The sequence below is a fragment of the Streptomyces sp. NPDC001204 genome (assembly GCF_053598035.1).
This window is the reverse complement of record NZ_JBSFJL010000049.1, coordinates 1-52,601: the sequence shown is the minus strand read 5'-3', so window position 1 is coordinate 52,601 and position 52,601 is coordinate 1. Positions and strand designations below refer to the sequence as shown.

General features: G+C 67.9%; 50 protein-coding genes and 7 pseudogenes. 31 read left to right on the top strand and 26 right to left on the bottom strand.

Annotated features, from left to right (window positions below):
* The 3 genes from ACWC91_RS39065 to ACWC91_RS39055 form a co-directional block, all read right to left on the bottom strand.
* On the bottom strand, window positions 1–550 hold a 550-nt coding region (locus ACWC91_RS39065), incomplete at its 3' end, for a hypothetical protein (RefSeq protein WP_450642885.1).
* A gap of 510 nt (window positions 551–1,060) precedes the next feature.
* Entirely contained in the window at window positions 1,061–1,837 is a 777-nt protein-coding gene (locus ACWC91_RS39060; RefSeq protein ID WP_225080778.1) for a polysaccharide deacetylase family protein, read from the bottom strand.
* A 315-nt stretch (window positions 1,838–2,152) separates the two neighbouring features.
* Entirely contained in the window at window positions 2,153–2,749 is a 597-nt protein-coding gene (locus ACWC91_RS39055; RefSeq protein ID WP_225080777.1) for a GNAT family N-acetyltransferase, read from the bottom strand.
* A 245-nt stretch (window positions 2,750–2,994) separates the two neighbouring features.
* On the opposite strand from ACWC91_RS39055, the gene ACWC91_RS39050 reads away from it, so the two are divergent.
* The 8 genes from ACWC91_RS39050 to ACWC91_RS39015 all read left to right on the top strand — a co-directional run bounded on the left by ACWC91_RS39050 (window position 2,995) and on the right by ACWC91_RS39015 (window position 8,672).
* Window positions 2,995–3,717, top strand: coding sequence for a transposase family protein (locus ACWC91_RS39050; RefSeq protein ID WP_450642883.1), 723 nt, complete (start codon window positions 2,995–2,997; stop codon window positions 3,715–3,717).
* A gap of 223 nt (window positions 3,718–3,940) precedes the next feature.
* Window positions 3,941–4,099, top strand: a complete 159-nt coding sequence (locus tag ACWC91_RS39045) for a hypothetical protein (RefSeq protein WP_281157338.1) — start codon at window positions 3,941–3,943, stop codon at window positions 4,097–4,099.
* A gap of 271 nt (window positions 4,100–4,370) precedes the next feature.
* Entirely contained in the window at window positions 4,371–5,084 is a 714-nt protein-coding gene (locus ACWC91_RS39040) for an IS6 family transposase (protein WP_281157337.1), read from the top strand.
* Between the two features lie 270 nt (window positions 5,085–5,354).
* Window positions 5,355–5,585 (top strand): hypothetical protein, encoded by a 231-nt coding sequence (locus ACWC91_RS39035; RefSeq protein WP_281157336.1) that lies wholly within the window; start codon window positions 5,355–5,357, stop codon window positions 5,583–5,585.
* 47 nt (window positions 5,586–5,632) lie between these two features.
* Entirely contained in the window at window positions 5,633–6,379 is a 747-nt protein-coding gene (locus ACWC91_RS39030) for an ATP-binding cassette domain-containing protein (RefSeq protein WP_281157335.1), read from the top strand.
* On the top strand, window positions 6,379–7,692 hold the full coding sequence (locus ACWC91_RS39025; RefSeq protein ID WP_281157334.1) for a DUF7224 domain-containing protein: 1,314 nt from the start codon (window positions 6,379–6,381) through the stop codon (window positions 7,690–7,692). Before ACWC91_RS39030 ends, ACWC91_RS39025 begins: the two co-directional genes overlap by 1 nt.
* A complete protein-coding gene (locus ACWC91_RS39020; RefSeq protein ID WP_281157333.1) occupies window positions 7,689–8,288 on the top strand; it encodes a hypothetical protein in 600 nt (199 codons plus the stop codon). The genes ACWC91_RS39025 and ACWC91_RS39020 overlap by 4 nt, the downstream gene beginning before the upstream one ends.
* A 57-nt stretch (window positions 8,289–8,345) precedes the next feature.
* Window positions 8,346–8,672, top strand: a complete 327-nt coding sequence (locus ACWC91_RS39015) for a transposase (RefSeq protein WP_348638533.1) — start codon at window positions 8,346–8,348, stop codon at window positions 8,670–8,672.
* A 295-nt stretch (window positions 8,673–8,967) separates the two neighbouring features.
* On the opposite strand, the pseudogene ACWC91_RS39010 reads toward ACWC91_RS39015, so the two are convergent.
* From ACWC91_RS39010 to ACWC91_RS38970, 9 genes and pseudogenes are all read right to left on the bottom strand, one after another.
* Window positions 8,968–9,436, bottom strand: a pseudogene (locus ACWC91_RS39010) (Tn3 family transposase); the annotation flags it as partial.
* Window positions 9,415–10,596: a hypothetical protein gene (locus ACWC91_RS39005; RefSeq protein ID WP_450642881.1), complete on the bottom strand. Its 1,182-nt coding sequence runs from the start codon at window positions 10,594–10,596 to the stop codon at window positions 9,415–9,417. The pseudogene ACWC91_RS39010 and the gene ACWC91_RS39005, both read right to left, overlap by 22 nt.
* Before the next feature lie 342 nt (window positions 10,597–10,938).
* Entirely contained in the window at window positions 10,939–11,283 is a 345-nt protein-coding gene (locus ACWC91_RS39000; protein WP_281157283.1) for a hypothetical protein, read from the bottom strand.
* A 375-nt stretch (window positions 11,284–11,658) separates the two neighbouring features.
* A pseudogene (locus tag ACWC91_RS38995) lies at window positions 11,659–12,726 on the bottom strand (IS110 family transposase); the annotation flags it as partial.
* A gap of 100 nt (window positions 12,727–12,826) precedes the next feature.
* Window positions 12,827–13,114 (bottom strand): hypothetical protein, encoded by a 288-nt coding sequence (locus tag ACWC91_RS38990; protein WP_281157282.1) that lies wholly within the window; start codon window positions 13,112–13,114, stop codon window positions 12,827–12,829.
* A 252-nt stretch (window positions 13,115–13,366) separates the two neighbouring features.
* Window positions 13,367–14,518 carry a transposase gene (locus ACWC91_RS38985; RefSeq protein WP_450642879.1) on the bottom strand — a complete coding sequence of 384 codons (1,152 nt, stop codon included), beginning with the start codon at window positions 14,516–14,518 and terminating at the stop codon, window positions 13,367–13,369.
* 17 nt (window positions 14,519–14,535) lie between these two features.
* Entirely contained in the window at window positions 14,536–14,979 is a 444-nt protein-coding gene (locus tag ACWC91_RS38980; RefSeq protein ID WP_281157280.1) for a transposase family protein, read from the bottom strand.
* 400 nt (window positions 14,980–15,379) lie between these two features.
* Window positions 15,380–15,826: a hypothetical protein gene (locus tag ACWC91_RS38975; protein ID WP_281157279.1), complete on the bottom strand. Its 447-nt coding sequence runs from the start codon at window positions 15,824–15,826 to the stop codon at window positions 15,380–15,382.
* A gap of 216 nt (window positions 15,827–16,042) precedes the next feature.
* Window positions 16,043–16,171 (bottom strand): hypothetical protein, encoded by a 129-nt coding sequence (locus ACWC91_RS38970; RefSeq protein ID WP_281157278.1) that lies wholly within the window; start codon window positions 16,169–16,171, stop codon window positions 16,043–16,045.
* Between the two features lie 321 nt (window positions 16,172–16,492).
* On the opposite strand from ACWC91_RS38970, the gene ACWC91_RS38965 reads away from it, so the two are divergent.
* The 4 genes from ACWC91_RS38965 to ACWC91_RS38950 all read left to right on the top strand — a co-directional run bounded on the left by ACWC91_RS38965 (window position 16,493) and on the right by ACWC91_RS38950 (window position 20,872).
* Entirely contained in the window at window positions 16,493–16,777 is a 285-nt protein-coding gene (locus ACWC91_RS38965) for a helicase associated domain-containing protein (RefSeq protein ID WP_348638532.1), read from the top strand.
* 578 nt (window positions 16,778–17,355) lie between these two features.
* A protein-coding gene (locus tag ACWC91_RS38960) for an IS630 family transposase (RefSeq protein WP_450642876.1) occupies window positions 17,356–18,428 on the top strand; the annotation gives its coding sequence in 2 pieces (ribosomal slippage) (window positions 17,356–17,803 and window positions 17,803–18,428; 1,074 coding nt in all).
* 258 nt (window positions 18,429–18,686) lie between these two features.
* Window positions 18,687–19,781, top strand: a complete 1,095-nt coding sequence (locus ACWC91_RS38955; RefSeq protein WP_281157277.1) for a ferredoxin reductase — start codon at window positions 18,687–18,689, stop codon at window positions 19,779–19,781.
* 38 nt (window positions 19,782–19,819) lie between these two features.
* Window positions 19,820–20,872, top strand: coding sequence for a fatty acid desaturase family protein (locus tag ACWC91_RS38950; RefSeq protein WP_281157276.1), 1,053 nt, complete (start codon window positions 19,820–19,822; stop codon window positions 20,870–20,872).
* Between the two features lie 126 nt (window positions 20,873–20,998).
* Here ACWC91_RS38950 and ACWC91_RS38945 read toward each other — a convergent pair whose 3' ends face one another.
* Window positions 20,999–21,313, bottom strand: coding sequence for a group II intron maturase-specific domain-containing protein (locus tag ACWC91_RS38945; protein ID WP_390727045.1), 315 nt, complete (start codon window positions 21,311–21,313; stop codon window positions 20,999–21,001).
* A gap of 242 nt (window positions 21,314–21,555) precedes the next feature.
* On the opposite strand from ACWC91_RS38945, the gene ACWC91_RS38940 reads away from it, so the two are divergent.
* From ACWC91_RS38940 to ACWC91_RS38930, 3 genes and pseudogenes are all read left to right on the top strand, one after another.
* Entirely contained in the window at window positions 21,556–22,257 is a 702-nt protein-coding gene (locus ACWC91_RS38940; protein ID WP_450642874.1) for a DUF6233 domain-containing protein, read from the top strand.
* 327 nt (window positions 22,258–22,584) lie between these two features.
* Window positions 22,585–22,932, top strand: a complete 348-nt coding sequence (locus ACWC91_RS38935) for a hypothetical protein (protein WP_281157275.1) — start codon at window positions 22,585–22,587, stop codon at window positions 22,930–22,932.
* A 45-nt stretch (window positions 22,933–22,977) separates the two neighbouring features.
* Window positions 22,978–23,211: pseudogene (locus ACWC91_RS38930) on the top strand (DUF6207 family protein); the annotation flags it as partial.
* A 50-nt stretch (window positions 23,212–23,261) separates the two neighbouring features.
* On the opposite strand, the gene ACWC91_RS38925 reads toward ACWC91_RS38930, so the two are convergent.
* From ACWC91_RS38925 to ACWC91_RS38915, 3 genes are all read right to left on the bottom strand, one after another.
* Window positions 23,262–23,765, bottom strand: coding sequence for a site-specific integrase (locus ACWC91_RS38925; RefSeq protein WP_281157284.1), 504 nt, complete (start codon window positions 23,763–23,765; stop codon window positions 23,262–23,264).
* A 371-nt stretch (window positions 23,766–24,136) separates the two neighbouring features.
* Complete coding sequence (locus tag ACWC91_RS38920) at window positions 24,137–24,340, bottom strand: cold-shock protein (RefSeq protein ID WP_123545149.1); 204 nt, start codon at window positions 24,338–24,340, stop codon at window positions 24,137–24,139.
* 244 nt (window positions 24,341–24,584) lie between these two features.
* Entirely contained in the window at window positions 24,585–24,923 is a 339-nt protein-coding gene (locus ACWC91_RS38915; RefSeq protein ID WP_365777093.1) for a helix-turn-helix domain-containing protein, read from the bottom strand.
* A gap of 1,014 nt (window positions 24,924–25,937) precedes the next feature.
* Between ACWC91_RS38915 and ACWC91_RS38910 the strand changes: the two are divergent.
* A pseudogene (locus tag ACWC91_RS38910) lies at window positions 25,938–26,257 on the top strand (hypothetical protein); the annotation flags it as partial.
* A gap of 112 nt (window positions 26,258–26,369) precedes the next feature.
* Here ACWC91_RS38910 and ACWC91_RS38905 read toward each other — a convergent pair.
* From ACWC91_RS38905 to ACWC91_RS38890, 4 genes and pseudogenes are all read right to left on the bottom strand, one after another.
* Window positions 26,370–26,669 (bottom strand): SCO5918 family protein, encoded by a 300-nt coding sequence (locus ACWC91_RS38905; RefSeq protein WP_281157070.1) that lies wholly within the window; start codon window positions 26,667–26,669, stop codon window positions 26,370–26,372.
* 50 nt (window positions 26,670–26,719) lie between these two features.
* Window positions 26,720–27,120: pseudogene (locus ACWC91_RS38900) on the bottom strand (CBS domain-containing protein).
* Window positions 27,121–27,166: 46 nt separating this feature from the next.
* Complete coding sequence (locus ACWC91_RS38895) at window positions 27,167–28,660, bottom strand: DEAD/DEAH box helicase (protein WP_450642872.1); 1,494 nt, start codon at window positions 28,658–28,660, stop codon at window positions 27,167–27,169.
* 346 nt (window positions 28,661–29,006) lie between these two features.
* Window positions 29,007–29,210, bottom strand: a complete 204-nt coding sequence (locus ACWC91_RS38890) for a cold-shock protein (RefSeq protein ID WP_023586116.1) — start codon at window positions 29,208–29,210, stop codon at window positions 29,007–29,009.
* Between the two features lie 818 nt (window positions 29,211–30,028).
* Here ACWC91_RS38890 and ACWC91_RS38885 point away from each other — a divergent pair.
* From ACWC91_RS38885 to ACWC91_RS38875, 3 genes and pseudogenes are all read left to right on the top strand, one after another.
* Window positions 30,029–30,382 (top strand): hypothetical protein, encoded by a 354-nt coding sequence (locus ACWC91_RS38885; protein ID WP_450642870.1) that lies wholly within the window; start codon window positions 30,029–30,031, stop codon window positions 30,380–30,382.
* Between the two features lie 974 nt (window positions 30,383–31,356).
* A pseudogene (locus tag ACWC91_RS38880) lies at window positions 31,357–31,962 on the top strand (transposase); the annotation flags it as partial.
* Window positions 31,963–33,293: 1,331 nt separating this feature from the next.
* Window positions 33,294–33,416 (top strand): annotated as a pseudogene (locus tag ACWC91_RS38875) (IS21-like element helper ATPase IstB); the annotation flags it as partial.
* A gap of 24 nt (window positions 33,417–33,440) precedes the next feature.
* Here the strand turns inward: ACWC91_RS38875 and ACWC91_RS38870 are convergent.
* Window positions 33,441–33,812 carry a hypothetical protein gene (locus ACWC91_RS38870; RefSeq protein ID WP_450641151.1) on the bottom strand — a complete coding sequence of 124 codons (372 nt, stop codon included), beginning with the start codon at window positions 33,810–33,812 and terminating at the stop codon, window positions 33,441–33,443.
* A gap of 107 nt (window positions 33,813–33,919) precedes the next feature.
* Between ACWC91_RS38870 and ACWC91_RS38865 the strand changes: the two genes are divergently transcribed.
* A complete protein-coding gene (locus tag ACWC91_RS38865; RefSeq protein ID WP_281157075.1) occupies window positions 33,920–34,513 on the top strand; it encodes a hypothetical protein in 594 nt (197 codons plus the stop codon).
* A 301-nt stretch (window positions 34,514–34,814) separates the two neighbouring features.
* Here ACWC91_RS38865 and ACWC91_RS38860 read toward each other — a convergent pair whose 3' ends face one another.
* The 3 genes from ACWC91_RS38860 to ACWC91_RS38850 are packed head-to-tail and all read right to left on the bottom strand — an operon-like array spanning window position 34,815 to window position 36,510.
* Window positions 34,815–35,558, bottom strand: coding sequence for a GntR family transcriptional regulator (locus tag ACWC91_RS38860; protein WP_281157076.1), 744 nt, complete (start codon window positions 35,556–35,558; stop codon window positions 34,815–34,817).
* Entirely contained in the window at window positions 35,555–36,058 is a 504-nt protein-coding gene (locus ACWC91_RS38855) for a flavin reductase family protein (protein WP_281157078.1), read from the bottom strand. The genes ACWC91_RS38860 and ACWC91_RS38855 overlap by 4 nt, the downstream gene beginning before the upstream one ends.
* A 26-nt stretch (window positions 36,059–36,084) precedes the next feature.
* A complete protein-coding gene (locus ACWC91_RS38850) occupies window positions 36,085–36,510 on the bottom strand; it encodes an ester cyclase (RefSeq protein ID WP_281157079.1) in 426 nt (141 codons plus the stop codon).
* A 467-nt stretch (window positions 36,511–36,977) separates the two neighbouring features.
* Between ACWC91_RS38850 and ACWC91_RS38845 the strand changes: the two genes are divergently transcribed.
* From ACWC91_RS38845 to ACWC91_RS38810, 8 genes are all read left to right on the top strand, one after another.
* Window positions 36,978–37,604: an amino acid synthesis family protein gene (locus tag ACWC91_RS38845; RefSeq protein WP_281157080.1), complete on the top strand. Its 627-nt coding sequence runs from the start codon at window positions 36,978–36,980 to the stop codon at window positions 37,602–37,604.
* On the top strand, window positions 37,601–38,152 hold the full coding sequence (locus tag ACWC91_RS38840) for an amino acid synthesis family protein (RefSeq protein ID WP_450641153.1): 552 nt from the start codon (window positions 37,601–37,603) through the stop codon (window positions 38,150–38,152). Before ACWC91_RS38845 ends, ACWC91_RS38840 begins: the two co-directional genes overlap by 4 nt.
* Before the next feature lie 6 nt (window positions 38,153–38,158).
* A complete protein-coding gene (locus ACWC91_RS38835; protein ID WP_281157082.1) occupies window positions 38,159–38,890 on the top strand; it encodes an alpha/beta fold hydrolase in 732 nt (243 codons plus the stop codon).
* Window positions 38,883–40,370 carry an aldehyde dehydrogenase gene (locus ACWC91_RS38830; protein WP_450641154.1) on the top strand — a complete coding sequence of 496 codons (1,488 nt, stop codon included), beginning with the start codon at window positions 38,883–38,885 and terminating at the stop codon, window positions 40,368–40,370. The genes ACWC91_RS38835 and ACWC91_RS38830 overlap by 8 nt, the downstream gene beginning before the upstream one ends.
* 1 nt (window position 40,371) lies before the next feature.
* Window positions 40,372–40,656 carry a tautomerase family protein gene (locus tag ACWC91_RS38825; RefSeq protein ID WP_450641156.1) on the top strand — a complete coding sequence of 95 codons (285 nt, stop codon included), beginning with the start codon at window positions 40,372–40,374 and terminating at the stop codon, window positions 40,654–40,656.
* The gene (locus tag ACWC91_RS38820; protein WP_450641157.1) at window positions 40,653–41,696 is read left to right on the top strand and encodes an LLM class flavin-dependent oxidoreductase; all 1,044 of its coding nucleotides are present in this window, start codon (window positions 40,653–40,655) and stop codon (window positions 41,694–41,696) included. Before ACWC91_RS38825 ends, ACWC91_RS38820 begins: the two co-directional genes overlap by 4 nt.
* A 438-nt stretch (window positions 41,697–42,134) precedes the next feature.
* Window positions 42,135–43,574, top strand: coding sequence for a purine-cytosine permease family protein (locus ACWC91_RS38815; RefSeq protein WP_450641159.1), 1,440 nt, complete (start codon window positions 42,135–42,137; stop codon window positions 43,572–43,574).
* 914 nt (window positions 43,575–44,488) lie between these two features.
* Window positions 44,489–45,091 carry a cysteine hydrolase family protein gene (locus tag ACWC91_RS38810; RefSeq protein ID WP_450726257.1) on the top strand — a complete coding sequence of 201 codons (603 nt, stop codon included), beginning with the start codon at window positions 44,489–44,491 and terminating at the stop codon, window positions 45,089–45,091.
* Between the two features lie 751 nt (window positions 45,092–45,842).
* Here the strand turns inward: ACWC91_RS38810 and ACWC91_RS38805 are convergent.
* Window positions 45,843–46,190, bottom strand: coding sequence for a VOC family protein (locus ACWC91_RS38805; RefSeq protein WP_225080885.1), 348 nt, complete (start codon window positions 46,188–46,190; stop codon window positions 45,843–45,845).
* Window positions 46,191–46,475: 285 nt separating this feature from the next.
* On the bottom strand, window positions 46,476–47,618 hold the full coding sequence (locus ACWC91_RS38800) for a Fic family protein (protein ID WP_450644713.1): 1,143 nt from the start codon (window positions 47,616–47,618) through the stop codon (window positions 46,476–46,478).
* Between the two features lie 682 nt (window positions 47,619–48,300).
* On the opposite strand from ACWC91_RS38800, the gene ACWC91_RS38795 reads away from it, so the two are divergent.
* The 3 genes from ACWC91_RS38795 to ACWC91_RS38785 all read left to right on the top strand — a co-directional run.
* On the top strand, window positions 48,301–48,750 hold the full coding sequence (locus tag ACWC91_RS38795) for a hypothetical protein (protein WP_450644711.1): 450 nt from the start codon (window positions 48,301–48,303) through the stop codon (window positions 48,748–48,750).
* A gap of 211 nt (window positions 48,751–48,961) precedes the next feature.
* On the top strand, window positions 48,962–51,451 hold the full coding sequence (locus ACWC91_RS38790; RefSeq protein WP_450644709.1) for a TOTE conflict system archaeo-eukaryotic primase domain-containing protein: 2,490 nt from the start codon (window positions 48,962–48,964) through the stop codon (window positions 51,449–51,451).
* 578 nt (window positions 51,452–52,029) lie between these two features.
* On the top strand, window positions 52,030–52,601 hold a 572-nt coding region (locus ACWC91_RS38785; protein ID WP_450726255.1), incomplete at its 3' end, for an NAD-binding protein.

Sequence of the window (52,601 nt, the reverse complement as noted above, 5' to 3'; positions counted from 1 at the left end):
CACTGCGTTCGCCCCCTGCCCGAACCGGGACGTCCGCTCCAACGCCGGGCCAGCCCGGCAATCCGGACGGATCGCGATCATGCAACGGCCCCTGGCACGTGGGGGACGGCGCCGGCGAGCGTTCGGCGAGGACGACCAGTGCATGGCGCACTTCCCTGCTCAGCCGGATGAGCTGGAGACTGTACTGATCACCCTCGTAGGCGTACAGGCGGAAGACCTTGACAGCGTGTTCGTCGCGGTCGTCAACAAAGGTGCCCGGGAGGCCGGCGAGCAGTTCGTAATCCTGCTTGCCGATCGCGGCTTCGGCCACGGTACTGACGGCCAGGGCGTCGAATTCCGCCGCGGGCACGGAAGCGTCCACCGCGACAGCATGGGCTGCCAAGGCCGCGAAGATCTCGATCAGCCGCTCCCCTACTCCCGTGTCGATGCCCCAGGCCCGCAGGTTTTCGCGGCGGCGATCCTGACGCCACGGCTCCTGGTCCACCAGCGGCAGCAGGACACGGCCCAGGTGAACGCACCGACGCCACACCATGTGGTGGTCCGAGGTCATGATCAGTCCTCTCTCCAGCGAGTGGCGGGCCCGCGGAGAGCCGCAGGCCCGCCAACCTCCCCTTACACGCAGGACACGTACAGAACGGGGCTGTTCGCCATACCCGAGCCATGGGAGCCGCCCTTGCTCACCATGGTCCCGTACGTCGTGATACGGCAGGCAGCCGTCGGGTCACCGGGGTGGTGTACGCAGTCCTGCGCCGCGGTCGACGACCGCAGCGGCGGCGCGCACTGGGGCTGGCGCGCGGTCCCTATCGTCATCCACCTGTTCGAGAACTCGTTGTATAGCTCGAGGTCCACCTCACTCGTACAGGCCACGGGCCCGCCCGAGCACGTCTTGATGCCTCCGGTACCCGCCATCCGGGAACCGCTGTGGATGGGCTTGGAGGCGTAGAAGGTGCAGTCCGTTATTACGGCAGGACTCGAGTCCTGCGTGGTCACCGTGACCTCAGGCGGGGCCGGGTTCGGCGGCGGCGCCGCCAGAGCCGGAGGCGGACGCTTCGCGCGTCAGTCACTTGTAGATCTTGCCGGGCTCGGCCTTGGCCGGAGCGAGCAGCTGGGAGACGGTCACGAAGGTGTAGCCCTGCTTGCTGAGCGCCTTCAGGATGGAAGGCATGGCAGGCACGGTGCCTTTGTGTAGCGGGTGGAGCAGGATGATCCCGTCGCGGCCGGCGCCAGCGAGCACGCGCTTGGTGATCAGTGCGCTGTCGTCCGTCTCGTAGTCCTTCGCGGTCACCGTCCACAGCACCTGCGCCATGCCCAGTTCTTTCGAGACCTTGGAGACGCGGTCGTCGGTGCGGCCCTGGGGCGGGCGCATCAGCGTCGGCTCACTGCCGGTGATGCTGGAGATGGCTCGTGCCGTGCGGCGCAGCTCGTCGCGGATCTGCGCATCAGAGACATCGGTCAGCACCGCGTGCGTCCAGGTGTGGTCCCCGATCTCGTGGCCGTCCTTGGCGATCCGCCGCACCACGTCCGGGAACTTGTGGATGCGCCGGCCCTCAAGGAAGAACGTCGACGGCGCCTTGTACTCCTTCAGGAGGTCCATCAGTCGGTCGTTGGGTTTGCCCGGGTTACCGTCGAAGGTGAGCGCGATGCACTTGACCTTCCGGCAGTCCACCTGCCCCGACGGTACGCCTGCTCCAGACACGGCCCGGTCACGTTCCTCGCGCGGGGAGAGCGTCTCCATCTTGTTCGCCTGGATGACCATGACGACGGTCACCGTCACGGCCGCCACCACGGCCAGGGTCAGGAGTATGAGTAGGCGAGGCCGCCTCTTAAGGATCTTCATGCCAAGGAGAAGATTTCAGCGCCGGAAGGGTTGCCCAGCGGCCTCGATAGTGAGGTAGGACACGTGTGTGCAGCGCGTTTCAAGTGAGCTGCGGCGCCACCTCGGGTGCGATCCGCTCCAGCGCCTCTCCAACGTGCTCGGTCGCCGACGGTGGCGCTGGTGTGCCTTGTGCCGGGCAAGGGCCCGCTGCTGCGGCCTCCGCCAGGCGGGTCAGGTCTGCTGGCGGCCATCTGCCGTCGAGGATGTGCCTCCCGCGGCCGAGGGCGCGGAAGTCGTACGCTGCCCCTAAAAGTGAACGAAGCCACTGAGGTTTTCTCAGTGAAGATCTCCGCGGGCTCGCGGACTCCTGGCGGCATCCCGCCCGGTGGTCGGGGCCGTGAACATCCCTGCCGGGATCCGATACAGCACACACTGGCGAAGCGGCCCCTCCGGCACGCTCGGATCCTCGAAGTCGTCGGCCGGGTCTCGGGTCATGCCTATCCGGCGCATCACTGCCTGGGAGCGAAGGTTGCGTACGGTCGTCGACGCTACGACCTCCGGCAGTCCAATAACCTCGAAGCCGAAGGACAGGCAGGCCAGGGCGGCCTCACTGGCGTAACCGTGACCCCACGCCGAACGCATCAACCGCCACCCGATGTCCACCCCCGCGAACGGCATGTCCTCGCCCACCTCGTCCAAGCCGACGCGGCCGATGAACTCACCGGTCTCCCGCACTTCGAGCGCCCACCACCCAAAACCTCGCTCGTCGAACACGGCCTGCATGGATGCCACCGCGGCATCGCTTTGCTCCCGCGTCAACAGGTCCCCCAGGTGTTCTCGGACTTCGGGATCGGCGTTCATCGCCGCCCATGGTTCGAGGTCGGACTCCCGCCACCGGCGCAGCAGAAGACGATCGGTACACATCTCGGACATGCCGTCCAGCTAACGCGATCGCGACCAGGGTGTCGATCGGATATATCGAGCCCTACGATGCTCGCCGAAGCCAGACCCATGCGTAGATTTCCACGGCCGACACTGCCTGGCGGGGTCACGACCGGCGCCCAAGTCCACCGAATCGGTGTGAAGTTGCGGGCGCCCCCGGTCACATACAGCCGTGAGGCCCCTGGTAGGACAGGTCCGCCAAGATCATGTCCGCTGTACCCAGAGGTTTCACGTTGGTGACCTATGCTGCCACGCTCGACATCCCTCGCCACATCGTCGAGTCCCTCGCCCGCCTGCTCGCCGCCCACAGGCGCCGACTGCGAACCCCGCGCGGCTCACGGGCGCTGGGCCCCTTCCGCCAGGCCGTCCTGGTGCTGCGCTGGTTCCGTGAGCGCGGCTGCGTGCACTGCCTGGCCCGCGACGCCGGCGTCTCCCAGGCCACCGGCTACCGCTACCTGCACGAGGGCATCGACGTCCTCGCCGAGCAGGCGCCCGACCTGCACGAAGTTCTGAGGAGATGCCAGGAGGTGGGCATGACGCACCTGGTGCTGGACGGCACGCTGATCGAGAGCGACCGCGTCGCCGGGGTCCGCGAGAACGGCAACGACCTGTGGTTCAGCCAGAAGCACAAGCAGTTCGGCGGCAACGTCCAGTTCCTAGCGGCCCCGGACGGCACCCCGCTATGGGTCTCCGAGGTCGAACCTGGCTCCACCCCGGACATCACCGCCGCCCGGCTCCACGTCCTGCCCGCGCTCTACAAGGCCGCCGCTGAGGGGCTGCCGACCCTCGCGGACAAGGGCTACATCGGCGCGGGCATCGGCATCCGCGTCCCGGTCCGCCGCCCGAAAGGCCAGTCCGAGCAGGCCCTCCACGAGGACACTCGCACCATGAATACCCTGATCAGAGGCCTGCGTGCCCTCGGCGAACGCGCCGCGGCCGAGCTGAATCTCCGAAGGTGACCTCGCGGTACTCCGCGTCGCACCAGTCGTCGACCCGCTGCGCATCGGCCCCGTAGGACGTGGCTATGAGCTGCCGGACGGCCGGGTCATCCCAGTCACGGACGCAGAGCTGCGGGCCCTGCCGCTGCCCACGGCGCGCGCCATCGAGCTGATCGCGTCTATCCCGGCCTCCGAAACGTCACTGGCCTCGTGGACAGATAGAGTCTCCGGGACTCTCACGGCAATGACAGGCGAGTTCGAGCGGCGGCACGGCTTTCCCTCTGGCACCAACGGCCAGTACCTGCACTACGAGCCGGAGGAAGCTCTCGCGCTCGTCATGCGCGCCAAGGGCGCCCGGGTTCAGGAGATCGCCGCGCAGCTGCGTGCCTGGTCCACCAGCTGACGACCGGTCTGCGAAGCTTGGCCCTATCTATACGGCAGCAGCGGTCATAGGACGGTGCCGTGCAGGGCCCGGCGGTCGCCGGACATCGCGTAGCGGCGGGGAGCGAGGCCGTTCTCGAGGAGCTCGCCGATCTCCTCGCACAGCAGCGCCAGGACGTCGGCCGCGTCGGTGTCGGAGAGGTAGGCCGGCGCGACTTCGAGCGTCGGCTCTGTCAGGTTGCCGAAGGGGCGTGGGATGCTCTTGGTGGTGATCGTTGCGGGAGGGGCCGGTCGTGGAGTCCGAGGTGTCGCCGTCGTACAAGGGGTATCGGTTCCCGGCCGAGGTGATCGGTCACGCGGTGTGGCTGTATCACCGTTTCCCACTCTCGTATCGGGAGGTCGAGGAGCTCCTGTTCGAGCGGGGCATCACGGTCTCGTACGAGACGGTCCGTGCCTGGTGCGCGACGTTCGGCCCCGCCTACGCCCGGAACCTGCGTCGCCGCCGGCCCCGCCCGGGCGACAAGTGGCACATGGACGAGGTGTTCATCAAAGTCAACGGGAAGAGGCGGTATCTCTGGCGGGCCGTCGACCAGGACGGCAACGTCCTGGACATTCTGGTGCAGAGCAAGCGTGATGGCCGGGCTGCGAAACGCTTCTTCCGCAAGCTGCTGAAGGATCTTGAGTACGTACCCCGTGTACTCGTCACGGACAAGCTCCGCAGCTACGGCGTCGCCCACCGCGAGGCCATGCCCTCGGTGGAGCACCGCAGCTCGAAGTACTTGAACAACCGTGCAGAGAACAGCCATCAGCCCACGAGGCAGCGCGAGAGGGCTATGAAGAACTTCCGCTCAACGGGTGCGGCGCAGAGATTCCTCGCCGCGTTCTCAAGGATCTCGACACTCTTCCGGCCCCGCCGGCATCTGATCACAACGAGTGGCTACCGTGCCGAGATGACCGAACGATTCCGCCTCTGGAAGACCGTCACCGGCGCGGCCGCGCACGCCTGAGCACCGTGCCCGGCACGGCACCCGAGCGCCATCAAAACGCCACAACTCACCTTCCACATAACGCAACTTGACAACGCCGTAGACAGAGAGTGATCGCAGCTGTCACGGGATGTGCTGCGGCTGTCGTCCTCGCCGGCGCGATACCGGCCCACGCTGAAGGCAGCTGGAGCTCCAGCATGAACGGGGTCCGCACCGGGTTCGACTCCCGGACGTGGACCGACAACAACAACGACAGCGTGAGCACCTCCATATCCCTCAGCGGCTGCAGCAATGGGGGGGCTGGGCGCCCCGGTCGACAACACGCAGTTGCAGCTGACCCGCGAGACTTCGATTGTTGAGCCCAACGAGGACCGAGGCCGCTACACCTTCCACTGCAGCAGTTCCGACTCGCACGCTTTCGGCGTCCAGCCAAAGGGCAATTACCACTTCACGGTGACGAAGATCCAGGACAGCCCGTCGGGCTACTACCTGAAGGTGAACTCGGTCTCCGTCCGATACTGAGCAGCGCACTGAAGCAACGACAATCTCCGTAAGAAGGCTGTGAGGCTGTGTCTGTCGAGTTCGACTCCTGCACCTATCAGTACCGGCGGGGCCCGGTCGTCCTTGACAGACTCAGTTTCGCCTTCCCCTCGGGCCGTACTGTGCTGCTCGGGCCCAACGGCGCGGGCAAGACCACGCTTCTGGCTCTTGCCGCCTCCGCCCTCAAGCCCCGCTCCGGCACCGTCTCCTTCGCGGGACTCGACCCCGCCCTGCGTTCCCAGCTACGCACGTATCGGCGTCAAGTGGGCTGGATGCCCCAGCACATCACACCCGTTCCAGGTATGACCTGCCAGGAACAGGTTGCCTACGCAGGCTGGCTCAAGGGCATGTCACGGCGAGAAGCGTGGGACGGAGCGCTGGAGGCACTCGGTCGCGTCGGACTCGCCAAGAAAGCGGGCCAGCAGGCATCGTCGCTGTCCGGTGGACAGCTTCGCCGGGTCGGCGTGGCCCAGACACTGGTGCACTCTTCCCAACTCGTTCTGATGGACGAGCCGACAGCGGGTCTCGACCCCGCACAGCGGGGCACGTTCCGGAAAGTCGTCGAGCAGCTCTCCGAAAATGCCGACATCATCGCCTCCACACACCAGACCGAGGACCTGTCCGAGGTGTACGACCATGTGGTGGTCCTGTCGGAGGGGGCGGTCCGGTTCAGCGGTACGGTCAAGGAATTCCACGCCCAGGCCCCGCATGACACCGCGCCAGGTCGGCTCGCAGACGGCGCCTACGCCGCAGTTCTCGGTGGAGGCGAAGCATAGTGCTCTTCCGTTTCCACCCGCGTTCCAACGCCGCCGTTCTCGCCGCTCCCCTGCTTCTCTTCATCGTGGTCCTCTATGTCTCCTCGGACTACGTCTCCGGTGATCTGGACGGCTACTGGACCGCCGCCACTGCCAAGGCGGCCTCCGCTCTGATCTTCATCGCGCCGGTGACCGCGGCGTGTGCGGCGTGGGAAGCCAGTAGGCTCCGCCGCGCCAAAATCGGGGACGGGACCCCGACCCGCAACGGGTGGGAGATCGCCGGGGCTTCCCTCGCGCCGGTCGGGCTGCTGGGTCTTCTCGCCCTCGCGGCAGCGCTCGCCGTGACTCGCCTACAGATGGAGTCGGCTCCGGGGTGGCCGGATGTCAGGATCATGGCATCGGCGGGCGCCATCTTGTGCGCCCATGTCCTCGCCGGCTACGCGATCGGAATATGGCTGCCCGCCGTAGCCGCCGTCCCGGTGACTCTGGTCGGCGACTACCTGTGGAACGTGTATCCGCCTGCACTCGAGCCTCTGTGGCTGCGTCATCTCACTCGGCCGGCCCATGGCTGCTGCATGAACACCTTCGCGGTCGACCCCGCGGGCATCCTGGCACCGGTGCTTGTGGCTGTCGGCCTGGCCGGCCTGGCAGTTGCCGCAGTGGCTGCGTCGCGGCGCGCCCCCCGTCTGGGGAGCCTGCCCGACTCCGTGCCGTACGCGGGCGTCGCGCTGTCGGTAGTAGCCGCCATGGCCACCACCGTCAGCGGCGTCAGCCTTGTGAACCATCTCGGCCCCGACGCGGTCCAGACGCGTCCTGAGTCCGAACTGGTCTGCACCGACTCCCGGGGCACCCGAGTGTGTGTCTGGCCCGAGCACACGCCCCGCCTCAGCGAGACGTCCCGTACGGTGAGCACAGCGGTCACACGCCTGCGTCTTGTCGGAGTGACCTCGCCGAAAGTGGTCACCGAAGACAACCAGCACCCGAGCCGGAATCAGTGGACGGTCACGGTCAGGCAGGATGCCGGCTACACCAGCGAGGACATCGTGGCCGGTCTTGTCGCCGATCTCACCACGGTCCTGGTCAACGACTCAGACGACGAGAGCCAGACCAACTGCCCGGCAGACCCGGCCAGGGCCGCACAACAGGCTTTCGAATCCGAAGACGAGCTGCGTACCTGGCTCTCTGTACGGGCGGGCATGAGTCCGCAGGAAGCCCAGCACCGAACCGACCCACGGACATGGGAACCCGTCGAACATGTTCTCGACGACAGCCTGGGCAACCAGAAAGCCTGGTACCGCTCCACCATCGCCCAGGTCCGGTGCATGCCACGATGACATGGTGGCTTCACACACGGCGCACGCTCCTCCTCGCGATCGTCACCACCGGGTTCTGGGTTGTGACCCTTGCCCTCGGAGACACCAGCCTGCCGCTGCCCCAGTTGGGCGGAGCGACGTCAGCTAACGTCCCGTTCGCTCTCTTCGCCCCACTGGCGCCGGCCATCGCCCTCAACGCCTGCTACGGAACGCCCACCCCGATCGAGACCACAGCGGTACGACGCATCGCCGCTCTCGATTCCCTCCTCGCCATCACGGTGGTGGCAGCAACGGCCGCTGTGGCAGTCCCGGTTGCAGCAGGATGGATCAGCAGCGCCAATGGCTCCATCACTGAATCCGCTGTACGCAACCTGGCCTGTTACACCGGACTCGCCCTCATCGGCAGAACGATTCTCGGAAATCACGCTTCGACAGTGATCCCAACGCTGCTCGCCCTGACGGTCTCAGTCTTCGGCTACGGACCGGAACAGACAGCCCACTGGTGGGCCTGGCCCGCGGCACACCCTTCCGACATGCTCCCTTGGGCAGGCTCCGCGGCGCTTCTCATCATCGGCCTGTACCGCACGGCCCAAGCGGACTTCCCTCACCGCTCCTGAACAGCTGAGGTTCCCCCGAGATGCGGGTAGGTCTGACAGCGGGTCATATGGGGGCTCATGAGAGGAATCCAGACGATGCCTGCCCCGAGGAAGTACCCGCTGGAGTTGCGTGAGCGTGCGGTCCGGATGTATCGGACTGCCGAGCCGAAAACCGTAATCCGCCGCATGGCTGAGGAACTCGGTGTGCATCACGAAGCCCTGCGCAACTGGATCCGCCAGGCCGAGGCCGACTCCGGCGAGCGGAATGACCTGCTGACCAGCGAGGAGAAGGAAGAGCTAGCCCAGCTGCGGCGCGAGGTGCGGGAACTGCGCCGGGCGAACGAGGTCCTGCGGACGGCATCGGCTTTTTTCGCGGCTCAGCTCGACCCGACCCGGCCCAGGTGACCACGCTCGTCGACGAGCATCCGCACCTGGGAGTCGAGCCCATACTGCGGGAACTGCACATCCCTTCCTCCACCTACTACCGCTGGCGCCGTGCCGAGACCGATCCGTGCGAACGACGCCGCCAGGACGCCGCACTGACGGAGAAGATCCGACAGAGCCACGAGGACTCCGGCGGGATCTACGGTTCTCGGAACATCCACACCAGACCATTGTCCGACAGATCACGCGCCTGCTACGCCATCCTTACTCCAGCGACGACCGCCAGTCCACCTTCCACGGCATGACCGGACACAGCCTCGATCTCCCGTGGCAGCAGCGGCTTCTCCGTCACCCGGCGCCGGGCCAGGGCCGGCAGCCGCTTCACCCCCGCCAGCACCCGCTTGCCGCCGGTCGCCGCCGGTCGCCGCCCCGAGCATGGAGGTCTCGCCCAGCAGCGACAGGAACGGCTTGACGGTGTTGTAGCGCAGGGCCAGCGCGCCTCGCATGGCGATCTCCGCCGACTCGTCGTCCTCCGGCACCAGACTCACCACCGCCGCGGCGGCACTCGACAGTGCGGCCCTGGGCGCAACCTCCTCCAAGGCCCGCCACAACGCGGCCACGTCCACATCGCAGCCGGCCTCCTCGACCAACTCCAGTTCCTCGATGAACACCTTCGAGGCCCTGGCCACGAGCCTCGACGCCTTCTCCAGCTGCGGCAGGGTGGACAGCCGTTCCTTGTCCGTGGTCCGCTTTGTGGTGCTGATCAGCCTCGTGGCCATAAGGATCCCAGGCGTCGCTGGACGTCTTCTCGGGCGCCGCTCTTTCCGGGGACCTGCGTACGCAGAGCTGACAGCTCGGTGCCCAACTCGCGTGCTTTAACAGGGTCGGTGACGTGATGCCAGGCGTAGTGGGCGCGGTCGACGGCGGCGACGACGTCGGGGTGGGCCTCGGGTTGGTCGGCGGTCAGCCGCGCCACGGCGCCTCGCAACCACAGCTCACACGCCCGGTCGGGGGCGCCTTCTTCCAGGGCGATAACGGCGCGTACCTCGATCCAGTGGGCCACCTCGGGGGAGGTGGGGCCGTGCTGGCGGAGGGCTGCCTGCTCCCACGCGGCCGCGATGGCGGCGGCCTCGGCGTGGCGCCCGGCCTGGCTCGCCTGGCTGATGGCGCGGTGTGGGTCGTCCTCAGCGGGTGCCGGGGAGGGCATGGCCGGCTGTATGGGCTCCGGCCTCGGCGCGGGGACGTCGACCGCGAGCGGCTCGGCGGCGGGCGACGGCGGCGTCGGGTTCGCCGGGGCGGGGCCCAACCACAGGGTGGCGGCGGGCTCGACCTGGGCGGCGCGGGCGGCCTGGCGGTGAAGGTCGTCGGCGGTCGGCCTCGCCGGCGCGGTTCGCAGGATGTGGGCAAGCCCGTGCGTGTACGAGGGGCTGGGGCGGTGGCGGCGATCCTGCAGCTGCACGACGCCGTACAGGGCGTATGGACCGTCCAGGGTCTGCTCCCGCTGGATGAGGGCCTGCCAGACGTCGGTGTCGGCGGCCAGGTCGACAACCACCGTGGTGGTGCCCGGGGCGCGGTGCTGCAGCTCGGTGGCCAGCCAGTGCCACGGAAGTGCGGTGTACCGGACAGTGCGGGATGTGGTGCGAGCCAGGGCCAGGTGGAGAAGGTGCTGACGGGAGTCGATGGCCAGGTGCCCGGCGACGTAGACGAGTAGCGGGCCCTCGACGGCAGCCGCCGTGCGGACGGCGGTCAGCACGGTGTGCGGGTCGTCGGGGTTGGCCAACTGCACGGCGCTGGCGTACGAGGCACCCACGAGTCGCGCCGGCGGGACGGCGGCGAGCCGGGGCAGCGTCGCGGCGACGGCGAGCGGGTGACGTACCGGCGGCTCGGCGGCTATCAGCAGTGCGTATCCCGGGTGTTCGGTCGGTGCTGCCGTGCTGGTCGCCATGGTCAGCACCGTAACGGGCTGTGCCGGATGTCGGGCGAGCCTTTCGCCGTACGTCGACCTGTCGGGGGGTGCTCCCTCCTCGGTCGGGCAGGCTCTGCCCAGCGCGCCGCTCGTCGGCTGTCCAGGATCGGGCTCTGCCCGACCGCTTGCGGCGCCGTAGGCGTCCTGGACGGCCGGCGGGCGGTGTGCTGCCCTCCGGGGGCCGTCCGAGGGGGGAGTGCCCCCCCGACCCACCTACCAGTCCCCTACCCACCGCAAGATCACGCGCTTCCCCAGCCCCCTCCGAGACATCTCAGGAGGCTACGAAGTCAAGCTGGTGGTGTTGTGCCCGCGTTATCGGGGTCAGCCTGCGGCGTCATGATGGCGTCCGCTGGCGCGGTCGACCAGGGCGAAGACGGTCAGGGCGACCGTCGAGGCGGTCCCCACGGCCAGGGCATCCGCCACGTACCGGCCCAGGCCCGGCCGCAGGATGTCCACGAGCCCGAACAACACGACAAACGCCGTGAGGCACGCCGCGACAGCCGCCCGCCAGCAGCGGTGATACGCAAAGAACCACTGGGCCAGGCCCATGCCGATCAGGGGCGCGGGGGACAGCTGCGGCTCATCGAGGGCGGCGAGCACCCCGTATCCCAGTCCGCTGACTGTCCAGCAGGCGGCGCTCACGAGTGCCGCCTCGCTCCAGGACACGGGCCGCTTCACTTGTGCCGTCCGGCGACAACACCACCGGCCCGACGGGGCGCCCGCCGCTGGGACACACCTGCCGCGGTCACCGATCCGATCGGCTGCGGCGGCCGGCCCGGCCGGAGCACAGCCAGCCCGCCCCACCACGCACAGCCCAGTCCCACGACCGTCATGAGCACTCCCCCGGCCGTGTCCCACGCATCGGTCTGGATTCCGAGCATCCGCGCCACACTCTTCTCACGTCACGCGGCCCCCAACGCCAAGGTCCGCCCCCGGGCAGCATGATGGCAGTCCGGGCGCGACGCCTCATCTTCAGGGCGCGGCAGATGGCGGGAGCGGCTGCCTTCCGGCATCCGGCAATGTGTGCGGCCCGGACTACGGTCACGCAGGCGCATGGCGGAGCGGTGCGAAAGCGCGTTGTTCGTCGAATGGCTGCCGTGTCTGGAGGCAGTGATGGAGCTGGCCGAGGAAGCGGTTGAGCAGGTGGCGCTGGGCGGCGTTGTGCCAGTCGCCGTGCTCGCGTCGGCGCCGGTAGTGGGCGTTCGCTCCGGGTGAGGCCTGGAGGGCTGAGAAGGCCCAGAGGAAGCCCGCGTGCATGAGCCGGTTGTTCTTGACGAAGCGGCGGCCGACGAAGCGTTTCTTGCCAGAGGCGCGGGTGATCGGGGCGGAGCCGGCGTAGGACTTGAGCGCTCTCGCATCGGCGAAGCGGCTGCGGTCGTCGCCGATCTCGGCAAGGACGCGGGCCGCGAGCAGGGGGCCGAGGCCGGGAAAGCTGAGCAGGATCTCGCTGTCGGCGTGCTGGCTGAAGGCGGCTTCGGTGGCCGCGGCAAGGTCGTCCGCGGCCTGGCAGGTGGCGTCCAGTTGCTTGAGCAGGGCCAGGAGCTGGTGGCCGAAGGCGTCCTCGACGGCCGGAAGCTGGCGGGCGTACTCGGAGCGAAAGATGTCCCGCAGGCGCGCGGTCTCGGTGTCGAAGGCGCGGGTGCGGCCGCTGCGCTTGAGGGCGGCGCGCAGCTGGGCGAGGGTGAGTTTCGCGGCCTTCGCCGGGGTCGGGGCGAGGGTGAGGATCATGCGGGCGTCTGCCCTGGTCAGGCCACCGTCCTTGCCTTGGAAGGCGTGCAGGGCGGCGGGGTAGTACTCGCGCAGCAGCGAGCGGACCTGGTTGGCGACCTGCTGGCGGCTCCAGACGGCGTCCTGCTGGGCGCGGGCCAGCACGGTGATGGCCTGCACAAGTTCGCTGTCGGCAGGCAGCGGTCGGTGGGCGTGCATGTCGGTGCGCAGGATGTTCGCCAGGACCAGGGCGTCGCCGGGGTCGGACTTCTTGCGGCTGACACCGTGCCGGTCGCGGTAGCGGGAGGCGGCGAGCGGGTTGATCGCGAAGACCTTGCGGCTGCCGGTGCGCAGGGCGGCCACGAGCAGGCCTCTGCTGGTTTCGATGGCCACCGGTATGGGTGGCTTTGTTCATGAGTTGCGGGTTCTGGCACAGATCTTGGGGAGCGGTCGCGGAGGGTGACGGTGTCGTTCGATTGCAGGGGGCGCGAGCCGGGGCTCGTCAGCGTTCCCGCATTCTGGTCCACCACCAGCCGAACATCGCCAACTCGATGTTGTTGGGTTCCGGCAAGGTACGGCGCTCGAATTCCTCATCGATGCGCGTGATCAGTCGGCCCAAGTCCCGTTTGGCTCCGGGAGGAAGGTGCAGCATCGCCCGCTCCAGGTCATCGCGGGCATCTTCCACCTCTATGCCAGGCGAACAGGCCTGGGAGGCGTTCAGATATCGTCCAGGCTGCTTGAAAGCCCACTCGAAGCGAGAGAGCGCATGCGCGACCGCGTTAGGCCACATCTCCTGGTCTTCGACCCGGCGGATCGCTGCACGAGTTCGCGCGGAGACACCACGGACCCTCAGGACCGGATACTGCCATCGTGGCCGCCACCGCTCTGCGCGGACAGCCTTGGGACGCCTACGCGGCATCGCCCTTTCGGATCAACATGAGGCCATCCTGCCACGGCCGGCTGGGCGACCCGCCACACGCTTGCCGCGGCAAATGTTCCCACTTCTCGGTTCTGTGCAGATCTCGGGGGACGTCTCGGAGTGTCACTGGAGCAGGATCATCTTTCGGAGTAGTAGGAATCCGGCTCGGCCGTAGAGCTGCCGCTTGATCTTCTTGATGCGGTTGACGGCGCCCTCGATACTGCCGGAGCTCCAGTCGAGAGTGAGCCCGGCGGTCACGGCGTCGAGGTCTCGGAGTAGGTGGAGTGCGAAGCCTGTGAGGCCGGGTAGCTGGCTGGCGTCGACTGCGTCGATCCAGATCGGGAGTTTGGTGCCAAGGCGGTCGGTGAGCATCTCGCCGAAGTCGCGGACATGTTCGGCGGCCTTGTCCAGTTCGGGGCAGCGGGCCAGGACCTCCTTCAGGCGGGCCCGGTCTTCCTCGGTCAGGGTCGTGGGGTGACGGGTGATCCAGCCGGTCACCTGCCGCACCGTCGGCGGCCGTGATGGTGCGGTGGACGGAGCCCCGCCCAAAGTGGCGATGTGCGCGCGGACCATGCCGTAGGTGACAGGAGCCTGCTCGGCTACCAGTTCGCCGTGCAGTTGGGTGACGCTGGTGCATCCCTCGGCGAATCGCCGCTCCAAGTAGGGCTTGTAGGGGTCCAGTCTGCTGGGCCGGGGCCGGTTCTCGCGGAAGGTGTCCTGCCAGCGTGCGGCGTTCGCATACCGGAGCACGGTGTTGAGACCCCAGCCCAGGTGCCGGGCAATCGCCCGGCGTGAGTGACCCTGGGCAAGCAGCTCGTGCACCAGGGCATGTGAGGCCTTCTTCCGCTCGGCCCGCCGGCCGACCGGCACCGAATCGTCCTGCGACCGACCGGAATCCCCTCCGGTGGCCTCCGGCAACATGCCGCTGGGCGAAGGATTGCGCAGGCAGTAGCGGTGGGCGGCAACGCAGGTCTCCACGGCCCGGCCGAGGCCCTGCCACAGATGGAACCGGTCGGCGATCTGCACAGCGTCGGGGGCACCGCGCCGGGCACCCTCGGCGTAGGCGCCCGCCCGGTCCCGGCAGATGATCTCCACGCCGGGGTGGCGGATCAGCCAGGCGGCCAGCGGCCCGGCTGCACGGGTCGGGAGCACATCGACCACGCGATGGTCTTCGACGCTGGTCAAAACGGTGGAGTAGATCTGACCGCGACGGATCGCGAAGTCGTCGACACCCAGCACACGCGGCGTGCTGAACCGTGGATCCGGCAATGCCATGACCCTGCGTAACAAGGTCATTCTTCCCGCGCCGAAGCCCAGCTGGGCAGCCAGCCCCGGGCGCCGGCCCGCCCGGCCAGCGCGAGCCCCACTCGCTCCAGGGCGTGGTTGAGCCGCGTGGTGAACCGTGCGTACGGAGCGGCCAGCCGGGAGAACGGCTCGGCGAACGTCCGGCGCAGGCAGTCCGCCGACCCACAGAGGAAACGTCGAACCGTCAGCCGGATCACAAAGCCCTGCTCAGCGAGCGGAAGATCCTTCAGTCTGCGCTGGTAACGGTCGTGCACTCGGTCCGAAAAGCAGCCGCAGTCAGGGCATACAGCCCCGGCAGCGCAGCCCCTCGCCACCACCTCGACCGTGCCGAACGCGGACGTGACCGCCTCGACATCCACATCGCCGATCCCCTCGAACACCAGCGAGTCCCAGAACGGTGCATCGGTCTGCATGACCAGCACCATCACCATCCACAACCGACCGCAGCAGCGGCTGCCAGATACCTGATGGAGCGTCAACTAAAACCGAGACGCCAAGGCGTACGCGGTCTCACGCGAACCCGTGTCCTCACAATCGAACATCGGAGTAACGCTCTGCGACCACTCCCCAAGATCTGTGCCAGAACCCGTTTCGTGAACATGGAACACGGGACAGTCCGCACCGGTCTCCACATCAGCCCACATAGCCGGGAGCACCTGGACGCCGTGGCTGCCGAGCTGAACAGCCGCCCACGAAAAACGCTCGGCTGGGAAACCCCAGCCGAGCGTCTCGCTAAGCTCCCGGCTACAGCCAGTTGATCACACTGTTGCAACGACCCCTGGAATCCACCGTGCAGCCGGGGGCACAGCAGCTGATGCCAGCTCTAGGAGGTCAGCACGGCCGGATGTGATACACGGGAGTCCACGACGCGGTGCCGGTGGCCTTGGCCGTATTCGTCCAGCGGAGACTTCCATTCTGGTTGTAGAACCTGGCGACGGTGCCCGAGGTCTGGTTGTTGTTGAACACGCCGTCGCCGATGCCCCAGAAATCGTAGTAGCCGCAGTAGTAGTAGTCGTAGCGGTCACCGTAGCCGTCCTGGATGCACAGCCATCCGCTGCTGCAGCTGATCGCCGCAGCGCTGAAGGTGGTTCCGGGGTCAGCGACAGTCAGAGTGCCGCCCGGAATCTGCACCTTGTTGACGCCAACCTGACGAGCTTCGGAGTGCTTTTCCAGATACCTGTCGATCTTCTGCTGAAGCCGGGACGTCTCGGCCGGCGCGGCCGACGCACTACTGACTGCGACTTGCCCCATGACCAGTGTCGCAGCCGCGACGACCATCGCCAGGGCTCTACGCGGTGACACGTTCACGTTCCCCCTTTTCCGGTTGACAGGCAGCCGCTTTTAAACAGACGGCAGCCGCAAAACGCCACCTATAGTGCTGGAGTCTGATGCAGAGGAAAAGAGCGAAATCTTGCCAGCCGCGGTGGATTCGTCGAAGCGGTCTGAAAACGTGCTCTGACCTGGCAGCTGTAGTTCTTGATCACGGCTTCTCCGTCATGGCGTCGCGGCGGCGGTGATGTTGTTCCAGCGGCGGTGGGCTTGGGCGGCCTGGTGCTGGTGGTGGCGGCGCCAGGCGGACCAGTGCAGGAGGTGGTCGAGGTCGCGGCGGGAGTGCGGCAGCACGGTGGCCCGCAGCAGCCGGAGGAGTTCTCGGGCGCTGGCAGGGGCGAGGCGGGCGCCGGGGGCAGGAGCGCTGGTGCGGGCCCGAGTGACGGCGAGGAGGCAGTGGCCCCAGGTGCTGTTCTCGCGCGCCAGAGGCAGGATGAGCTGCTTGACGGTGGGCGCAGTCGGGGGCCGTCCCGGGTGACGGCACTCGGTGAATGTCCACTTCCGGGAGACCAGAGGCCCGTCGATGCCAGGCCAGCAGCGTGGTCGGCGTGACCGCGAAGACCTGACACCAGCACTCCCGCGGGACCACCGGCCCTGCAATGCCCGCCATGGGCTGTGCACTGGAACCCGGCGTGGCCGGCCGACTGGCAACGGCACTACGCCGCGCTGCGCGAGCTGGTACGCGACGAAGAAGGCCAGGCCGACATCGTTCTGCCCGGCGTCACCATCCACGGCATGGACATCGGCAAGTGGCTGGCCAAGCAGCGCAACCCCGAAGTCTGGACGGCCCTGACCGACGGGCAGCGCGAACGCCTGGAAGCCGTCGGCGTCACGCCGCTGCCATCAGAGCAGGAAACGCCCGCCAAGCCGTCCAAGACGGCCTCGGGGGCCTTCAAGTGAGGCGTGGCAGCCCTGGCACAGTACAAAACCCGCACCGGCTCCCTGACCGTCCCACGGGGCACGTAGAAACCGTCGTAGTCGACGGCCAGGAACACCCTGTGAAGCTCGGAGTGTGGCTCTCCAACACCAAGACCAGACGCGCGAAGCTCTCCGCCGACAAGCTCGCCGCACTCGCCGCGCTCGGACTGGAGTGGGCAGCGGCGTAGGGGCCCCCACAGGTCCGCTAGATCGTACGTGAAGTAGCGACTTGTGTTGTGGTGAAACCCCACCCCAATGCAACACGTGGTGCGCTAGGGTGGGGCCACCGACTTAAATGACAACTAAGTCGCAAACTAAATGGCGCCGACCGCCCAGGCTTCCCACGGCGGAGAGCGGCCGACGCCACGCTCGGTCAGATGAGGTGGTCCCAGACCATCCTCACTAGTTGGAGCAGGAGGACCCCGATCCTGAACGGGTCGGGGCTCCCACCTTGCCGAGCCTTCTTGTGCCGAGCCATCCAACCTCCCGGTACCCCTACTGAGGTTTTCGGGTTGTCGTCGGGTGGTGACGGTTCATGATCCCTGCGGTATGCCGGTGGTGTGCGTTATCCGGAGGGTGGGGGCCTGACCGCCGAGCGTCGGGCATTTCGGGAGAAGATCCGGTTCCGGGCCGGTGAGAGGTTCGCGGCGGGCGAGAAGACCGCGGTGATCGCGAAGGACCTGCGGGTGAGTGTCCGGTCGGTGGAACGCTGGCGCCGTGCCTGGCGCGAGGGCGGCATGGAGGCCTTGCGTTCTGCGGGCCCAGCCAATTCTCCGACCGTCACCGATGCCCAGTTCGCCGTGCTCGAGGAGGAACTCGGCAAGGGCCCGTCAGGGCACGGCTTCGACGACGAGCGTTGGACTTTGGCCCGGGTCCAGACGGTGATCCGCCGGCATCTGAGGCTGAGCCTGTCGGTGGCGACGGTGTGGCGGCTGCTGAAACGGCACGGCTGGTCATGGCAGGCGCCTGCCCGCAGAGCACTGGAGCGCGACGAGCACGCCGTCGAACTGTGGAAGAAGGAGGTGTGGCCGAGGGTAAAAGCCTCGCGGCGGCCCACGGGGCCTGGATCGTCTTCGAGGACGAGTCCGGATTCTCCATGACGCCGCCTCGCGCCCGCACCTGGGGCCGGCGCGGATACACCCCCGTCATCCGAGTGAGAGGCCGCTCCCGCCGCAGGACCTCGGTCGCCGCCCTGTGCTGCTACAAACCGGGCGTGGAAAGCCGTCTCATCCACCGACCCCGCAACCACCTCCTCCTCAAAGGCGCCCGCAAGAGCTTCTCCTGGCAGGACTACCGCGACCTGCTCGTCCGCGCACACATCCAGCTCGGCGGCCCGATCGTGGTGGTCTGGGACAATCTCAACACTCACCTGGCGGTCGGGCTGAAACGCTACGAGGCCGAGCACGACTGGCTCACCACCGTCTGCCTCCCGCCGTATGCACCCGACCTGAACCCCGTCGAGGCCGTCTGGTCACTGGTACGCCGGACCATGGCCAACACCGCCTTCGACACACCCGACGACCTCGACCGTGTCCTCCGCCGGGAGTTACGCAGGATCCAGCTCCGGCCACACCTAATCGACGGCTGCCTCACCGCCACCGGACTGACCCTCGCACCACCGACCCCACCGTGAAAATCTCAGTAGGCGTCTGACCCGAGTACGGCCCCACGTCACCGTCACCGCGGAGACCGAGTCCCCTGCCGGACGCGTCATCCGACGGCGACGTGGCCCGTCACGCGGGTGCACAGTGCCCGTCTGCGGCGTTGAGACCGGGGACGGTGTGGGCGCCCGGGAACCGGAGCGAGTACGTGAGGAGTAACCCGCCTTGCCGGTTCTGCCCATTCACGTAAGCGTGGGTGACCGGAGAGGGACGCGGATGGGAGAGGCGGAATGGTCGGCGTGTTCCGGCGTCTGGCGCGGCCCATGTGGCGGGGTGCCAGCAGGCTCACCACACCGCTGCTGCCGGACGACTTTCTGGCGGTCGTCGATCCGCTGTGGTCGTCCCGGTGGCCCATGGGCCGGGTGGAGGCGGTCCAGCCGGAGACGGCGAACGCGACGACGCTCGTGGTGGGCGCGGGGCGCGGCTGGGCGGCGCATCGTGCCGCCGGTCAGTACGTGCCGGTGGGAGTGGGCATCGATGGCGTGCTGCACTGGCGGACGTACTCGATCACGACCCCGCCGGACGGCACCGGCCGTTTCTCGATCACCGTACGGGCGGTCCCAGGCGGGCGGGTGTCGTCGTACCTGGCCCACCGGGCCCGACCGGGGGAGACTCTGCGCCTCGGACCTGCCCAGGGGGCGTTCGTGCTGCCCGACCCGATACCCGCGCGCCTGCTGTTCCTGACCGGTGGTATCGGCATCACCCCTGCCATGTCGATGCTGCGCGCGCTCGCCGGCCGCGCGGGCCGCCGCCCTGACACCGTGCTGGTGCACTGCGCACCCGACGCCGACCAGGTGGTCTTCGGCAGGGAGTTGCAGGACATGGCCGCCCACGAAAGCTGGTTCACGCTGCATGAACACCACACCCGCACGGAGGAACGGCTGCATCCGGCCCGCCTGGACCGCTTGTGCCCCGACTGGCCCGAGCGAGATACATGGGCGTGCGGGCCGGAGAGTCTGCTGGCCTTCGCCGAACGGGTCTGGCGCGATGCGGATGCCCGGCATCGGCTACGTCTGGAGCGGTTCCGGCCGACGTCACCTGCCGTCCCAAGCGACGGACCCGGCATCACAGGGGGCCGGGTGCGCTTCACCCGGAGCGGTGTCGAGGCGGACGCCGACCCCACCACACCTCTGCTGGACATCGGCGAGGCGGCGGGTGTGGCCATGCCGAGCGGCTGTCGCGTGGGCATCTGCCACAGCTGCGTCAGTCCGCTGTCCGCCGGCCGGGTCCGCGATCTGCGAACCGGCGACGTCCATGGTGAGCCCGGCGACCTGATCCAGACCTGTGTGTCGGCCGCCTGCGGACCTGTGCACATCAACCTCTAGATGAAGACCTGCCGAACCTGCCGGAGAGGAAAAGACCAGTGGCCGCGCTTGCCTTCGCGCCGTCCGACGCCGACGCCTTCGCGCTGGAACTGGACCGTATCCGCGCCGACGTTCTCGCGGAACGCGGCGCCGAAGACGCCCGGTACATCCGCAGCCTTGTCGCCGTGCACCGCATCCTGGAGGCCGGCGGCCGGGTGGCCCTGGCGGTGTCCCTCCTGCCACCTGCCTGGCTGACCGGAACGGCGATGCTGACCACCGCCAAGATCCTGGAGAACATGGAGCTGGGGCACAACATCCTGCACGGACAGTGGGACTGGATGCGCGACCCGGCCATCCATTCCACCACCTGGGAGTGGGACTTCCCCACCCCAGCCGCCGCCTGGAAGCACACCCACAACGACCTGCACCACACCTGGACCAACGTAGTGGGCCGCGACCGCGACCTCGGCTACGTGATCATGCGGATGAGCAAGGACCAGCCCTGGCACCCCGCCCATCTCCTGCAGCCCCTGTACGGCGGGCCGCTGCTGGCACCGGTCTTCGAGTGGGCCATCGCCCTGTACGACCTGGAGCACGAGGCGGTCCTTCAGGGCCGCAAGTCCGTGCGTGCGTTCCTGGGCGACGTCGCAGGTGTGGCCCGGAAGGCGGCACGGCAGTTCACCAAGGACTACGCCCTCTTCCCCCTGCTGGCCGGCCCGTCCGCCCTTCCCTGCCTGCTCGGCAACCTCACCGCCAATGTGACCCGCAACATCTGGGCGCACACCGTCATCTTCTGCGGCCACTTCCCCGCCGGCACGGAGTCCTTCACCGAGGACGAGATCGAGGACGAGTCACGCGGCGAATGGTACGTACGGCAGGCACTCGGCTCCGCGAACATCGACGGCGGCCCCCTCCTGCACCTCCTCACCGGCAACCTCAGCCACCAGATCGAGCACCACCTCTTTCCCGACCTGCCCAGCAACCGCTACGCCCAGATCGCCCCCCGGGTGCGCGAGCTGTTCGAGAAGTACGGCATCCCGTACACCACCGGTCCGCTGCTGCGGCAGTACGCGTCCACCTGGGCCCGCATCTGGCGCATGGCGCTCCCGTGACGCCCCGGGCACCAGCCGGCCGCTACTGCGAACCTCGTTCCATACAGAGCGCCTTGGTTGACCTTCGCTCCTTCAGCAGCCTGACCTGTGCGTGCGGTTCTCCCGCACACGGCTTTCCGACATCGTTCACCGACTGGCATGCGCCGTCGCCCTGTGCACGTTTCCGGTAAGGCGGAAGACCCCGAGTCGGGTGATCCACCCGTAAGTGAAACGGGTGGTCCAGTTCCGGCCTCGCAGTCTGTGTTTCCGGCTGGCGAAGATGGCCAGCCGCTCGTGGACGTAGCCGTCGGCCGCGTTGAACTTCCGCCCGGAGTTCCCGTTGCGGAAGTACGCTGCCCAGCCCCGCAGCACGGGGTGGAGGTCAGCGACCACAGCGGACACCGGCCGCTCCGTCTTCGAGCAAGAGGTAGCCGCGCGGACCTTGTCCCGCAGTACGCTCATCGCTCTGGCCGACGGCCAGCGTTGCAGGTAGAACCTGCCTCGCTATTTCCACGATTCGACTTTCCGGTGGTGGAAGCCGAGGAAGTCGAAGCCCTGCCCGCCTCGGGTGTGACAGGTGATGCCGGACTTGCTGGGCGGCCGGGCTCACCTTCGAGCGGAAAGCAAACAGGGGACCGGGCTCTCGCATACCCGATGGGATACCGAACCGAACCGGACGGTAGAAGCAATGAGTTGATCGGCCGATGAGTCGGCCCTCGTCGCGACACCCCTCGCTCGTGCCGACCCGGCCCCGATGGCCTCATCCAATGGATGAGCTGAAAGCAAGAAGGCCCTGTCCGCCTCGAGGTTGGCGGACGGGGCCCATGGGCAGCGATCTGACAGTTGCCCCGGTGGTTCACGGCGCATGGGCCAGGAACGGCCGCGCGACCTGGTCGTACGGCAAGGACCGGAAACAAGGTGCCCAGCCCGCCGCACCCAACCCTCCGCCCAGCAAGACCACCCGGACCGCGTCTGGTTCCACCGGTACCGCTGCGACGGCTGCGAGGCCGCCCGGCCCCAGCAGTTCGCGGACGTATGCGCGCCCTCTACGAGACCTGACCGAGCCGTGCGAATGCTGCGTTACGACCGGTCGACGGCGTCGACTACGACCAGGTCGCCACCGAGAAGCTGGGCTGTCGCCGCAGTGCGTGGTCCGGAAGGTCCTCAGGGAGCGCCAGCCTTCGGGGTGGGGGCTGCAGAAGCTGCGCGGCGGCCGCGGCCCGGCTGGAGGTGTCTTGCACGCGCTGGACTGCGAGGAAGCCCCGCAGGGTGCACCGCTGCTCGATGTGGAGCACGCCCTGTCGCGGAGAACCCGGGGACGCGGTTGTGCAATCTGTGCGGCTGCGCGGCGGAGCTCGCGCCCCCTGCTGCGAGGCTTCGACCACATCGGCGACGGCGACTCCTGATCGCCGGGGCCCCCGGCGCGGCGGCGGAGCCGACGCGCAACCTGGCGAGCGCGGCCCTGATCCCCGGCTGCGTCCGCGCCGACCATCCTGCCCATCCCTTCTCCTTCAACTTCAGCAGGGACATGGGCGAAAGCGGCCGCAACGGGGATGTCAGGGGTCCGACCACGCCCGTACGGTGGGGGTGACCTGCACGGATGCAGCGGCGTCGGCGAGGCTCGCGCAAGAGAAGTCGCAAGAGATGCCGCAAGAGTAGACGCAAGGGTTGGCGCAGGAGATGTTGCCGCGAGGCGGTCCGGAGCCCGGTTCGAACAGCAGTACCTTTAGATCGTGGCAGCCTCGTACAACTTCCCCCAGGACCTGATCGACACTCAGGACGAACTCCGTCAGGTCCGCACTGAACTGCAGACGGTCTACCAGCGGGTGCCGTGGTCGGTCGAACCGCTGGACGCGTGGGAGACGAACGAGAGCGCCTGGCGGAAGTCGTCCCGCCCCGCCTCCCCCGGCTGGGACCCCCAGGACGCAATGGAGATCGCCCGACTGCGGGCGCGGGAAGTCCAACTCGCCGGGACGATCCTCACGCACGCGTACTGGAGCAGCCTCGCCCCAGCCGATGTCCTCACGGCCCGTGACGCGCTCAAGCACCACCACGAGCACATGGCCGACGCCTCCAGCTAGCCGCCGACCGCTTCCTCGTGCCGGTCCGCCGTTGCGCGCACGACCATGTCCAGGACATCGTCCCGAGGCCTCTCCTACTCGGGTCGGGTGACGCCGGCGGCATCGGAGAACCTCTGCGGATGCCCGCGCGTAGTGCCCGGCATGAGGCAGATCAATGATGCGCATGTGGTTGTGCCGGGCCTGGCCGTGGTGGAGGTCGCGGCCGCGGATGACGAGACCGCGTTCGTGGTCCAGGAGCTGCTCGCCGCGCGGTGCGCCGTCGCGCCGGCGGAGCGTACGACCCGGGAGCCTGACGAGCCCGGCGTGCGGCTGCGGTTCTTCCTGGACCTTCAGAGGTCGGCGCCGGCCTGTTTGGCGGCGGTGGCGAAGCCGCGGCGCAGGCTGCGTCCGCTCTGTTCGTGCGCATCGACCGGCACGGCCGCATCGCCCACCCGATGCACCGGCGCGGCCAACAGATCGGAGACCCTCCGCCGGATCACCGGCGAAGGCATCGGAGACTCGGTGACCCGGGCCGCAGCCCGCGCCGGCCTGACCGCCCTCACCGAACTGCTGCACTGGGGGCCGACCGGCTGGCGGCCGTGCTCGATCAGGCACTGTCTCCAGGCGCGGACCGCGCGGACGGGGCAGGTGGCCGGGTTGGAGCCGTAGGGCACGCCGAGCGGGCCCTCATGGTTGACCTTCGGCCGCCAGACCTCGACGGCCAGGCCCTCCTCGACCTCCTCGAGGTCGGTCCAGTCCAGCAGCCGCAGTTCGGAACGGCGGGCGGCGAGGGCGAAGCCCAGCAGCAGGACGGCGAGGTCCGAGCGACCGTGCCGCGTTCGTCGGACAGCCACCGTTCACGTGGCCTCCTTGGAACCTGCGGCAGACCATATGTCAAGCAGCGACTCGCCGACACTTCCCGGCGACCCACCACCACAGCGGGTGAGCAGACGTCAGAAGATCACCCGCAAGGGCTAATTATCATTCAGTCTCCGAAACTTGGGCATTTTTGACGGTCGCCTCAACTCTCCTTCGGAGTGGCGTAAAGGACCTTTACATACCCGATCAGCCCCACAAAGCCGGAGATCCAATCGGCCGGATAGCGAGTCACGCTTGTGCCGGTCCGGCACGAGATCAGGCGCCTTCGTCCAGGTGGGCGGCAGGGCCCGCACGGGCGGCGACCCCCGGACGCGGCGTGCGCGATCCCTCGGGCAGGGCTGCGAGGTCAGGCCGGGTTGATGTTCTCGGCCTGCGGACCCTTCTGGCCCTGGGTGACGTCGAACGTCACGGCCTGGCCCTCCTGGAGCTCACGAAAGCCTGTGGAGTTGATCGCGGAGTAGTGCGCGAAGACATCCGGACCGCCGCCGTCCTGGGCGATGAAGCCGAAGCCCTTCTCCGCGTTGAACCACTTCACAGTTCCCGTTGCCATGTCTTATGCCTTCCAGTCGATGAACGCCTCCCACTCCATGTGGCAGACGGAGGTGATCGCCCTGGTCCCTGCGGCACAGCACAGCAAAACGCCCACACCAGAGGCGTGGGCAAGAGGGAATTCCGAACCACGACAGCTGACACAGACGTTACACGCCCACACATCGCGTCACCATAGGAAAGGATCACGCCGCACACCGAGACCGTGCGTGCGATGCCCGCCGGCGCTGACGGGCACGCTCATCTCATTCTGCTGCCGTCGGGTTCACTGATTCGGCGGCGCGGCGATATTCGGCGTTGATGCGCTGGGCTTCCTCGAGCTGGTCTTCGAGGATGACGATCCGGCAGGCAGCCTCGATGGGGGTGCCCCGATCGACGAGTTCCCGGGCACGGGCGGCGATACGCAGTTGGTAGCGGGAGTAGCGGCGGTGGCCGCCTTCGGAGCGCAGGGGGGTGATCAGGCGGGCTTCGCCGAGGGCGCGGAGGAAGGCAGGGGTGGTGCCGAGCATCTCGGCGGCCCGGCCCATGGTGTAGGCGGGGTAATCGTCGTCGTCGAGACGGCCGAACGTGTCGTCTGCTGTCATTGCACCTCTCTGCGGAACGCGTTGAGGGGCCCTGGCGCCGTACTGGCACCAGGGCCCCGAAGGAACTACTACACCATCTGCCGGCCCTGATACTGCACCGGCCCTCTGTTTCCGCAGACCCGACCGAGACGCTGTCGGGGGCGCGGGGATCGCGGTTGCTTGACCGGAGACCACCTCACTATCGATGTCCTGCGGTACCCGGGTCCAAGACTTCCGCCCGGGCGATCCTGATGGCGCTCGGCTCCTCCGTTCTTCCCTCTTGATCAACTACTCACTGACGGAACCTGCGAACTGCTGATACCGCGAACTGCTGGTGGCCTCGAACAGCGCCACTCTTCGGCAGCCGGCCCCGTCGCCCGTCCTGCGTCTGCTCCGGCTTGGAAGCCCACTGCCGAACCTCCCGGTGCGCGCGCCCGCAGCCGACGCCTTCACCGAGGTCCTGCTCACTGACTTCGCTGCTGGGTACTGCGATCCTTCATTTGCGGGTACTGCCACTGCGGTACTGCTCATGGTGGCCCCTGATCACTGTGGGCCACCCGGTCCGGCCGTCAGTCCCGTCACCGTCCTGCAACCGCTCTGGCTTCGGGACTCCACCACCGCACCGTTCTGCGAACTGCAACTGCGGTATTGCTGCCCTGCAGTTCATCTCTGCCGGGCCTCGCTTGATCTCGGCTACGAGAGAAACCATAACCACACCGCCACCCAATGTCTACTCTGGCTGGCATAGATTTTCGCGCGCTCGAAGATGAGGTAATCCGCCTCGACCGGTCCATGGATGGTTCAAGCAGCTCCGAGCCTCAATCCGGCGCTCACAGCCACCCACCGCCGCGCAGCACGTCGGGCTGAGCGTGACGTCGCCGACTGCGCCGCGGCTACCGTCGGCGGGCGCCGGCCAACACTGCGTCTCGCGAAGAACACCACCGCCCGGGACGGACGCTTCCAGCCGCGACGCCTCGCAGGTCGGCTGTTGACGGGCGCGGCACGAGGGGCTGCGCCGCCCTCGACGATCCCGGGATGATCGAGCAGTCCGACCAGAGCAATCAGAGTCGCTGACCGTGGTCACCGGTGGCGCTGTCATCACCGGTCGACTGGCTCTCGCAGCCACGCGGAGGCAGAGGGTGTCGGATGTGCTGACGGATTCCGCCCGCTTGGGCGAGTTCGCCGCCGTCTTCGACTCCCCCGCGAAGAAGGACGGGCCGCCCACGCGTCTGCACTTCCATGTCGGGCGGATCCTGCAGGGCACGCTGGGGAGCCCGGAGACGGGTGGGATGTACCGGGTTGCGATCGAGGACGTCAGCGCCTGGACCGGAGGCGACTTCAGCTGTTCCGACCACGGAGCGACGGCGACGGGAACCCGCTGCACGCAGTGTGGGCCCGACCGGCGTACCGGTCGGGCCCACACTGCTGGTCAGATGTCGGCTCGTGCCTGTTTACCCGGTCAGACCGTCACGGGGTGCCGAGCATCGCGGAGGCGTGCTGCAGCGAGCCGGGGATGTCAAGAGGCGCGGCCTTGGGGAGGGCGCGGCAGGTGAAGCCGAGCTGAGTCATGGCCCGGAGGACTTCGGCGGCGCTGAAGTCACGGCGGTCCTGGCGGGTGATGACTTGGCCGACTTGCTTGACGGGGTAGTGGCGGCGGCCGATGATCACCGATTCTCCGGTGACCGGTTCGGGCTTGATGTCCTTCATCGATTCCAGCACTCCGCCCTTGGTGAGCTCGAAGGGGAAGCGGGCGATGACGCAGCGCATGTGGCCTCACAGGAAGAAGGGAAGAACGGTCCGACCAGGGGCGAGGCGTTTCAGCGGGAGAGGGTGATGCCCGGGGCGCTGCCTTGCTCGTCTACGACTCGCAGAGCACCGAGCCGACGGGAGCGCATCGTGTGCTCGGCTTCGCCGTCGTGGTCACGGGTGAGGTGGCCGATCCGTGGTCGCCGAGGATGTCGCGCAGGCGGACGCGGTCCGTGTGAGCGCCGCTGTCACGGACGGCGGTGAGGTCGGTTCGGGTCACCAGGCCGATGCGCTGGTCGTCCTGATCGCAGACGACCAGTCGGCCCGTGCGCGCGGCGGTCATGACGGCCAGCGCCACCTCGACGCTCATGTCGTCACAGACCTGCGGTCCGGCCGCGTCCATGACCTCCACCGCCGTCCTGTGCACGGGGTTGGCGTTCGCCGAGCGGGGCTGCAGCTGAATCAGCGTCAAAAGGTGCCTCCTGCAGAGATGGGTCAACTTCCTGATCATGAAGGTTCTAGGCCACCGCGTCGAGGACGGGCTGGCGTACGGGGGCACGCCGGGGCGCCGAGGAAGGGCGGCGTCGCCCTCGGGAGGAGGCGCTGCGCTTGGGGCGTTCGACCACCGGTGCGGTGATGACGACCGGGGTGCCGGACGGGGCCTGGGCGCCGGTGATCCGGCTCAGGGCCTCGTCTCCCGAGCGGATCTGGGTAATCTGCGGCCGGATTCCGGCGTCCGACATGAGGCGGACCACGCCGCGGCGCTGGTTCGGTGTGACGAGCGTGACGACGCTGCCGGACTCGCCGGCGCGGGCGGTACGGCCGCTGCGGTGGAGGTAGTCCTTGTGGTCGGTCGGCGGATCGACGTTGACGACCAGGTCGAGGTTGTCGACGTGGATGCCGCGCGCCGCGACATTGGTTGCCACCAGCACGGTGACGTGCCCCGTCTTGAACTGCGCCAGCGTGCGGGTGCGTTGTGGCTGTGACTTGCCGCCGTGCAGCGCGGCGGCGCGTACCCCGCTGTTGAGCAGGTCCTGGGTCAGCCGGTCGACGGCGTGCTTGGTGTCCAGGAACATGATCACGCGGCCGTCGCGGGCGGCGATCTCAGTCGTGGCGGCGTGCTTGTCGGCGCCATGGACGTGCAGGACGTGGTGCTCCATCGTCGTGACCGTACCGGCCGGCGGATCGACCGAATGCACGACGGGGTCGGTCAGATAGCGGCGAACCAGCAGGTCGACGTTACGGTCCAAGGTGGCGGAGAACAGCATCCGCTGCCCCTCCGGACGCACCTGGTCGAGCAGCGCGGTGACCTGCGGCATGAAACCCATGTCGGCCATCTGGTCGGCCTCGTCCAGCACCGTGATGCCCACGTGGTTCAGCCTGCAGTCGCCACGGTCGATGAGGTCCTTGAGCCGTCCGGGCGTCGCGACGACGACCTCGGCCCCGCCGCGCAGCGCGCCGGCCTGCCGGCCGATCGACATCCCGCCCACCACCGTGGCCAGCCGCAGCCGCACGGAGCGGGCGTACGGTGTGAGCGCGTCGGTCACCTGCTGTGCCAGCTCACGCGTGGGTACGAGGACCAGCCCCAGCGGCCGGCGGGGCTCGGCACGCTGTCCGGCGGTGCGGGCGAGCAGGGCGAGGCCGAAGGCGAGGGTCTTGCCGGAACCGGTGCGGCCGCGGCCCAGGACGTCACGGCCCGCCAGGGAGTTCGGCAGCGTCGCTCCCTGGATCGGAAACGGTGCGGTCACACCCTGCCTGCCGAGTTCGGCCAGCAACTGCTCAGGCATGTCCAGATCGGCGAAGCCCTCAACGGCGGGCAGCGCGGGAGTGATCGTCCTGGGCAGCGCGAACTCACCCTGCACCGCGGCGGGCCGGCGGCCGTAACCACCGGAGCGGACAGGCCCGCCCGAACGGGGCTGTGCCTGCGAACCGAAGCGGCTGCCGCCCCTTCCTGCGTCGGCACTGCCAGTACGGGCGCGGGCGGAGCGATCGTTCGTACGTGTGCGGTTCATGCGGAACCTTCCTCGATGTGGCACATATCAAGGAATTCCCGCACCAATGACGCGACATGGAGAATTACAAGTATGGACCGGTAGCAAAAGAAAACAGCTTTGGGCCAGCGGAAATATCCGGGGGCACAGGTGCTGAAATGGGTGACGCAATGGGGAGGTAAGATCCGGGCGTCGGCAGCGGCGAAGCTCTTCAGTACGCTCCTGCATCACTGAAGGAGGAGCCGCGCGTGGTGAGACTGCGGATTCCTCCGAGCCGTCCCGCAGGTGAAACCGCCGCGGGAGATGCGAGCAGCTGGGGCCCGCACCCCGAAGGATGCGGGCCCCAGCTGCAGTCTGTGCGTCGGCGTCAGGCCGGAACGATGTTCTCGGCCGTCGGGCCCTTCTGGCCCTGCGCGATGTCGAAGGTTACCTTCTGGCCTTCGAGCAGCTCACGGAAGCCCTGCGCGGCAATGTTCGAGTAGTGGGCGAACACGTCAGCGCCGCCACCGTCCTGCTCGATGAAACCGAAGCCCTTTTCCGCGTTGAACCACTTCACGGTACCAGCAGCCATGCCATATCTCCTTTGGGGCAGTACATCGGAATCCGCACTGCGCGGACGCCGTGTCGCCGCGATGATTACCCCGCCCGGAAATGACCGGAAATACAAAAGCGCTCCCAACCGACAGAACCAGGTGGGGCACTTGAATTTTCGGGAACCACAACTGCAACCGAGATCGACAGTAGCACACCGGAACGGCCCGTGCACATTATGCAATCCCGCTCTGCCAGTGCGGAAAAAACTCTCACTACCCGGCCCGCCAAAGCCTCACTTCGCGAGCACAGATATTCATACACTCGGAGTGCTACGTTTCAGGAAGAGCGGTCTCACAAAGTCCAACCCTGACCGCCAGGGGCGACGACGTACGCGGCTGTCCGTAAGACGCCTCCGAAAGGCGTCCAGCAGCACCCTCACCTCGCTCCTGATGCGGGGAGAGGCCGCCGGCGCGAGATCCAGTCCACCAACCTGCCCTTCCCCCTCGCAGGCATCCTGCTCGCCCTCACCCCGCCGCCCTACCTGAACAGCCTCATCGGAGCATGCGCCCTGCTGCAGGCACTCACCCTGCTCGTCACCTTCCTACAACTACGCAACGACCCAGCCCTCCGAGCCAGAACATCGCCACCCCGGCACGAGGCCTGACCCGTCCATTCAGCCATCGAAGCTCCATTGCCTTGCCCATTTCGGGCAGGCATCGGCTTCACCTGCAACTGCGAGAGGTCGAATTCGAGTTGCTCGACGTCGGTCGGCCCGGACGGCGACGAGCTGCTGCTCGACACGGCGTACGGACCCCGTACCGTTCCCGGCAATGCCGTTGTGCGGGAGGGACGAGCATGGGACGCGGGTGGGGTTGGCTGGGCATCGCCGTGGGCGCGGCCGCGGTGCTGGGGCTGCTGGCGATACCCAACGGGATACCCAACCGCGGTGGCGCGTACGGCGGCGCCTTATGCGCGTCGGTGATCGGGGGTCCGGACGGCGATCAGGCCTTCGCAATGCCCGTGGGCGGGGTCGACGAGGCGGACACCAAGGAGGCCATCCGCACCGCCCTGCTGGAGTGCGAACGCCGACGCGGCAGCCGCCTCGGCTGGACCCTGGCGGTGGCCACCCCCACGGCCATACTTCTCGGCGGCCTCCTGGCCACCCTCCCGCCCCGGGGCCGCCGGCCGGCGGAGCCGGGCTACCGCTGATCCACGGCTTCAGTTTCCGTTCACTCCGCGCGGAGGCCGTAGCGGTACCGGCCCCGGGAGTCGGTTACCTCACGGGCAGGCAACGCAGCCTTCCGCCAGCCAGCCCGGATGTTCACTGCCTCGCACGCGCGCGCCTTGAGGCAGCCCGGCATCGCCACCGTGTGGCACCTGCTGCTGGCGAGCGCAGCCAGTGTGCGGATGTGTGATCCGCCATCTTCCTGTCAGTGAGCCATCTGAGGATGTACCGCCCTATGACAGCAGCCAAGTCGCGAAGTGCTACCCCGTGGCAGCCGCCAGCCATCGACACAGCCCGACCACCACCAGGAACACCTCTCCTGATCAACCGTCACTGCCATGCTCCCACTGACACGAAGCCGACAGATCCCACCTGGGTGAGGCCGTAGTCGACTGCGGGCGTTCACCTGGGCGTCGGTGAGCAGCTCGGGCCCGCGGCCGGGGGCGCAGTCGGCCGGGAGGCCGAGCAGGTCCCAGTCCTTCAAGGGGCCGGCGGGCGGCTGCTCCTGGTGCTCGTCGACGCGGGCGGTGACCCGGGCCGGGGCGTCCTGACGGGGCGCTGCGGCGGCCGGTTCGGCCGGGCGTGCAAATGCTGCGCTGCCCATCGTCCGGGGTGCCGGTGAGCAGCTCGGGCGCGGGGCCCGGGACGCAGTCGGCAGGCACGCCAGCGAGGAAGAAAAGTCCCTTTTGGGTGTTCCACCGTACCCCGTTATGCATGGCATTGCAATGCACATAACTGCAGGTCAGAGCGGGTGCTGGGGTCTTCTGATGCGCTACGCTGGCGGTCGTCATGCACGTCCCGACGTGGTGTGCGGTTCTGCCTGCGCGCCCTGATCCGTGAAGGACACATTCCCGTGCCCTCCTCTAACCTGCGTGTTTCACTTGCGGCGGTGTCCGGGTCTTGATCGGAAAAGTGAAAGTGCCTCCTGAGCTGGGACGATGAGGCTTGTCGAAGGTCTCTGTCATCCCACCGGGAAGGCACTTTCTGCGTGCACACTACCGCCTCGCGCCCCAAACTCGTCGTCTCGGCCGACGGCCAAGGGGTGGTCAGCCACGCCGGATCCCGCCTGCTGGCCGATCTCGCCGATGCCACCGGCCTGACCAGCGCCTTCACGGATGCACTGCGTCGGCTGCGACCGCGTGGCACCGGGCACGGCCCCGGCCGGATCGCGGTCGATCTCGCGGTCATGCTCGCCGACGGCGGCGAGGCGATAGCGGACCTGGCCCTGCTGCGCGACCAGGCGGAGGTGTTCGGCCCCGTCGCCTCCACCCCGACCGCCTGGCGCCTTCTGGCCGGCATCGACTCGGCTGCACTCGCCCGCCTGCGCTCGGCCAGGGCCACCGCCCGGGAGGTCGCCTGGCTGCAGGCCGCCGAGACCAGGGCAGGGATACCCGCAGCCCGTGCGGGCGGACGCGACCTGCCCGGTCTTGTCCTGGACCTCGACGCCACCCTGGTTACCTGCCACTCCGAGAAAGAGCAGGCAGCGGCGACCTACAAACGCGGCTTCGGCTACCACCCGCTGCTGTGCTTCCTGGACAACACCGGCGAAGCCCTGGCCGCACTCCCAGGCCCGGCAACGCTGGCGCAGGATGATCCGTACGGTGACCGGCGCCGTTCCGGCTCCAGGCCGGAGACGACCACGAGGAAGAAGTCGTCGCTCTCGACTGCCCGCTGGAACTCCGCGGGGGTTAGCTGGATCGTGTCCGGCTCGACACCGCCGTAAGTCTTGAGTTCGCAGAACCGGGCCAGCTCGTCCACCGCGTCCGCGCCCAAGCCGTGCTGGGCCCTCAGGTCACGCAGCTCGGTCTCGTCCAGCGCCAGTGCCCGGCGCACGAGGTCCAGCGCCACCTTCTCCTGCTCCACGGTCGTGTAGGGACGCGCGGAGGTGCGCTGCTGGGGGACGGCCGAGCCGGACCGGGGCTGCGGCAGGCCGGACGTGCCCTTCTTCGGGACGGTGCCAGTCGCGGGCCCGGCCCCGGACTGCGGTGTCGTGAGGTTCCCCCGGTCCACGACGAGACGGAGGGTGCTGGGGTCCACCAGCCGACGGAATAAGCGGGTGTTGGGCCAAGGTGTGGGCAGTTCGCGCGCGGCGCTCCCGAGTCCCGCGGCGATGACGTGGTCCCCGTCGGCGGCGAAGCGGCCGGCGATCGCGGCGCCGATCCCGCTGGTCCCGCCGGTCACCACCACGGTCCGTCCCCCTGGCCCCGCCACGCGGTCATCATGCACGGCCCTCTCCTCTTCTTCCGATGAACGGGAGACCTTGGGATATGAGGGGTGTCGGACCTACGCCGACCGCCTGTCCGCCGGTCCCGGCCTGCCGAGACACCCGGCGCTCACGTCAGCCCCTCCGGCACAGCCGCCGGGGCCGGCCGCATCCACACCCGATGCGCCAACCCCGTCCGCCGCCACTGACCAACCCACCCCATTTCCAGAAGGAGGCCTGCGCCACGGATACCGGGGAAGCGCGCATCCGATCGCGCGGGCCGGTTGGGGCCAACCAGGCCGGAGCCGGCTCCCCTTCCGGCCACCACACGGCAGGTGGGACGGCGGCCCCTGCCCAGGGCGCTGCGTGCAAGGGCCGCCCGAGCCTTGCGGTCCTGTCACAGCGCAAGGCATTACGACGCTAAAACCCCAGCACCCGACCGCGCCCGCCCGACGCGTCGGCCGGGTGAACGCGGATGAAGCCGCAGCACGGCTTCGCCAGGGCAGCATCGAGGTGCTCCTGGTGGAAGGTACTGGTCATGCCGCGCATGTCGAAGGTCGGACTGTACGCGGCGATCCGGCGTGACCATCGTGGCGGCATGTCGATGCGGGAGCTTGAGCCGTACGCACGGCGTGACGTGGCGGACAGTGCGGAAGGCGTTGGACTCAGCCTGGCCGGAGCCGCGCAGGAATCTCGACCGCCACGGAGCCGAACTTCTCTTCCAGGTCCTGACCAAACGCGAGGAGAAGAACAGCGTCACGATCGCCTCGAGCGAGTCGTTCGGCAAAGCGCATATGTTCCGGCGAACGTGTGCGAGGTGACGCCGAAAGTCAACGGGTTCAGGCTGGAGATTCGGCTCCGCTGACGACTGCGGCGGCGGTCAGCGCCACCAGGTTCTGGGTCCAGCAGTCTGACTGCTTGGTGGCGACATCGGCGCCGCAGGCCGCGCAGACGAGATTGGGGCCGTCCTGGCCGTCCAGTCCGCAGCAGCCGTTGCGGCGCCTGCGGTCCGGGTGCGGAGCCGTTCCCGGCACGTCGTCGGGATGCAGGATGAAGAGACTGGCGTCGTGGCTGATTGCATAGGTGCCCCGGGCCATCCGCGGAGGGGCGATCCGATGACCGGACTTCTTATCGGTGTCCCGCGAGGGCCGTGCTTTCTTGAGATCTCCAGTGAGTAGCTGCCGGCAGTTCGCGCAGGTGAAGAGTGTCACCGGGACATTCTGCCGGTCCAGTCGACGTCGTGGACGTCGGTCAGGGCCCAGTCCTGTGCGGGGGACGTGCCGCTCACAGGTGAGAAAGCGTCGTCCAGAATCGAGGCATGGACGTTCCCGAGCTGCTGGAATCTGCCTCACTGCTGGTCCCCGAAGAGGTCGCCACCGAGAACGACATCACGGTGAACGACGTCTGGGAGTACCTCGCCCACGACGAGTGGGAAGTTGCTCTCGCCCTGCTGGAGGAACTCGGTGACGTCCACCCGCTTCCGCTCACCTTCTGGCAGACGCTCGCCAATGCCGCCGAGCAGATGCAACTGGACAGGAGCGCGGCCTGGTGCCACTGGCGCTGCTACGAAACCCGCCACGGCATCATCCGAGCCGACCTCACCCTCAGACCTGCCCACGAGGCCCGCCGCCAGACACCGTTCTCCGGGGCCGGCGTCCTGCGACCGATGTGGAACATCGGGAAGAAGACCCCGACAGGCGAACCGGACCTCCTCATAGCCAGCCTTTGGGCGGAGTTCATGCCCTTCATGGAGCCCGGTGGGCAGGCCGCGGTGCGTCTCGCCCCGCTCTCCCCGCCACGGTGGCAGCACCTACGGCCCGGGCAAGTGATCACCATGCACGAAGACCGGACTGTCGCTGGAACGGCGGTCGTACTGGACATCCAGCGCCCATCAGCCCTGCCCGCCCCATAGTCGTACTCGCTGGGATCGCCCCGGGACTGCCGTCATTTCTCGTCGACATCCTCGGACCAGCTGATCAACAACTGCCTCCCGCGGTGACCCCGTACACCGCGGTCACCGCGGAGATCCCGACCGCCGAGCCGAACTGGGTGAACGTGTGATCCTGCGGGCGGATCAGCGCGCCGTGTCCGGCGGGCGGGGTTCGCCGACACTGCCTTGTCGATCGCCTTGCCCCTCAGCCAACAGAAAATCGCGCCCACCCGCTCCGGTTCGATCAGGTGGGAAGCGATGAAGAGGTTGGGTGGGCCCAAGGTCAGGAGCTCGCCGCGCCGAATCTCTCGTGCCGGTCACCGAGGGGCAGGCCCGCCAGCAGAGCGCGCCGACTGGCCCTGACATGCTCACGCATCACGTGCTCGGCGCTGTCGCCGTCCTTTGCCAGGATCAGCTCCAGGACGAGGTGGTGCTCGCGGTCGGACTGAGTGGCGCGGCCCGGCTGGCTCAGCGAGGTGTTCACCAGCCGGGAGTACGCCAGCTGATTCATCAACATTCGGTAGTGGGCCTGCAACTTGGTGTTGTCGGCGCCGGCTACGAGCAGGTCGTGGAACTCATGGACCAACTCTGCGTACCGCTCTCGGTCGTCCCGCTCCACCGCTTCATCGGCCTCGCGCAGGTTTCGCTCGAGCGAGTCGATCTCCGGGACACGGCCGCGCTGGGCGAGGAGGCGGGCGGCGGCGCCCTCGAGGAGTTCCTTCATCTCGAAGAGTTCCGTGATCTCACGGCGGGAGGGGATGGTGACGAAGGTTCCGACGCGGGGCCGGATCTCGACCAGCCCTTCGGTCTGCAACTGTTTGAGGGCTTCGCGCACGGGCGTACGACTCACGCCGAACTCGTCCGCGAGGGCGAGCTCCGAGAGCGGAGCTCCGGGTTCGATGTCGCCTTTGATGATGCGCCTGCGCATTTCGGCGATCACCGTGGCCTGCATCGATCCGTTCTTCGGTTCGCTCTTCGCGCGATTCACCGAGTACTCCTCCATCTCCCGTGCCGCCCGCTGGATCATCCCAGAGACGTGAGGGCGCCGCCGTCGAAGAACTTGCCCGCGCTGTAGACCATAGGATGCCGCTCGGCGACTGCAGCGTGGACTACTCGGCAGATGAAAATGGTGTGGGTGCTGGCCTGGAGCCGCTCGCGGATCTGCACTTCCATCTGCACGCTGCTTTGAGCGATCAGCGGGCTGCCGAAGGGGCCGCTCTCCCAGTCGAGGTCCTTGAACTTGTCAGCGGCTTTGCTTGCGAACGTGCCGACGACGTCGAGTTGGTCGGTGGACAGGATGTTGATCGCAAGGTGGTCCGCCCGGTACAGGCAGTCGTGGGTGGACGAGGTGCGCTGGACGCACACCATGACGGTGGGAGGGTCGAGCGAGATGCTCGAGAACGCGTTGACGGCCAGCCCTTTGGGGGTCTCTTCATCCATCGCGGTCACGACCGTGACACCGGTGACGAACTGCCGGTTGACCTGCTTCATCACGTCGATGTCGGGGGTCGAGGCGAGCGCGGCCATGGAAGGGCTCCTTGTCATCTTGATCGTCAGTCCTGTCCCACGCTGATGATGCCTAGCGCCGAGAGCAGCGCCCGGGGGTCCCACGTCACGTGTTCCTCGACGACCTGGTCTGACTCGAAGCGGGCGAACGTGGCGCCGCTGACTTCGACGCGTCGCTTGGTGGGCGGTACGCCGAGGAACGAGTTCACGTGGGTTCCGCTGCTGTGCCAGCGGATCGCGGCCCTGTCGCCTTCGGCCACGATGTCGTCGATGGTGGTGGTCAGGTCCGGGAAGGCCGCTCGTGTGGAGAGGATCGCTGCCTTGAAGGCGTCCAGGTTCTGCGGGTGCGGGTCTGTTCCGTGGCGTAGGTAGGCCGGGCTCAGCAGCGCGTCGAGGGCATCGACGTCGCCCTGCCCCCAGGCCTTGGCCCATACCTTCTGGATGAGTTCTCGCCGGGCGTCAGTGTGCGCCATCTCTTCTCCTTTCACAGTGAGGGTCTTGGGAGTGCGGTCGGTCCGCCGGCAGGGACGGGGCGCCCGCGCGCTGCTGGAGGTGCCAAGTGAGGCGGAGGAAGCGGAACCGTTGCTTGTCCCCTCCGCCGCTGCCCGCGGTCGTGCCGTTCCTGGTGGTTTCTTCCCTGCTTCCCGATGGCTGCGCGGGCGCCTTTTCCTCATCCGTTCGAAGGTGAAGGGACATGAAACTCTCGGCGCCCACCGGGCTGACACCCGGCTGCACTGGCATACAAGAAGCAGTAAGGCATGCCACAGATGGAGCGTCAAGGGTTCAGGGGTGTCGAATCGCGACTCAGCCCCCAGGTCTCTGAAACAGGCAGTTCAGATGCCATCTTGGGGCTGTCGACTTGAGTGTCCGACGGGCACGTGAAAGTCGTTTAGCTGAGCCCCTTGACCGGTCTGAGCGTGGGTGCCTATGGTCCTGTGCCATGCAAGAGAGCTTGGAACAATCTGACGAGAGCATCGGTCTCCGCAAGCTCGTGCTCTACCGTGATGTCGTCTTCACCGAGGCGGGCGAGGCAGCCGTGCGGCCCGTGCAGCGAGCCAGCGTCGCTGCGGTCATACGGAATCCATGGGTGGGCTCCGGCCCTTCGGCTGATCTGTCGATGGAGCAGGCTCGCATCGCTCCGTTGCTCGCGAAGCTGCTGACCGACCGGCTCATCGCTTCCTTGGGCGGTGAGGACGAGATCGAAGCGTTTGGCAAGGCTGCCATCGTCGGTACGGCGGGCGAGATCGAGCACGCCGGGGCACTCATCCACACCCCGTACTTCGGGAACCTGGTGAGAGAGTTCCTCCAGGGCGAGTCCATCATCTGTTTCGCCGACACGCGTGCCGAGGCCGGAGAGACGCTGATCGTCCCTCTCTGGCACAAGACACATGCCGCGACGCGCAGTCACTACCAGACCATCAGCGCCCGTGTACCCGACGCGCCGCGTGCGGACGAGATCGTCGTCATCGCAGCCGCGTCGACGGGGCCGCGACCGCACCCCCGTATCGGGGACCGCCTGACCGACCCCGTTGTCACCAACGAAACTCTGGAGGTTGTTCCCTCATGAGCGTCCGTAAGATCGTGACCGTCGTCGAAGAGATCCGCGCCGAGGGCGGCCGAGAGGTCGACCGCTCCGCCCGCGTTGCCGTCGTCGCAGCGGTGATTGAGAATCCCTGGGCCGGTCAGGGCTTCGTCGAGGACCTCAGCCCCGGCATCGACGCGCACGCCTCCGACCTCGGCGCGCTGCTGGCTCCGGCGGTCCTGGACGCCCTCGATGCCCCCGCCGAGGCATACGGCAAGGCCGCCATCGTCGGCCTGGACGGCGAGATCGAGCATGGCTCGGCGCTGATCCACACACTCAAGTTCGGCGACCACTTCCGCAAGGCGGCCAATGCCACCACCCTGCTGCCGGCGGTCGAGAAGCGTGGGCCCGCGGGCGTGGTCTTCGACATCCCGTTGAAGCACATCACCGACGCCACGATCCGTTCGCACCACCAGAGCTTCGAGGTCCGGATCAGCGACGCTCCGCACCCGGAGGAGATCGTCATCGCGCTTGCCGCCGCCGCTCAGGGGCGCCCCCAGCAGCGCCTGGCGCCGCTCTCGACCGAACAGTAGGTGCTCATGAGCAAGCCGACCGTGGTCCTGCTGCACGGCGTCGGCCTCGACCACTCCATGTGGGAGCCCACCGCCGCACTCCTTGCCGACCGCTTCACCGTGATCACCCCCGACCTGCCTGGCCACGGGATTCGCCCGCCGGTGAGCGCCGGGGTGACACTCGCAGACCTCGCCGACGGGGTGGTCGGTGAGATCCCGGCCGGTTCACACCTGGTCGGGTTCTCACTGGGTGCGCTGGTCGCCCAGCATGTGGCGCTGCGCCGCCCCGAGTTGGTGGCCACGCTGACCTCGGTCAGCTCGGTGTGCGAGCGCACGGCCGAGGAACGGGCCTTGGTCCTCGACCGGCTGCGCACCGCGGAGGCCGACTTCATGGCAAGCACGGCCGCATCCCTTCAGCGGTGGTACGCCGGCACGGACGTCGATCCCATCTGGGTGGCCCGCACCGAGGCCACCCTGCTTGCCAATGACCTCGGCTCCTTCCTCAACTGTTATCGCGTGTTCGCCACGGCGGACGCCGAACTCGGGCCGGACCTGGGTGCCATCGCCGTACGCGCGCTGGCGGTGACGGGGGAGAGCGATCCTGGCTCCACCCCCGAGATGACCCATCGGCTCGCCGCGGCACTTCCGCACTGCCGTGCAGTGGTCATCCCCCAGGCGCGTCACATGCTGCCCGTTGAGCGTCCCCAGGCGCTCGTCGACTCCCTCACCACCTTCCTTGGAGAGTGCGCCCATGTCTGACCTCCCCACGTTGCAGCACTTCATCGGGGGGACGCGGGTGGAGCCCGCGTCGGGCGACTACTTTCAGAGCACCAACCCGGCCACGCGCGAGGTCCTCTATCGGGCAGCGCGTGGAGGCGCCGCCGACATCGAGCGAGCGGTCGCCGCCGCGAAGAAGGCCTATGAGGACCGGCGCTGGCGCGACCTCAGCCAGACGCGGCGGGGCCACCTGCTGCGCCGCCTCGGTGACCTGATCGCCGAGAACGCCGAAGACTTCGCCCGGATGGAGACGCAGGACAACGGCAAGCTGCTGCGTGAGATGCGGGGGCAGCTGGCTGCCTTGCCGGAGTACTACCACTACTACGCGGGACTCGCGGACAAGATCCACGGCGACTTCATCCCCACCTCCGACCGCCAGGTGCTGAACTACACGGCCCGGGAACCGCTGGGAGTCGTCGGAGCCATCACGCCCTGGAATTCGCCGCTGACGCTGACCAGCAGCAAGCTGGCCCCTGCTCTCTGCGCCGGCAACACCGTCGTGATCAAGCCCTCCGAATACACCTCGGCCAGCGTCCTCAAGCTCGCCGAGCTGGCGCTGGAGGCAGGGTTCCCGCCAGGGGCGGTGAACGTCGTCACCGGATTCGGGGCCGAAGCCGGACAGGCCCTGGTCGACCACCGCGACCTGGCGAAGATCTCCTTCACCGGCAGCACCGCCACCGGGGCCCGCATCGCCGCGGCAACCGCGAGCCGGTTCATCGGCTCCACGCTCGAACTCGGTGGCAAGTCACCCAACATCGTGTTCGAGGATGCGAACATCCCGAACGCGGCGATGGGAGTCGTCGCCGGCATCTTCGCAGCTGCCGGACAGACCTGTATCGCAGGCAGCCGCGTCTTCGCTCACCGGTCGGTCTACGACGAGCTGCTCGAGCGAGTCACCGAACGCGCCAAGTCCATCCGTATCGGCGACCCCCTGGACGAGCAGACCGAACTCGGCCCGCTGGCCTTCGCTGACCAGCGCGACAAGGTGGCCGGATATGTCGATCTCGGACGCAGCGAAGGCGCCCGGGTGCTGACCGGTGGACACTCCACCGACGGCGGACTCGGCGGCTACTTCTACGAGCCCACCATCCTCGTGGACGTCGACAACAGCATGCGCGTGGTACGTGAGGAAATCTTCGGCCCCGTCCTGGCCATCATGCCGTTCGACACCGAGGACGAGGTCGTACGCCTGGCCAACGACACCGACTACGGACTCGCAGCCGGCGTCTGGACGACGAACCTCGCCCGGGCGCACCGGATGGCGGCGCGCCTTGACGCCGGGACCGTCTGGGTCAACACCTACCGGGCCATGTCCCCCATGTCCCCGCGGCAGGGCTTCAAGACCAGCGGCGTCGGCGTCGAGCACGGCACCGAGTCGATCAAGGAGTACACCCGGCTCAAGAGCGTGTGGATCAACACGAGCGAGGAGCCCGTGGCGGACCCGTTCACCATGCGGAGCTGACATGCCACAGGTCGCCATCACCCTCGCCGAAGGCCGCACCCCGGCCCAGATCCGGGACTTGCTGCACGAAGTGCACGCCGCGGTCCTGCGCACCACGAACACCCGGCCCGAATACATCCGTGTCGTCGTCTGCGAGGTTCCCCGCTCGCACTGGGCCACCGGCGACGTCACCCTCACCGAGATGGACGCCGCCGGCACGGGGCACTCCGGCGCGACCACCGATGAGCGCAGCGACCAGGACAACACCCGACACCTGGTCACCCGAGCAGGTAAGGAGCAGTCATGAGGTTTTCGTTGTTCGTGCACATGGAGCGCTGGGACGAGGAGGTCAGCCACCGCCAGCTCTTCGAGAATCTCACCGAGCTGGCCCTGATGGCCGAGGCCGGCGGGTTCGGCACCGTGTGGATCGGCGAGCACCACGCGATGGAATACACCATCTCTCCCAGCCCGATGCCGCTGCTCGCCCACCTGGCTGCGAAGACCTCGACCATACGCCTCGGCGCCGGGACCATCATCGCGCCGTTCTGGAACCCCATCCGAGCCGCCGGTGAATGCGCGCTGCTCGACGTCATCAGTAACGGCCGGATGGAGGTCGGTGTCGCCAGGGGCGCCTACCAATTCGAGTTCGACCGGCTGGCGGGCGGGCTGTCGGCTCGCGACGGCGGGAAGCACCTGCGTGAGCTTGTGCCCGCCGTCCGGGCGCTCTGGCAGGGTGACTACGCCCACGACGGCGAGATCTGGCAGTTCCCGACGTCGACCAGCGTGCCCAAGCCGGTACAGCAGCCCACCCCGCCCATGTGGATCGCCGCCCGCGACCCCGATTCCCACGACTTCGCCGTCGCTCAGGGCTGTAACGTCATGGTCACCCCGCTGATGAAGGGAGACGAGGAAGTCGTCGATCTCAAGCGGAAGTTCGACACTGCGGTGGCCAACCATCCCGAGGTGCCGCGTCCCGAGCTGATGGTGCTGCGGCACACCCACGTCCACTCCCCCGACGAGCCCGACGGGTGGCGGCCGGCCGCGGAGGCGATCGGCCGGTTCTACCGGACCTTCGACGCCTGGTTCGGCAACAAGACCACCCCGCAGAACGGGTTCCTCGCCCCCAGCCCGGAGTCGAAGTTCGAAGGCCGCCCCGAGTTCCAACCGGAGTCGTTGCACAAGACAGCGATGATCGGCACCCCTGCCGCAATCATCGAACGGCTGCGCACCTACGAGGAGCTCGGCGTCGACGAGTACAGCTTCTGGATCGACACCAGCCTGCCGCACGAGGAGAAGCGCAAGTCGTTGGAGCTGTTCGTCAAGGAAGTCATCCCGGCGTTCCAGTAAGTCGATACTGCCTGGCAAAGCCGCGGCCCAGGAAGGTCATCCAACTGTGAGGCGGACACGCTCAGTTCGCTGCAAAGCGCACTGCAGCTCGTTCGGCCTTCCCCCGGCCCCCATCCTGGATGCGGCTGACCTCGGTCACGAAGGTGGCGAGGCCCCGTTTTCACATGGCCGACAAGTTCGCCCTCCGGCCTGAACAAAGCCACTTCCGCACACCTCCGATCAACGGATCGTGCACCCGGCTCAAGGTGAAGATCGGTGAGCGGCTCCAGGCGTTCCAGCCCCGCTCACCGGCTGGGTCATCGCCATCCGCCACCCCTCCCGCTGGTCTACAGCATCGGTTTTATCCGACATCTCACGCCCCCGCCATGGTGAGAACCCCGCAGTCGCCCCCCACCACCCACTGAAGCAGCCTCCTTCCCCGGTCTCCAGGAGCACGCCATGACCCACGACGCCTCAGCGCCGGTGTACGGCAGCGCGATAGCAAAGGTCGAACCCTTCGGGGTCGACCACATCCCCGATAACGAGCGGCACGGCAAGCCCAGTTCGCAGTTCTTCGTCTGGTTCGCCGCCGGCTTGAACTTTCCCATCATCATGCTCGGTTTCAGTGCGGCCTGGTTCGGACTGAGCTTCCCGGCCGCTGTCACCGCCATCGTCATCGGAGCGGCACTGGGATCCCTGCTCATGGCCGTGATGTCCCGGATGGGCGTACGGCTCGGCGTGCCGCAGCAGATCCAGGCCCGCGGACCGCTCGGCTTCTTCGGCAACTTCGTGCCCGTCGCCTACATCAACGTCTTCGCCGGCATCGGCTGGGCGTCCGTGACCGTCATCCTCGGCGGCAAGGCGTTCGCCGGACTGACCCACCTGCCGTTCTGGCTGTGCGCCGGGGTGCTGACACTGGTCGAGCTGGTCGTCGCCGTCTACGGCTACAACATGATCAACTTCCTGCAGAAGGCGCTGACCTACGTCCTGACGCCCCTGTTCGCGCTGATCACCGTGGTAGCCGTCGTACGCGGCGGAAGCGTCTTCCACGCCAACCCCCACGCGCAGGGGTACATCGGCTCCACCGGCGGCCTGGTCACCTTCGGCGCCTGGTTCCTGTCCTTCCTGGTGGCCTGGGCGCCCTTCGCTTCGGACTACTCCCGCTACCTGCCGGACACCCCCGACGTCGTCACGCGCACCGCCTGGTACACCGGCCTCGGCAACTTCGTCACCATCTGCTGGCTCGGCATCCTGGGCGTGGTCGTCGGCGGCAGCGCGACCAGTTCCGATTCGATCACCGCCCTGCACCAGCTCGCCGGCCCCTTCGCCCTTCCCGCCCTGCTCGCGGTCGGCCTCTCGGCACTGGCGCAGAACTTCCTCAACGTCTACGGCGGCGCCATCTCCATCCAGACCCTGAAGGTGCCCGTCACCCGCGCCCAGGCCGTCATCGGCATCTGCGTGCTGGCGTACGCCCTCAGCCTGTGGGGCGAATCCGGCACCGAGGCCAAGTTCAAGGTCTTCCTCAACCTCACCGCGTACTTCATCGCCCCCTTCGTCGCTGTACTGCTGCTCGACTACTACCTGGGCGGCCGCTCCGACGCCAGCCGCATCCCCGAACTCTACGACCGCACGCGCGTATTGGACTGGGGCTTCATCGCGTGGGCGGGCGGGGTCGCCGCGTCCGTGCCGTTCTGGCAGTCCGACTTCTACACCGGACCGTTCTCGGTGGCCCATCCGGGCGCCGGCGACCTCAGCATGTTCGTCGCAACCGGAGCAGGCGCGATCCTGTACCTGCTGACCTACCGGCTCAAACCGCTCTGGATGAAGGACACGGGCGCAACACGCCACTCCTCAGGCGAACCCGATCGTTCCAGGGCGGTGGCTACGCACAATCAGTGACGAGGCACTAACCGACAGGCGGCGTCCCCGCATCCGGGCCTGGCAGCCTGCCAGGCCCGGCCCCACTGGTCATCGAGGATGGCGTGGCTGCCGTCGACCTGGGCGACGGAATGACGTCGGCCGCCTGCCTCCCCTCACAGCACGCCCATTCCCTATTCGCCATGCCGGCATCCCCATCCCCACGGCAGCGCTCGGCCCCTCAACCTTGCTTCAGCACCAACCCCTTCATCACCACGAACAGCCTCTGCCTCACATCTCTGTCCCTCCTTCACCCGAGAGCAAAGACCATGCCGCACGAGCTTCCCCCATGGGCTCTGCAACGAGTCGCAGCCGCACTGGATACTCAGCAAAAACGAAACTCGACATCGGTGACCGCCACCGAACTCGCCCGCTCCACAGGGCTGAGCAAGGGACTGGCCAGACAATGCATGCGGCACGTGCGGCAGAATTGCCCACCGACAACGAGTCAGCGGGCCATTGCGGACGACTGACAGGCTGCCCCGCCCGAGCAAAGCAGACGGGGCAACGTCGCGAAGGCTGCCGGCGAGGCCATGGCAGCCTGACCGCGCCCCAGCGCGGGCAGTAGGCCGATTTCGGTCATGTCGCCGCTGATCCTCCAAGGGATCGGCGTCCACGCCGCGCCCAGTCCGCCTAAACGACCACTCCCATCTCTCCGGGCCGCGCCCGAGCGCCCCGTACACCATCAGCAATGTCGGTCGACGGATCAGGTGTGCTGTCGACTTCCTACTCAATCCTCTTCAGTCCACCACAACACCCCACCTGCTTGCATGCAAGAAACACTTACATGAGGGCGTCACTCGACCCGGAAATGCACTTAGATGCAGATCGCTTGACCCCCTTGAAATCATCTCCGTAGCTTTCTGCCATACAAGAGAGACTTGAGGAGGCACTACATGGCCACGGCCACCGACGCCGAACACGAGCACAGACTCCGTGATAGCGCGCCTGAGCCAGGAGGCCGCGAGGCCGGCGCGCCCTGGCTGGTCGTCATCGACATGCAGGCGGCCTTCGCCGACCCAGACAGTGCCTGGGCGGTGCCGCGCTACTCCGAGATCGAGCCCGTCGTCAAGCGGCTGTGCGACGGCTTCGAGGGACGGGTTGTCGTCACACGCTTCGTTCCCGACCCAGCCGAACCTGGCCAGTGGGCTCGCTACTACGCCCGGTGGCCCACCATGCGGGCTCCCGCCGACGATCCGCTGTGGGAGGTGACGTTCCCCGTCCCCGACAGCACCCCCGTGATTTCGCGTCCCACCTTCGGTAAGTGGGGAAGCGAGCTGGACCGTATCACCGACGGTGCCCCGCTGGTGATGTGTGGAGTCGCCACGGACTGCTGCGTCCTGGCCACCGTGCTGGCCGCAGCGGATGCCGGCCGGGAGGTCACCGTTGTCGCCGACGCCTGTGCGGGCGTCGGCGACGACTACCACGAGGAAACCCTGCACGTGCTCGGGCTCCTCTCACCTATGGTCGAGGTCCGCAAGGCTGGGGAGCTCGGTTGACGTGCTCCCCGGCCTAACTAGCAGCCCGGTGGGTTCTGGGGGCCGGCGCAGCCCGTGCTCATCGATTGCGCCGTGGCCGTCGCTGTCTGGGGCGTTGCCTCGGCACTCGTCGTGCTCACCGCTCCGGCGAGCAGCGCAGCTGTCGTCGACCGCCTGCGAGCTGACCGCCTGCGAAGCGGGTTCCGGCGTGGACGAGGGCGACGAGGTGGGGCGCGTTCCCAGCCCGCCGCCGCCGTTGGGCGCTTCCGGGTGGTCATCCCGGTCCGGTACTGCACCCTGGGCACGCCGGTCGCGCCCGATCCGCCGCCCGAACTCATTGCTCACGCCGCGGCCTGCCCGGACACCGCCCTGCGCCGGATCGGCGGGGCACCGGCCTATGCGCTTATGTGCTGACCAGCAACGCCGGGACCGTGACCGTCGAGCACATCGCGGGCATACCGGTCCGGCTCCCGCGGATGGCCGCAGCCGGCCGGCACTGCGGCTGCCGGGTCATGACATGTGTGCTCCACGCCCCCAAGGCCCTCGCGGGCAAGGGGGTGGCCCCCTTAAACCGACCCCTCGGACCGGGAACACCGTGGCCACCAGCATGGATTTCCGATGGCCACGGACCGGGCGAACCGCCGGCCGCCCACCTGGGCATCTCCATGGCCGCTGACAACTGCCGTCCGCTACGAGGCGGCCGTACTGGTCGCAGCCATCAACGAGTGGCTGTGAAGCAGTACCTTCACGGAAACGAGAGCCACGATGACGACTACCTGTGGCCCAGCACGTTGACCACCCGGCCATTGGGGTCACGGACGAAGAACCGGCGCACTCCCCACTCCTCGTCCTGCAGCGGGTGCACGATCTCCGCGCCGCTGTCACGCATGATCGCGTAGGCCGCGTCCACATCGTCCACCTCGATGCTCATGTCGGGCGCGACCGGCGCAGTCTTGTCGCTGGTCATGACGCTGATCTGTGCCGCCGGGGTGGACGGAGAAGCCAGCGTCATGATCCAGCCGTGGTTCATGACCTCCTCAAGACCCAGCAGGCCGTAGAAGTCCCTGCTCTCCCGCGCGGTATCGGACTGGATGTTGGGCACAACACGGCGAACGGCCATCGACGCCTCCAAGTGAGAGCAACCGGATCTCCGAGCCTCTCCAGAAGTACTACGGCGCACCCGTCATGTCCTTCAGTCCGCCCGCCTCGGTGCCGAAGAAGCCATGGACCGCATCCACGACAAGTTCGGGCCCGGCCCGATCGGCCCCGCCGCCGCGTTTCACCGCCCCTCATGACACGTCGGCCCCTGCGGCGTACGAAGCCGGTCATTCGATTCGTGCGACAAAGGCGTTGGCTTCTTCCTACCCGGTTGCCAGTGGATGCCGCGGCCTCGTCGTCTTATGGATCAGGCATACGGGTCGTGGATGGTGTGGCGTTGTTGCGCAGCGGCTAGGACGTCCTGAGGGAACTTCGGGCCGGCAATGTAGTAGCGGCCTTTGGTCTGGCCGACGGGGGCGAGGAGTTCGGCTTTGGCGAGAGCCTGGATGTCTCGTGTGGCCTGCTGGGTGTTGAGGGCTTCGGCTTTCTCGTAGCGGGAGCGGCGTACGCGTCCGGCTATGGCTACTTCGTGCAAGGCAGTGATCTGGCGTTCGCTGATGCCGAGGCGGGCGGCGTGGTCCTCGAGCCGGAGCCAGCAGTCGTTGGAGCGGTGCACACGGTGCTGCACACGTTGGGCCTGCTCGTGGTAGGCGCGCAGGTTGAAGGTGATCCAGGGGCCGGTGTCGCGCTGGGGTGAATAGTGGGGTCCGCCGACTTCGCGCAGCACCTTGTAGTAGTCCCAGGTGTGGCCGGGCATTCCCAGCCATTCCTCGATGGAGGAGAACTCCGGTGCGAGGATCTGCTGGCGTGCGATCACCAGGGTCTGCAGGGAACGGGACATGCGCCCGTTGCCGTCGACCCATGGATGGATTTTGACGAGGTTCAGGTGGGCCATGGCCGCGCGGACGAGTGCGTCACTGTCTGGGTCGCCGTGGTTGAGCCAGTCGATCAGCTCGGTCATCAGGGCGGGCACCTGGTCTTCGTGGGGACCTTCGTACTCGGTGGCGTGGGGGTCGCCGGCGGCTGTGATGTAGATGGGTTTGCGGCGCCACTGGCCGGCCGGGCGCATCGGGGTGTGACGGTGGCCTTGCAGCATCCAGTGCAGGGCGTTGAGCAGGCCCTTGCTGTAGGTGAAGTCCTCCACGTCGTACAGCGACTGGATGTAGGTCATCATCTGCTGGTAGGCCAGTGTCTCGGCCTTGTCTTCCTCGCTGGCGGCGACGTTGTCGCGTTCGCCGTCCATCAGGTCGGCCACGTCCACCGCGTCCACGCGGAAGCCCTCGATCGTGTTGGACCCAGCGATCGCCGACGCGGTCAGGAAGCGGCGCAGATCGGCTGTCCATTTGATCGGGGCCTGCTGCACGGCGTCACGGAGATTTTCGCGCAGGCGCCCGATCTCTTCAAGGACGCGGCGGTCGTCTTCGGTGAGCTGAGGAGTCGAGTACAGCATGGCAGAATGATACCTCTTACCTATCATCCAGGGCGCTGCGTTCACGGTGTGCCTGTCATCGACCGTCCGCCGCAGGCGCGGGAGGACCCCGAGCCGCCTGGTAGTCGGTGCCGGTTGTCTGCCCGGCGTGCGCAGCAGACGCCGCGTTCGACGCAAGCCTTCGATGCGTATCTGCGCATCCGGACATTGCCTGGCCGGACGGTTCCCGGCCGGGCCCGAGCGTCGTCTGTGCCGCAGCATCAGGCGCGGGCGCAGCAGGTCGTCACAGGGCCATAGGGCACCTCCAGCCCCGGCCACCCGGCGGCGTTCCGGATGGATGCGCAATCGCGGCTGCGCAACGAGTCCGTCAAGTCCTGCGCAGTCGGGATGTGCAGCCGCGGACACCAGCACCACCACCCCCAGCCACGTGATCGGCAGCCTCGCAAACCAGCTCACGCCCCAGGCCGCCGAAGCCCGCCAGAGCGTTCTCACCCAGAACGGCTGTGCGACCTCTACGACAAGCAGGGTCTGGAACCCACGCACATCGCCCGGCTGGCGTCCTGCAGCCCCGACACCGTCCGCGCCCGGCAGATCCACGACAAAGTCCCGCTCCAGCCGCGGCCCGACCCTCTGCTGCCACCGCGCCCCGACATCACCCGCGCATGGCTCCACAGCGAGTACGTCGGAAAACGTCGCACCATCCATGGCCGAACTCGCCCGCGAACGCGGCGTCAGCCACTACCACCTCACCACCCTGGCCAGAGAATGGGATCTCCCCATCCGCAGCACCGATCACCGCTACAACGCCATCGGCCACCTCGCCCTGATCTGGACTCCCTGCCCGGCCATGCCGACCGTGACCTCATCCCCCACCGCACTCAACCGGCTGCGAACCATCGTCCAGGTCCCCGGCCACCCCAGCATCGCCGCCGCAGCCCGAGCCATCTACGACGACCGCGACGACGCCCTCCAACACGAAGATCGAGAAGATCGCCGGTTCCGCATCATCGACCGCTCCGCCAACCCCCTCGCCCCCACTCCACGCGGACACGACTTCCTCCGCGAAGCCACTGAAGTCCTCCACATCGCCGACCAGACCCGTCCGAAATCCCAATGCCCCCTGGAACAGGGGCGCCGGGAGAGGGAAACCTGACTGGTTTCGCTGCATGACGCACGCGCAGTCTGGATCATGGGGGGTGTGGAGGATTGGTCCGACTGCCTCGATCCCGATGAGTTGCGCATCCGTCTCGATGTGGCGCTGGAGGAGAACGCAGAGCTACACGAAGAGATCGCCCGGCTGAGAGCTGACAACGCGCAACTGCGCAGCCTCCTGGGCCGAGACATCCAGACCGTACCTATCGGGCATGCCGCCTGTTTCCGAGCCCGTCCCAGCGCTGCCACCAGCCGGGGCCGGCGGGCTGCCCTATGCGGACGCCTCCTCCAGCGCCGAGGCGAAGATCGCCCTGTTCAAGACCCTGTTCGCAGGCCGCGAGGACGTCTACGCCAAGCGGTGGGTCAGCGCCAAGTCCGGTAGGACCGGGTGGAGCCCGGCCGAGGACAACCCGTTCGACAAGAACAAGGCCGATAAGGACCGGGTGTTCTGGCCGCTGACCGACGAGGCCGTCTACCACCACCTGGACCCGACCCGGCAGGGCCGCAGCGAGCTGCACATCGGGCTGTACCCGCTGCTGGCCGACGACACCTGCCGCCTGCTGGCGTGCGACTTCGACGGCAAGGACGGCAGCGACTGGCGCGCCGACGCCACCGCCTACATCGCAGCCTGCCACGAGGCGGGCGTCCCCGCCGTCCTGGAGATCTCCCGGTCCGGGAAGGGCGCGCATGTGTGGACGTTCTTCACCGCACCCGTCGCGGCGGCCACCGCCCGCGCCCTGGGATTGGCGCTGCTGCGCCGGGCGATCGACGCCCGCGGGCAGATGGCGCTGTCCAGCTACGACCGGCTCTTCCCCGCCCAGGACTTCCTGCCGACCAAGGCCAGGGGCAGCTTCCGGTTCGGCAGCCTGATCGCGCTGCCGCTGCACGGCCCCTCCCGCGCCAAGGGCACCACCGTCTTCGTGGGCCCCGACACCTGGCAGCCCTACCCCGACCAGTTCGCCCACCTGTCGCACACCGAGCGGCTGTCTCCGGACGATGTCGAGGCGTTGGTTGACAAGCTCGGCCCGGTCAAGGCCGGTCCGTCCTCGACCATCCCTCAGTTGGGTGTCCGGCCTCGCCGCAAGGCCCTGGGCAAGGCGCCCGCGCGCGTGAAGGCCCGGCTCTCGGCGATGCTTTCGATCTCCACGGCCGGGCTGCCGCCGCAGCTGCTGGCCGCTCTCAAGCACGCGGCGTCGTTCCACAACCCGGAGTTCTACCGCAAGCAGAACCAGCGGTTCTCGACCTTCAACACTCCGCGCCTCATCTGCTGTTTCGACGCCTCCGACCCCGACTGGCTGGGGCTGCCCCGGGGCCTGGTGGATGAGGCCAAGGGGCTCATCGCGGCCGCCGGCGGCACCCTCACCATCGCCAGCGACCTGCCCGAACACGCCCCGATCGCTGCCCAGTTCACCGGAGCGCTCACCCCCACCCAGCAGCAGGCCGTGGACGCGATGGCCAAGCACCAGGCGGGCACGCTGGTCGCGCCGCCCGGTTCCGGCAAGACCGTGATGGCCTGTGCCCTCATCGCCCGCCACCGGATCCCGACCGCCGTGATCGTGAACCGGGCGGAGCTGCTGGCCCAGTGGAAGGACCGGCTGGCCGCATTCCTGGATCTCGCAGACGGCCACGTCGGCACGCTCGGCGGGGGCAAGGACCGCCGCGGCCACTCCGTCGACCTGATCATGCTGCAGACGCTGTCTCACCGCGACGCCCCCGACGGCCTGCTCGACGGGTACGGGCTGGTCATCGTGGACGAGTGCCACGCCGTCGGCGCACCCGGTGCCGAAGCGGCGATCCGCCATGCGAAGGCCTGGCGCTTCATCGGGCTGTCCGCCACCCCCTACCGGGCGGACCAGATGGACCCAGTGATCACCATGCAGTGCGGCCCGATCCGCCACGAAATCGACGACACCAGCGCCTTCGACAAGCACCTCATCGTGCACACCACCACCTTCACCACCGACGAACCGGGCACCGACGGCGCCTCCATCCAGGCCATCTACAACGAACTCGCCCACCACGACGCCCGCAACCAGCTGATCGCCGCGGACATCGCCAACGCCACCCGGCGCGGCCGATGCAGCCTGGCGCTGACCAACCGCGTCGAACACCTCCAACAGCTCACCCAAGCCCTCACCCCGCACGGCATCACCCCGCTCGTCCTGCACGGCGGCATGCCGCCGGCCGAGCGCGCCCGGATCCGTGCCGCCCTGGCCGAGGACGACGGGCCTCTGGTGCTCCTGGCGATCGACAAACTCGCCGGCGAGGGCTTCGACGCACCGCGCCTCGACACCCTCTTCCTCACCAGCCCCATCTCGTTCAAGGGGCGAGTGATCCAACAGGTCGGCCGGATCATGCGCAACACCGAAGAGCGCAAATCCCACGTCGAAGCCCACGACTACCTCGACGCCGACGTCCCCCTGCTGGAGCGCATGCACCACAAGCGCCGCCGCATCCTCCAACGCCGCGGATTCACAACGACCGCCGCCGAGAATCTCCCGCCCGCACCACCCCGCGCCCTCGTCCCCGCCGCCCGTCAGCCACGCCCTTCGGCCGTGGCGCCGAGCGTGGCGGAGGTACGGGCCTGGGCCCGCGAACAGGACATGGACGTCCCACCACGTGGCAGGCTCCGTGCAGAAATCTGGGAAGCCTGGCACGCCGCCCACCCCGCCACGAACGAGCAAGGGCACCGCGCACAGTAGGTAACGCGTCGGTGCCCCGTCCAGGCTGCCCTGGACGGGGCACCCACTCCCGTACCACAGGGCAGGAAACCCTTCGGCCCCCCGGCTTCCAGCCCAGCAGGCGGACCCCGCGGCTGCCTCCCCCCGGCCCCCACGAGCACACCAGCCGACCTCTACACCGCCAGAGAACCCCGGTCAGCGAAACCGACGATCGCCAAGACCACAGATACCTCACTCGCTGTCATCGACTCCGCCAAGGAGAAACCGCCGAATGCTCATCACCCACCGACACCCCCGCTGCTCACCAAGCCCGGATCCCCGTGTTTCCCCGGGAGTTACTGCTCAAGAAGTCGCGGACCCTACAGCGCAAGATTCTTTAAGAGGGCGTATTGCGCATCGACGGGCGTTTCCGCGCTGCCCGACTGCTGGAACCTGTGCGTGGTGGAGCCAACACCCTCCACAGGTCGCCCGTGCCCGGTCGGAACCAATGCGACACCCCCTCGGGTTGAATGCGGTCGCCGGGCGGATCCGCCGTCGCCGCCAAAGCCTGTCCAGCCGCCGCCGACGGGCGGAAACAGAGCGGTGACCTGCTCAGGAGGGTGCTGACGCTGCACTGGTCCCTGCCGCCTCTCGAAGAGGGCGATGCCATTCGGGAGGAGCGGGCCACTGGCCGTGCAGGACACTGGAGGAAGGCGATGACGGGAGCAGGTGTGTGGTCGCCGCGCGGTGTTCGATGGCGGGCATTGCTGGTGGTGTCCGCGATCTTGGTGCTGCTCGGGTACGGCATCGGTGGGTACATGCTGCTGGGATCCTCGCTGTCCTCTGCCGTCTACCTGACGGTGATGACGCTGACCACCGAAGGGTCGTCGGCAGCTGATCGGCTCTCCACAGGCGGCAAGCTGTTCACCGCATCACTGGCGGTACTCGGCGTGGCGGTGTTCGTGGCTGCTCTGGGAGTGGTGGGTACCGCGCTGGTGGAGGGCAGGTTCGGTCCGCGCGGAAGGATGCTACGCATGCAGCACCGGATCGACACACTCCGTGATCATTTCGTCATCTGTGCGTACGGACGAGTGGGGCAGGCCGTGGCGCGCGAGTTCGAAGCCGACGGGATCCCCTTCGTGGTGATCGACAGCAAAGCGGAGTTGGAGGAGGTGATGCAGCGCGACAAGGT

What these genes read in the sequence shown, in the direction of transcription:
- ACWC91_RS39060 (WP_225080778.1), bottom strand. Translation starts at nt 1,837, where the DNA reads ATGAAGATCCTTAAGAGGCGGCCTCGCCTACTCATACTCCTGACCCTG.
- ACWC91_RS39055 (WP_225080777.1), bottom strand. Translation starts at nt 2,749, where the DNA reads ATGTCCGAGATGTGTACCGATCGTCTTCTGCTGCGCCGGTGGCGGGAG.
- ACWC91_RS39045 (WP_281157338.1), top strand. Translation starts at nt 3,941, where the DNA reads ATGACAGGCGAGTTCGAGCGGCGGCACGGCTTTCCCTCTGGCACCAAC.
- ACWC91_RS39035 (WP_281157336.1), top strand. Translation starts at nt 5,355, where the DNA reads ATGGGGGGGCTGGGCGCCCCGGTCGACAACACGCAGTTGCAGCTGACC.
- ACWC91_RS39020 (WP_281157333.1), top strand. Translation starts at nt 7,689, where the DNA reads ATGACATGGTGGCTTCACACACGGCGCACGCTCCTCCTCGCGATCGTC.
- ACWC91_RS39015 (WP_348638533.1), top strand. Translation starts at nt 8,346, where the DNA reads ATGAGAGGAATCCAGACGATGCCTGCCCCGAGGAAGTACCCGCTGGAG.
- ACWC91_RS39005 (WP_450642881.1), bottom strand. Translation starts at nt 10,596, where the DNA reads ATGGCGACCAGCACGGCAGCACCGACCGAACACCCGGGATACGCACTG.
- ACWC91_RS38990 (WP_281157282.1), bottom strand. Translation starts at nt 13,114, where the DNA reads ATGTGGCCTAACGCGGTCGCGCATGCGCTCTCTCGCTTCGAGTGGGCT.
- ACWC91_RS38985 (WP_450642879.1), bottom strand. Translation starts at nt 14,518, where the DNA reads ATGGCATTGCCGGATCCACGGTTCAGCACGCCGCGTGTGCTGGGTGTC.
- ACWC91_RS38980 (WP_281157280.1), bottom strand. Translation starts at nt 14,979, where the DNA reads ATGGTGATGGTGCTGGTCATGCAGACCGATGCACCGTTCTGGGACTCG.
- ACWC91_RS38975 (WP_281157279.1), bottom strand. Translation starts at nt 15,826, where the DNA reads ATGGTCGTCGCGGCTGCGACACTGGTCATGGGGCAAGTCGCAGTCAGT.
- ACWC91_RS38955 (WP_281157277.1), top strand. Translation starts at nt 18,687, where the DNA reads ATGGTCGGCGTGTTCCGGCGTCTGGCGCGGCCCATGTGGCGGGGTGCC.
- ACWC91_RS38945 (WP_390727045.1), bottom strand. Translation starts at nt 21,313, where the DNA reads ATGAGCGTACTGCGGGACAAGGTCCGCGCGGCTACCTCTTGCTCGAAG.
- ACWC91_RS38940 (WP_450642874.1), top strand. Translation starts at nt 21,556, where the DNA reads ATGAGTCGGCCCTCGTCGCGACACCCCTCGCTCGTGCCGACCCGGCCC.
- ACWC91_RS38920 (WP_123545149.1), bottom strand. Translation starts at nt 24,340, where the DNA reads ATGGCAACGGGAACTGTGAAGTGGTTCAACGCGGAGAAGGGCTTCGGC.
- ACWC91_RS38915 (WP_365777093.1), bottom strand. Translation starts at nt 24,923, where the DNA reads ATGACAGCAGACGACACGTTCGGCCGTCTCGACGACGACGATTACCCC.
- ACWC91_RS38905 (WP_281157070.1), bottom strand. Translation starts at nt 26,669, where the DNA reads ATGCGCTGCGTCATCGCCCGCTTCCCCTTCGAGCTCACCAAGGGCGGA.
- ACWC91_RS38895 (WP_450642872.1), bottom strand. Translation starts at nt 28,660, where the DNA reads ATGAACCGCACACGTACGAACGATCGCTCCGCCCGCGCCCGTACTGGC.
- ACWC91_RS38890 (WP_023586116.1), bottom strand. Translation starts at nt 29,210, where the DNA reads ATGGCTGCTGGTACCGTGAAGTGGTTCAACGCGGAAAAGGGCTTCGGT.
- ACWC91_RS38885 (WP_450642870.1), top strand. Translation starts at nt 30,029, where the DNA reads ATGGGACGCGGGTGGGGTTGGCTGGGCATCGCCGTGGGCGCGGCCGCG.
- ACWC91_RS38865 (WP_281157075.1), top strand. Translation starts at nt 33,920, where the DNA reads ATGGACGTTCCCGAGCTGCTGGAATCTGCCTCACTGCTGGTCCCCGAA.
- ACWC91_RS38860 (WP_281157076.1), bottom strand. Translation starts at nt 35,558, where the DNA reads ATGATCCAGCGGGCGGCACGGGAGATGGAGGAGTACTCGGTGAATCGC.
- ACWC91_RS38855 (WP_281157078.1), bottom strand. Translation starts at nt 36,058, where the DNA reads ATGGCCGCGCTCGCCTCGACCCCCGACATCGACGTGATGAAGCAGGTC.
- ACWC91_RS38850 (WP_281157079.1), bottom strand. Translation starts at nt 36,510, where the DNA reads ATGGCGCACACTGACGCCCGGCGAGAACTCATCCAGAAGGTATGGGCC.
- ACWC91_RS38845 (WP_281157080.1), top strand. Translation starts at nt 36,978, where the DNA reads ATGCAAGAGAGCTTGGAACAATCTGACGAGAGCATCGGTCTCCGCAAG.
- ACWC91_RS38840 (WP_450641153.1), top strand. Translation starts at nt 37,601, where the DNA reads ATGAGCGTCCGTAAGATCGTGACCGTCGTCGAAGAGATCCGCGCCGAG.
- ACWC91_RS38835 (WP_281157082.1), top strand. Translation starts at nt 38,159, where the DNA reads ATGAGCAAGCCGACCGTGGTCCTGCTGCACGGCGTCGGCCTCGACCAC.
- ACWC91_RS38830 (WP_450641154.1), top strand. Translation starts at nt 38,883, where the DNA reads ATGTCTGACCTCCCCACGTTGCAGCACTTCATCGGGGGGACGCGGGTG.
- ACWC91_RS38825 (WP_450641156.1), top strand. Translation starts at nt 40,372, where the DNA reads ATGCCACAGGTCGCCATCACCCTCGCCGAAGGCCGCACCCCGGCCCAG.
- ACWC91_RS38820 (WP_450641157.1), top strand. Translation starts at nt 40,653, where the DNA reads ATGAGGTTTTCGTTGTTCGTGCACATGGAGCGCTGGGACGAGGAGGTC.
- ACWC91_RS38815 (WP_450641159.1), top strand. Translation starts at nt 42,135, where the DNA reads ATGACCCACGACGCCTCAGCGCCGGTGTACGGCAGCGCGATAGCAAAG.
- ACWC91_RS38810 (WP_450726257.1), top strand. Translation starts at nt 44,489, where the DNA reads ATGGCCACGGCCACCGACGCCGAACACGAGCACAGACTCCGTGATAGC.
- ACWC91_RS38805 (WP_225080885.1), bottom strand. Translation starts at nt 46,190, where the DNA reads ATGGCCGTTCGCCGTGTTGTGCCCAACATCCAGTCCGATACCGCGCGG.
- ACWC91_RS38800 (WP_450644713.1), bottom strand. Translation starts at nt 47,618, where the DNA reads ATGCTGTACTCGACTCCTCAGCTCACCGAAGACGACCGCCGCGTCCTT.
- ACWC91_RS38795 (WP_450644711.1), top strand. Translation starts at nt 48,301, where the DNA reads ATGGCCGAACTCGCCCGCGAACGCGGCGTCAGCCACTACCACCTCACC.
- ACWC91_RS38790 (WP_450644709.1), top strand. Translation starts at nt 48,962, where the DNA reads ATGCCGCCTGTTTCCGAGCCCGTCCCAGCGCTGCCACCAGCCGGGGCC.